This is a genomic window from Helicobacter turcicus, assembly GCF_019711685.1.
GTDB lineage: Bacteria > Campylobacterota > Campylobacteria > Campylobacterales > Helicobacteraceae > Helicobacter_D > Helicobacter_D turcicus.
Genome location: NZ_JAIGYQ010000002.1, coordinates 57,672 through 115,342, shown reverse-complemented (window position 1 = coordinate 115,342; position 57,671 = coordinate 57,672). Strand labels below are relative to the sequence as shown.

Sequence of the window (57,671 nt, the reverse complement as noted above, 5' to 3'; positions counted from 1 at the left end):
TGCAGGGTGATATTTGGGTAAATTTAGCGCTTCAAAATTGTGAAAATCATCTTCTACTAAAGGACCCATTTTTAATGCGAAATTCATTCCTAAAAAATACTCTACAATTCTGTCTAACATCAACATTACAGGGTGATTAGCACCTTTTAAACTACTAGAGTTAAAGAGCGAAACATCAATCTTCTCTGCATTTAACTTTGCTTCTAACTCTTTTAGATTTAACACTTCTTTCTTATCTGCTAAGGCTTTTTCAAAACGTATTTTTAAAGTGTTTAACTCTTTTGCAAGCGTCTTTTTAATCTCCCCATCACAATTTTTTAGTTCCGCAAACTTTGCAGTTAAACTTCCCTTTTTTCCCATTACCAAAATACGGATTTCTTCTAGTTCCGTTGTTGTTTGCGCATTATCAATCCTAGAAAATATAGCTTCCATTGTTTTCCTGCTCTTATGAAGTAATAGTGAGTATTGTATTAAAAAATATTTTTACTTTGCTTAATATTTTAGGTAAAATTACAGAAATTCAATACAACAAAAAAGGTTAGAAAATGAGTGTGTTTGAAAAAATTATTAAAGGAGAGATTCCTTGCAACAAAGTGTTAGAAAACGATGATTTTTTAGCATTTCACGATATTGCGCCCAAAGCTCCTGTGCATGTTTTAGCAATTCCTAAAAAATTTGCAAAAGATTTTCAAGAATTAAATCCTCAAGAAATGGTAGGATTAACAAATTTCATTCAAGAAGTTGCTAGGCTTTTAGGGCTTGATAAAAGTGGTTACCGCATTATTAGCAATGTGGGTATTGATGGCGGACAAGAGATTCCATATTTGCACTTCCATATTTTAGGTGGAGCAAAGTTGCGTTGGGATAATCTCGCACAAAACATCTCTGAAAAAGAGCGCCTAGAAGAAGCTAAAAAAGGAATGTAATTACAATAAGGAGTTTATAATGAAAAATTTATTTGTGATTTTAGTCACTTACACAAAGCCACTAGACACGATTGAAAGTATTTTACAAGATCATCGAGCATTCTTAAAAAAAGGCTATGAGAGCGGACATTTGTTAGCTAGCGGACCACAAAATCCAAGAGTAGGTGGAGTCATAATTGGAAAATTTGATTCTAAAGAGTCGGCAGAGACATTTTTTAAATACGACCCTTTTGCGCAAAACGGTGCTGCAACCTATCAAGTTTTAGAATTCACACCCGTGCTACACCATGAGTTTTTAGAGAGTTTTTTGAAAAGCTAGTTTTTGTTAAGATTTTAACGCTTACACATTAGAATCTTAAACTTTAAAGAAGTCTCTATACCACGTTACAAAATTTTTGATTCCTATTTGGATGCTAGTGTTTGGTTTATAACCAAGCTCACGCACGAGGTCATCAACATTTGCATAAGTGGCTGGCACATCTCCGGGTTGTAGAGGAAGCATATTTTTTTGTGCTTGAACTCCAAGTTCTTTTTCAATTGCTTCAATAAAATCCATTAAACGTACAGGGTTATTGTTACCGATATTATAAATCTTATAGGGTGCTTTTGAACTATGCAAATCTGGAGCTTTTCCACTCCACTCCGCATTTGGCTCTGCGTTATTATCAATCACACACACAACACCTTCTACAATATCATCTATATAAGTAAAATCCCTTAGCATTTCTCCATGGTTAAACACATCAATAGGTCTACCCTCTAAAATCGCCTTTGTAAATAAAAACAATGCCATATCCGGACGCCCCCAAGGACCATAGACCGTAAAGAATCGCAAACCTGTCGTTGGAAGCCCAAAAAGATAGGAATAAGTGTGTGCCATTAACTCATTGCTCTTTTTACTTGCTGCATAAAGGCTAATAGGATGATCCACATTATCACTTGTGCTAAAAGGCATATTTTCATTTAATCCATACACTGAAGAACTTGAAGCATAGGCTAAATGCTTAATATCGTGGTGTCTGCACGCTTCTAGTATATTCACAAAACCCACAATATTGCTCTCTATATACGCATAAGGATTTACCAAAGAGTAGCGCACTCCAGCTTGTGCGGCAAGATTACAAACTTTATCAAACTTCTCATCTTTAAAGAGTTTAAAAAGATTCTCTCTATCCTCTAAACTCAACTTAACAAAGCGATAATTTGGATATTTTAAACTCTGCACTAAAGCATTATACGCAATACTCCCTTGTGTGATTCCAACATTCTCCAAGCGTCCATACTTAATGCGCACATCATAGTAATCATTAATACAATCTAATCCTATAACCTCATCTCCACGTTCTAATAATCTCTTTGCAAGAAACGACCCAATAAACCCTGCTGTTCCTGTTACTAAAATCTTCATTGTTTGTTACTGCTCTAAAACCTTAAAATATTGTTCCATAAAAATCTGATTTGCCAGTCCATTAAACTTATGGATTCCAAGCACATCAAGACTTAATTCCACTGCATTGACCACCCAAGAAATCTCACTAATATCAATGATTCCCATATGGTTGATTCTAAAAATCTTTCCTTTTAAATCATCTTGCCCACCGGCAATATTTACATTATAAGTATTTTTTAACACTTTTCTAATCGTATCACTTTGTTCATGATACACACAAGTCATACTCAAAGCAGAAATTGTGGGGTAAATCTTTAGTCCAATACCCTCCATTGCTGCATCACACGCTATAGAACGTGCTTTTGTTTGATGATAAATCGTATCATAGCCGATTTCCTTTGCCTTTTCTAAAAATGCACAGAGTCCGATAATGATAGTCGTTGGTGCTGTCCATGCTGTTGTATTTTTAACTTGATTTTTAAGCTCTGTTTTTAAATTAAAATAAAATCCTACATCACGTTCTTGTATTTTATCGATTGCTTTTTGACTAAGCCCAATAAGACTTAATCCCGGTGGCAACATAAAAGCCTTTTGTGAGCCACCAATTAGCGCATCTACATACCTTACATCAAGTTCTTCAACTCCCACTGCTGTAATTCCATCAACAATCACCATAATTTCTGGATTATACTCTTTTACCGCCTTTGCAAGCACTTCATAAGGATGTCTTAGCCCTCCTGCACTCTCACAAGCTTGAATGCAAAACGCATCAATATCAGGATTCGCCTTTAGTGCATAAGTAACTTGTTCTAAACTTACTGGAATATCCCAAGGATTCTTAATTTCAACATTAGGAATCTTAAACGCCTTAGCAATCTTGCCAAATCTCTCTCCAAATTTTCCGCTATTAACACTTAATAATTTTCTTGCACACAATGAAGTTACACAAGCTTCCATTGCTCCACTGCCAGAGCTTGCAAGCATTAGCACTTCAGGCAAACCAATCACTTCCTTTAAGAGTGTACGTGTTCTAGCGAAAATCTCTTCAAATTCTGGTGTGCGATGATGAATCGTAGGCTCACTCATTGCCACACGAACAAATTCTGGGACAGGCGTTGGACCTGGAGTAAAAAGCAACATAAAATCTCCTCCAAAAATAAATTTTCGCAATTATATCTTAAGTTTTACTAACCTATAATTAACCATACATCCATAAGAGATTTCTTGGCTTTTTTTGTTATAATCACCGATTTATTTCACATTAAAGGCTTGTTTTGGACTCTCCACTTGACCATATCATCATCACAAACGCCAGAGAAAACAATCTTAAAAATATTAATCTTAACATTCCTAAAAATAAGCTTGTTGTGCTAACAGGTTTGAGCGGAAGCGGAAAAAGCACACTAGCTTTTGATACACTTTATGCGGAGGGACAACGTCGCTATATAGAATCTCTCTCAAGCTATGCTAGGCAGTTTTTGGACAAAATCGGTAAGCCAAATGTAGATAAGATAGAGGGACTAACCCCAGCTATTGCTATTGACCAAAAAACGACCAGTAAAAACCCGCGCTCAACCGTTGGCACAATCACAGAAATTTATGATTACTTCCGCTTACTTTTTGCTCGTATTGGTGTGCAACACTGCCATTTATGTGGCAAACCCATCTCCAAAATGCACGCAAGTGACATCATTACCGAAGTGCTAAAAATCAAGGAACATTCCAAAATTTTAATTCTCTCTCCGATTATTCGTGAAAAGAAAGGGGCATTTAATGATAAATTAGAATCCCTGCGTCAAAAAGGTTATATCAGAGCGCAAATTAATGGTGTTTTGGTGCGCTTAGATGAAGAAGTGAGTCTTGCAAAAACAAAAAAACACACAATTAAAGTCGTTATTGATCGTGTTGTAGTAAAAGCAGACAATAAAGACAGAATCGCACAAGCCATTGAAAAAGCCCTAAAAGAATCCTATGGGGAAGTAGAAATTGAAATCTTAAATGCTGACAAAGAAAAACCAGAACTTGTGCATTTTAGCGAGCATTTAGCTTGTTTTGATTGCAAAGTTTCTTTTACTCCATTAGAACCTCTTAGTTTTTCATTTAACTCCCCCAAAGGTGCTTGTCCAAAGTGCGATGGATTAGGAATCCGCTATACTATTGACACCAAAAAAGTCATTAATAAAAGTTTGCCATTAGCAGAAGGTGGAATCAAAATCATCTACGGCTTTAACAAAAGCTACTATAACGAGCTTTTTCGTGCCTTTTGCCTTGCAAATTTCATTAATCCAAAAGCTTGTTTTGAAGATTTAGAAGAACATCAACAAAAACTCATTCTCTATGGAAGTAGTGATGAAGTGGAGTTTAGCTGGAAAAGCACGAAGCTTAAACGCCCTTGGGCTGGAGTGATTGCCATTGCTTATGATATGTTTAAAGATAACAAAGATTTAGGCGATTATATGAGTGAAAAAACTTGCGAAGCATGCAACGGACATCGCTTGCTACCTCAAAGTCTAGCCGTAAAAGTTTCAAATAAAAATATTGGGGATTTGTTAGATTTCTCCATTGAAGAATGCTACGGATTCTTTGCAAATCCTAAAAGTTTCTCCCACCTAAATACACAAGAGAAAATGATTGCAGAACCAATTTTAAAAGAGATTTGTGAGCGCCTTTATTTTCTTTATGATGTAGGTTTAGGGTATTTGAGTCTTGGACGTGATGCAAGAAGCATTAGTGGCGGGGAATCCCAACGCATTAGAATAGCAAGTCAAATAGGTAGCGGACTAACAGGAGTGATGTATGTGCTAGATGAGCCTAGCATTGGGCTGCATGAGAGAGACACACTAAAACTTATCAAAACCCTAAGAAGCTTACAACAAAAGGGAAATTCCGTAATTGTCGTAGAACATGATAAAGAAACCATAGAACATGCTGATTTTATTGTAGATGTTGGACCAGGTGCTGGAAAATTTGGTGGAAAGATTGTTTTTAGTGGGAATCTTACGCAATTGCTAAAAAGCAAAACACAAACTGCACAATATCTAAATGGAGAAAAAAAGATTGAATATTTTGTGCGAAGAGTACAAAGAGAGTGGATTGAAATCCGCAACGTTAATATTAACAATATCCAAAATCTAAATGTGCGTCTGCCTTTGGGAAATTTTGTCTGCATTACAGGCGTTAGCGGAAGCGGAAAAAGCTCACTGATTTTACAAACCCTCCTTCCTGTTGCTCAAGAGCTACTAAATAATAGCAAAAAGGTAAAAAAAGTTGATGGCGTGGAGATCTTAGGCTTAGAAAAACTTGATAAAGTAATTTACCTTGACCAAAGCCCAATAGGACGCACTCCACGTTCAAATCCTGCTACTTATACAGGGGCAATGGACGAGATTAGAGCTATCTTTATGCAAACAAAAGAAGCACAAATCCGCAATTATGGAATCGGACGTTTTAGCTTTAATGTTAAAGGTGGACGTTGCGAAAAATGTATGGGTGAGGGTGAAATAAAGATTGAAATGCACTTTTTGCCTGATATTATGGTTAAATGCGATGCATGTAATGGCACACGTTACAACGCACAAACCCTAGAAATCACTTATAAAGGCAAAAATATTGCTGAAGTGCTAACTCTTAGCGTTGATGAGGCATGTGAATTTTTCTCTAAAATTCCAAAGATTTATCAAAAGCTAAAAACACTCCAAGATGTAGGGCTAGGCTACATCACACTAGGACAAAATGCTATTACTCTAAGTGGTGGGGAAGCTCAAAGAATCAAACTTGCAAAAGAGCTAAGTCGCAAGGACACAGGCAAAACACTTTACATTTTAGATGAACCAACCACAGGCTTACACTTTGCCGATGTTGATAAACTTGTGCGTGTGTTACACCATTTAACAGATTTAGGCAATAGCGTGATTGTAATTGAGCATAATCTTGATATGATAAAAAATGCAGATTTCATTGTAGATATTGGACCTGAGGGCGGAAACAATGGAGGCTTGGTAGTAGATAATGGCTCACCAGAGAGAGTTGCAAAACGTTATAAAAAAACAGGAAGCCATACAGGAAAATTCCTAGCAAAAGAGCTGGGGCTAAACTAGATAAATCAGAAATTTTTCTTAGTTTATTGCATCCTAAGATTTACAGATTAAGCTTAAAGCATTTTCTGGAATTATGATGTAGATATATGTATCAGCTTTAGCGGTGTAATAGAAATGTATTTTTAAAAATGAAACTTGATAACATTTACATTAAATCTTTGATGAAATTTAGCAAAGCGTGGCTTGACGGATTCCTTCATACAAAACGATTCCAACACTTGTAGCGAGATTTAGACTGCGAGCATTATTTTGCATAGGAATTGTGAAGCAATGCTTGAAATTCGCACTAAGAAGCTCTTGTGGCAATCCAGCATCTTCGCGACCAAAATGAAGATATGCACCTTGTTGCATAGAAGCAGTGTAGTAAGGGACTTTAGTTTTGGTTGTTAGAAAAAAATGTGGTAAGAGATTTGTTTCTTTAGAAGTGGAATCTAAAATGGGGTGGGCTTTAAAAAAAGATTCTACGTTTAGATACTCATAGACTTCTAAATCTCTCCAATAATCCATACCAGCGCGTTTTAGTTCTTTTTGTGCAAGAGAAAAGCCAAGAGGATGAATAAGGTGTAAAATGGTATTACTTGCAAAGCAAAGTCTTCCGATGTTGCCTGTGTTTTGTGGAATGCGTGGCTGATGCAAAACGATATGAAACCGCACAACTATCCTTCTAGGTTTAATGGGGCTGGTTTTTTTGGAGTTGTAGTATTGGATTTTGCATTTATGGGATTTTCTTTAATGCCATCACTAGAAGTTTTTGCAATACTATTCATAGAATCCTTGCCACTACTAGTTTTTAATGTAGTATCAATGGAATCAGATTTGGATTCTGTTGCACAATGTCCTTGCAAAAATGCTTGTTCTAAAGTTGCTTTTGGGTAATGCTTCGCACCTTGCAAAAGTGCTTTTAACAAAAGTGCGATGGCATGGGTATTTTGCTTGCAAAACTGCGTAAATTTGTATTTGATAATATCATGCTTAAACGTTAAGTTTGCTGGGGAATCTAAATGGGTAGAATTGTGATTTTCTTGTGCGTTTTGCTTTTGCTGCTTTTGCATAACTTCTCCAAAAAGATAAATTATAGCAGATTAAACGCACAAATGAGAGTTAAAGAGCTAGATTTATTTTTTTGTTAGCTCTATGCGATTTGCTTTGCGTTTTTTAGCGTTTTCAAAGCGACGCTTTTCTATATCTGTTTTTGGCTCTAGCGGTGGAACTTTTGTGGGCTTACCATTACTATCTACACACACCATATTAAAATATGCGCTGTTTGTGTGCATTACGGTGCGCTTGTGAATATCTTCAGCAATAACTTTGATTCCAACTTCTAGTGAGCTATTTCCCGTATAATTTACAGATGCTAGAAAAGTTACAAGTGAGCCTACTTCAATGGGATATTTAAAATTCACACTATCAACAGAAAGTGTTACGCAATAATTCCCACAATAGCGAGAGGCACAAGCATAGGCAACTTGGTCTAGAAGCTTGAGGAGGTCGCCACCATGCACACGCCCTTTGAAATTCGCAACAGCTGGAGTCATTAGAATTGACATCGTTAGGGATTTGATGTCAAAAACATTTTCTAAATTATTCATTTTGGATTCCTTAAATTTTCATGGATTTGACAATATATTAGCATTTTTTTTACCCTGTTTTTACAAAAAAAGGATAAAAATTTTTAACTTTTAGGCTAAGTTGTTACATTTTTGCGATAATTGGTATAATTTGTGAATTTTATTTTGTTATCCCTTATTTTAACTCAAAGGATTTTAATGCGTGTTGTAATTACTGGTGGTGGCACTGGTGGGCATTTAAGCGTGGCTAGAACATTTTTGTATGCGTTTATAGCACGTGGATATGTATGTGTATTTATCGGCTCTAGTAGTGGAGCGGATAAAATGTATTTTGAAAATGAAACGCATTTGAATAAAAAATGGTTTTTAGAAACAAGCGGGGTTGTAAATAAACGTGGAATTGGATTCTTAAAAGCACTTTGGAAACAAGGATGTGCGCTAAAGGAAGCATGTAGAATCTTAAAGGAATTTAAGCCTGATTTCGTGCTATCTGTTGGGGGATATTCTGCAGCTCCTGCAGCTTTTGGAGCATGTTTGCTTAGGATTCCACTTATTATCCATGAGCAAAACGCAGAGATTGGACGACTAAACAAGATTTTAAAACCCTTTGCAAAGGTGTTTTTCTCCTCGTATTTAGAGAGTTCTCCAATTAAATTTTATCCGATAATGGAAGTATTTTTTAAAAAAGCTAGAGTTAGAAATGCAATTAAGAATGTGCTATTTATGGGTGGCTCACAAGGGGCAAGGGCAATTAATGCCTTTGCCATAGGTGTGGCAGAAGAACTAAAAAGACGTGGAATTAGGGTATTCCACCAAAGCGGTAAAGCAGATTTTGTGCGTGTGGTGGAGGAGTATATTAATGAAGGCTTAAGCGTTGGCGTGCTTGATAAGACAGAGCTAGAATCAGAAATGCAGCAGAAAGTGCATTGCGTGGAATTGGATTCCATAAATAGCGTTGATGTCGTGGTCTTTAGCTTTTGTAAAGAAATGCCTAGCGTGTATGCGCTTTGTGATTTTGCAGTGTGTAGAGCTGGGGCTAGTTCGCTATGGGAATTGTGTGCAAATGGCTTACCAGCACTCTTTGTGCCTTATCCTTACGCAGCTAGAAACCATCAATATTATAATGCAAAGTTTATTGAAGAAAAGGGACTTGGATTTTTATGTTTAGAGCAGAATCTTTTTTGTGAAGTGCTGTGGGAGTGCTTGGAGCTTTTAGAGGATAAAATTGCACAAGTTAGCACAGATTTACAAAAAGAATGTGCTATGGATGCAACAAAACAAATGTGTGCCACAATAGAACGCACAATAAGCACTAAAGCCTAGTTGTATTTATCTCAAAGCCCCAAAAGTAAAAAATTAGTTATAAATCTAACAAACTATATACTTGTGTGCGCTCACGCATTGCTTTTGCGCCTTGTAAATCTTTAAGATTAATAATAAAACAAGACTCTACACACTGCGCACCTGCTTGCTTAATGAGATTTGCTGCTGCAAGCGCCGTTCCACCCGTAGCAATTAAATCGTCAATCAACAAAACATTTGGAATCTCTTTTTGTGTGTCTTTAAAAGCATCAATATGGATTTCAATCTCGCTAAACCCGTATTCTAATGCATATTTTTCTGAAATGGTTGTATAGGGGAGTTTTCCTTTTTTACGAATTGGCACAAAGCCAATATTTAGAGCATAAGCAAGTGCTGTCCCAAAAATAAAGCCTCGAGACTCAATACCAGCAATGAAATCTAAGTTATAACCTATATAACGCTCTTTTAGGTGGTTTATAGTTAAACTAAAGGCTTGTTTGTTATTGATAAGTGTTGTAATGTCGCGAAATATGATTCCAGGTTGTGGATAGTCATAAATAACGCGGATAGAGTTTAATAAAAATTCCTTCTCTTCAAGCTTTAGCATGGCATTCCTTTTGTTTAAAATGCGTGTATTTTATACTATTTGCCACGCAAATGCACTTAAAAACCCCAAAAATAAAAAGGGAATAAAGGGGATAGCAATGTTTTTATATCCCCAAAATAGACGCATTACAAGCAAAAAAACTAGTGCATACAAGGCAGAAATAAAAATTGCCATAGCGCCATAAAATACGCCAAGTGCGCAACCTATTGTGCCAAAAAGTAACAAATCACCCTCCCCTAATGTTTCTTTACCTACTAGGAAACTGACAAATAAACGCAAAAACGTGGCAAAACCGATGAAACTTAGACAAATAATGCAAGAAATCCATAATTCATTGTAATAAAAAAATGCAAAGATTAAGCTAAGAGCTAATGCTAGGAAGTTTAGCGAGTCTGGAATGGCTAAAAAATGCACATCAATCGCACTTAGCGCATAAAAGACAAGCACAAGAAAAAAGAGTGCTAATGCGCTTGGTGTGGTAAAAAAATATGCGTAGCAAAAGAGCGCAAGCAACCCACCAAAAAGCTCACTTAAGAAGTAAAAAGTTGGAATCCTAGAGTTGCAATAGCGGCATTTTGTTTTTAATAAAAGAAAACTAAAAAGTGGAATTTTATCACTCCAAGAAAGAGGTGTTTTACACTTAGGACAAAAAGAGTTTGGAATAAAAATACTAAGATTACGTGGAATTCTATAAATTAAGACATTTGCAAATGCACCAAAACTTGCTCCAAAAGCTAGAACAAACAGCCAAATTAGTATTTCCATTGCACACTCTTTTTGCTAGAATTTTAACCAAAAAAAGGCAGTGTATGCAAAAGCGCATTGGAATCTTTGGAGGCTCTTTTGATCCTCCACACAATGGACATTTAGAAATTATAAAAAGTGCTATTTTACAACTTAAACTTGATATGCTTTTTGTCGTGCCTAGCTTTTTAAATCCTTTTAAAAGTGCATTTTATTTCTCCCCAAAAGTACGTCTAACATGGCTAGAGCAATTAGTAGAGAGTATGCAAAGTGAAAAAAGCAAGATTAAAGTGCTAGATTTTGAAGTGCGCCAAGATGCACCCACACCGACTTTTAAGACACTAAAGTATATTTTGGATTCCTATGATTTTGGGAATGAGGCGCGGTATTTTTTACTTTTAGGCGCGGATAATGTGGAATCCTTGCCCAAATGGGCGGAATTTACATGGCTAGAAAAAAATATAGAATTTGTTATAATTCCACGCAATGGCTACGCAATCCCCAAAAATTACGCAACATTAAAATTTCAAGAAATTCTAATTAGTGCGACACAATTGCGTCAAATGCTAGAGATTGGGAAATGCGCGGCACTAAAAGATTGGATTCCACACACAATTTTGGAATCTGTGATAAAGGAAGCAAATTGCAAGAAAATAGAAAAGCATTAGTGCAAGAAATCTGCCAAATTTTGGAGGATAAAAAAGCTGAAAACATTGAGGTTTTTAACCTTAGTGAGACAGATTATTTTGTGGATTTTGTTGTGATTACAACCGCACTTATTGATCGCCACGCATTAGCACTTCTAGATGCCCTTAAAAAACCTCTCAAAGAAAAAGGAGAAAGTTTTTATCATATTGATGATGAAAATCCTGAATGGATTGTTGTGGATTTGGGTGATATTATAGTGCATATTTTTACAGAAAATCAACGCAAAAAATTTAATTTAGAAGAGTTTTTGCAAAAAATTCTTAAGCAAAAGGAATTGCTAATGTATAATCCACTCAACACAGAAGAACAAAGAGTCATTTTACACAAAGGTACAGAAGCACCATTTAGCGGAGAATACGAAAATTTCTTTAAAAAAGGAGTGTATGTCTGCAAACAATGCAATACGCCTTTATACGAATCTACAAGTAAATTTCACAGCGGCTGTGGATGGCCTAGCTTTGATGCGTGCATTCAAGGTGCGATAAAAGAACAACTAGACGCTGATGGTAGGCGCACAGAAATTATTTGTGCTAAATGTGGCGGACATCTTGGACATATCTTTTTTGGAGAAGGTTTTACAGAGAAAAACACTCGTCATTGTGTGAATTCTATTGCTTTGATTTTTAATGGAGAATAGCAATCTTAATATTTTTATTTTTAAAAATTTTTAAAAAAATTCTAAATTTTTATCAATTTTTATAAATATAATTTTTACAATTATTTTAAATAAAAACTGAAAAATTTTGAATCTTTAATCTAAAAATTTCAAATGCGGAATCTAAAATTCCACATTACCCTTAAAAAGCAACCTTTATGGAATCGCACCAATTTTGGATACGTTCTTGCGTGAGTTCTTCTTGATTGACTTCATCAATAATTAGCCCCACAAATACGTTATCCACAATTGCTTTAGAATCCGCATAAGAATAGCCATCAAGTGATGTTTGTCCAATGATTTTCCCCTCCTTATGTGCTAGGGCATAAAGAAAATACAAACCATTACAAAATGTGTATTCGTAACTCTCTTGATCTCCTAAACCTACAAGTGCTATGGTCTTGTTTGCAAAATCACTAGAATCTAGCTTACCTAAAAATTCCTCCCAATCTCCTTGCAAATTCCCTGCTCCATAGGTTGGAGTGGCTAAAATTAAATTCTTGTACGTCTTTAAAGTCTCTTTAGTGCTTTTTGCAACATCATGCAATTCTACATTTCCTAAATATTTTGCAATGTTTTGCGCAGTTTTCTGCGTTGTTCCACTATCACTTCCATAGAATAAACCAATTGTTTCCATACAATTCCTTTTAAAATTTGTTCGGAAGCATAACAAAAAAGATTAAGCAAATAAAACAATTCCTATATAAAATTAATGTTTGTTGATTTGCCCCAACAAATACTATATAATTCCTATTTTTTAAGGAGAATCCCATCGATCCACTATTCATAATAATTTGCGTCTTGGCAATGGCTGTGGTCTCTGGTATCGTATTAAATCGCTTAAAGATTCCTGCAATTATTGGGTATATTGTTACAGGAACACTGACAACTTATATTTTTGGATTCCGCTTAGAAGATTCTGTGGATTTAAATGAAGCCGCTGAACTTGGAATCGTGTTTTTAATGTTTATGATTGGGCTTGATTTTAGCTTTAAAAAAATCACACAAATGAAACAGGAAGTATTGCTCTTTGGAGGATTACAAATTGGAATCTCTATTGTGGCATTTTTTGCAATTTGCCATTTTTTGTTGCGCTTTGATTTTAACACTTCTGTGATTATTGCAAGTGCTGTAAGCCTATCATCAACAGCGATTGTTTTAAAGCATTTAAATGAAATTGATGCCACTAGAACGTCTTATGGTGAAGCTTCTGTTGGGATTTTGGTGTTTCAAGATATTGCTGTAATTCCCATTTTACTTATCATTAAACTTTTAAGTGATACAAGTTTGAGCATGGGAGAAATGCTATTAAACACGGGAATATCTGCTTTAGCAGTGCTTCTACTCTTAATTCTACCAGGACGCTTTTTAGCAAGGATTGCTCTACGCTCTAGCGCAAAAATGAAAACTGATGAAATCTTCGTAGGAACGGTATTTTTAATTGTGCTAGGCTCTGCGTATTTGAGCAAATATTTTGGATTCTCGCTCTCTCTTGGTGCGTTTTTGGCTGGAATGATTGTGTCAAATTCACCATTTAAATATCAAGTAGCAAGCGTTTTGGTCTATTTTAGAGATTTATTACTCGGCGTGTTTTTCATCACTATTGGAATGCAAGTAGATGTAGTTTTTGCTGTAAAATATTTTATTATTGTGTTAATTTTATGTGCGCTAATACTTCTAGTAAAGACACTTATAATGTTTGTTTTTTTGAGCATATTTAGGGGTGCTAGAATCGGTATGCGCGTCGCACTCTCTCTTTCTCAAATCGGAGAATTTTCCTTTGCAATTTTTCTACTTGCAAGCCAACATAAGATTCTTAATTTAAAGCTTGATGGCGGAATCTTAAGCTGGATTTTTGGGCAGGAATCTCTAGTAAAATTTACCCCACATGACATCTACCAATTCCTAACCTTAATGGTGATTTTTTCAATGGTTGCCACACCTTTTATACTAGAACGCTTAGATACTTGCACAAATTTTATGCTTCGCTTACTTCAAATTCCAACGCGAATACGTAACAAAGACAATACATTTAGCACGCCAAAAGAGATGGCTTTTAATGAAGTTATTGTATGTGGATATGGACTCTTAGGCAAAAAAGTAGTGAAATTTTTAGAGGGTTGCAATATTAACATACTAGTTATAGAGTCCAATTACGACCGCGTAAAAGATGCCCAAAAGGATGGAATTAATATTGTCTATGGAAATATCACAGACAAGATGATTTTTAAAGAAGTAGAAGCACAAAATTCCACTGCGGTAATCTTGTGCGTAGAATCTACAAATGCTATCACACAGGCGTGCCACCATATAATGGATATTTCCTATCACATTAGAATTATTGTTCAAACTGATGATGACAATCTAGAAGAAACATTAAAAGGAATGGGACTTTATGGAGTAATCAACAATCACGAAGAAAGCGCAGTGATTCTCTCAAATCTTGCTTTAAAAGCAATTGAAGAGCAAAAAGATGCAATGTATGAAGAGGGAGAAGAATCCAAAATCTAATTAAAAAACATTTTTTTAAACATTATGCTAAGCACAACAGCATACATAATAAGTAGTGTTGCCTTATGCTTTTTAGCATCAATTTTAGAGAGCATAAAGATTCCAATCCTTACACCAATTAAAGACGCAATTCCCACAATCACTCCCTCTTTAAAGCTTGCATAACCATGTAATGCTAAGGAAGCAAAACCAGAGATAGAAGAGAAAATCACAAAAAATAAAGACAAGGGAATAATCTGCTTACTGCTATATCCTAAATAATACGTCAAAAGAGGTGCTAACATCATACCTCCACCAATACCAAGCGAGATAGCAAACACACCCACAAAGCACCCACAAAGCACCAAAAATAATTTAGAAGCCACGCCCTCCCCTATGCGCTTCTTACCACCATAAGCACTAGCCTTAAAAAGTTTTACAAAAGAATACACAATAAAAAGACTAAAAACAATTTCTAACGTTTTAGAAGCCACATAATCAACCACAAATCCACTAAATGCAGCTCCTACAAGCCCACCAATCCCTACATAAATTCCATCTTTTATATCTAATAACTTATGCTTATAATTCACATAAGAGCCATAGACTGATGAAAAAATCATCTGCATAATAGAGATTCCAATAGCGATTTTTATATCATGTCCTAACATTATTACAAGTGGCACTAGAATTGCCCCACCACCAATACCAAAGAATCCCGCTAAGATTCCTGTTAGGATTCCAATACTAAAAAGTGCAATACTATAAAAAGGCTCTAAAATTAGTAGCTCCATAGGTTTTCCTTATGTGTGGGTTTCTTGTGTAGATTTGCACTGCTTAATATACAAAATAAGCAGCCCATTCTACCAAAACAAGCCAAAAATATAGTAAGGCTCAAAACTAAAATCACAAGAAATATGATAGAATCGCACAAACAAAACTACAAAATACAGAATCTAAAAAACACTAATTTGTGCATAGAGCTAACATTAAAGGTAGAAGCAGTGGAAGAGCCAATCAAAATAACAAATTTCGTTAAAGTTGCTGGTTGAGCGGGCAAAGTAGGTCTGGAAGACCTCTCACATATTGCAAACTCACTATGTAATAATGTAAATTCCGATATTTTAGTTGATTTTAGAGGCAGTGAAGATGCTGGTGTCTATCGCTTAAGCCCTACTTTAGCACTTGTACAGACAGCAGACTTTATCACTCCTGTAGTCAATGATCCCTTTGTCTATGGGCAGATTGCTGCAGCAAATGCACTAAGTGACGTCTATGCAATGGGCGGTGTAGTAACTTGCGCACTTAATCTAATGATGTGGGATATGTGTAGAATCCCAAAACACTATGCACGCGCAATTTTAGAGGGAGGATTATCTAAGATTAAGGAAGCAAGAGGGGCTCTTGTAGGCGGACACACAGTAGTTGATAGTGAGCAAAAATATGGCTTAAGTGTGAGCGGAATTATCAATCCTAATAAAATTTGGCGCAACAATGGAGCAAAAATAGGCGATGCACTAATCCTTACAAAACCTATTGGAATAGGAGTTTTAACCACTGCACTAAAGGCAAATCTACTCAATCCCAACACACAAGAAAAAATCTCTAAGATTATGACGACCCTTAATCGCTATGCCTGCGAGATTGCAAGTGAGTTTGAAATCCACGCTTGCACAGACATTACAGGGTTTGGACTTTTAGGGCATTTAAGTGAGATGCTAAATCCTAGCATTAATATCCGCATAAATAGCAATGCAATTCCTCTTATAGAGGAGGCAATTCCCTTTGCGCATGATGGTATTATTCCTGGAGGAAGTTGTGGTAATCAAAAAGCAATAGAACACTTGTGTAAATTTAGCCTAAATAAAAGCGCAAAATACAAAAACTTAGAGATTTTACTCTATGATGCACAAACTTCTGGAGGGCTTGTTTTCGCCCTTAGTAAAGCTAAGGCTAAAGACCTTTGTAAAGCATTACAAGATAAAGGTATAGAATCTGCAGAGATTATTGGAGAAATTGAGCCTTATAATACAAAAGATTCTACTAGAATTTTTGTAGAATAGATTTTTGGAATCTTTTTGTATCCTGCCTTAAAAAGTATGGAACTTCAAAAATTTCTAAAATTAATTTTAACAATAGATTAACTTAAAAAGGAATCACAATGCAAATTCGTGTATTTTATGAGGATACAGATTGTGGCGGAATCGTGTATCACTCAAATTATTTAAAATTTTGTGAGAGGGCACGCTCTGAAGTTTTTTTTCAAGCAGGGATTCCACCCTTAAATGATGGAATTGGATTTGTGGTTAAGGATATGCACATTGAATTTTTATATCCAGCAAAACTAGGTGATATTTTGGAAGTTAAAACTAAGCTAATTGCGCAAAAAAGTGCTTCATTAAAACTTGCTCAAAATATTTATCTGCAAGATAAAGAAGTGTTTAGAGCGCAATTAACGCTTGTTTGTTTAGATGTAAAAACACAGAAAATTACAAAAATTCCACTTTGGGCAGAAAATATTTTTAAATCACTTTAGTAAGGATTTTTATGGAAGAAAATGCAACAAATAACCAAATCCAATACCCTTGCACTTGGCATTATAGAATTATTGGTCTGGATAAACAAACTCTACATTTAGCAGCACTAGAAAATATCAATAAAGAATTTATCCACACACCAGGAAAGGAAAGTAGCGGTGGAAAATACCACAGCATAAATATCGCAATAGAAGTAGAAAATCAAGAAGAGAGAGATTTGATTTTTCAAGCATTGCAAAAAGATTCTAGGGTGAAATTTGTTTTATAAGTTTCTTTTTCTCACTCTTTTTAGCTCTTTAAGTTACACATTTGCAAACCCTAATCTTGCACTTCAATGCCTAAAAGAAAGTTATCCAATACTTTTTATTGAGCAAAATCGTATGACTTATAAGGATATTTTGTGGGAGCTTACCAAAATCCCAAAACACAATAATATGCAAGATTACGAAAATGCCTTGCGCACAGGCAATCTAGCAGATAGTTTTGCCTATGCCTACCCTTTAGGATTCCGCACTTTAGAACCTTTTAAAGACAGCACACGCATTCATGATTATGCATTTTTAGCTAGTCTTTATGGAGAAAATCAAAAAAATGTAGAATCGCATTTAAAGCCTTTAACATGGATGGATGGAAGCCAACTTTTATTTAATAGTCAAAATGGCGCATACGCAGCACTCAAGCGCGTAAAAGACCGCTTAATTCAAGTCGCAAAAGAAAATCCAAAACTTTTAACATATTTAGAAAATATCGGCGGAACATACAAATGGCGCAAAATCGCAAACACAAATCGCTTAAGTGCACACAGCTTTGGAATCGCAATTGACATTAATGTTGCAAAATCACGTTACTGGCTTTGGGACATCAAGCAAAAAGCGTTAAATCAAGACATTGCACAAATTCCTGCAATCATCGTCCAAATCTTTGAAGAAGAGGGCTTTATTTGGGGTGGGCGTTGGTGGCATTATGACACAATGCATTTTGAATACCGCCCAGAGATTCTCTGCTATGCAAAAGCACTAAAAAATGCAGAATCTAAAACACTTAAAAACTCTAAATCTCTCTAACTCTAAAAGTCTCCTTGCAAACTTAATGCAAATTCTAATACACTGCTAAAATCTGGCTTTGGTGATTGCAAAATCTTAAGTGTGCCAAAGCCCTTTAAAAGCTCCCTTGCAGCCGCACTTGTGCTTTTTCCAATACACAACGCATAAAAGCTACTCTCCCAACGAAAGTTTAGTAAAAATGCTTTAATGTGTGAGGGTGCGCTAAAAATAATAATGGAATCTTTTTGTAATTTTGGTGGATTTTCTAAAAAATTAGGTGTGTTCTTATAAACAATCACTTCTTCTAAAGCAATTCCATTTTCTCTTAAGATTTCTGGAAGTTTTGAAGCAATTTTTTTTGCACGCAAGAATAAAGGATTTTTTTTCTTAAGATGAGGGATTAGCTCTTGTGCAAAAATCTCTCCATACGCACTAGAAGCAATAAAACTCGCCTCTATCCCCAAGTCTTTTAAAGCATTTGCGCTCCCTTGCCCAATGACAAAATTTGGCAAACGCGCCCAAAGCTCTTTTAATGCAGTGCCATTATCTAAGGATTCCAAATTTTCATTAAACGCATAAATTGCATTTTTAGAAGTGAATATTAAACTATCACTTGCTTTTAACTTTTGCTCAATATCCTTTGCAAATTGTGTTTGTAGAGTGATTAAAGGTAGAATCCAAACACGTTCATCAAAAGGAAAATACGTTAAATCTGGATTTGTTTTTGTGATATAATAAATCATTTTTTTATTCTAGCTAATTTTGGCAGATAAAGGCATAAAATGTATATCAAAAACAAAAGTCTAGCCAAACCTATCTCCCTAAACTCCCTTGATAGCGATGATTTTATTGTGATTGATTTGCGTTCAAAGGGATATTTTCTAATCAGCCACATCAAAGGTGCTCTAAATATTGAATCCTTGCAGCGCATTGCCTATATTGCACAAGAAAATCCACAAAAAAAGATTCTACTTTACTGCCATAGTGGTGCAACTGCAGCAGACTTTGGATCACAACTTGTTCAAAAAGGGCTAGAAAATATTTATTACATTGACGCAAATTATTTTACGCTCAAAAAATATAATATCCCACAAGAAGGCGAAGGGTTAGAGTAATTAAGCAAATTTTTGTTAAAATTTCACCTTTAATTTAATGCAGGCAGAATAGGGTTATGGAAGAGTTATTTACACAATGGTTACAAGATTATGGCTATGTTATTTTATTTATTTGGAGTACATTAGAGGGAGAACTTGGGCTTATAATGGCTGGAATTATGTGCCACACAGGACATATGACAATTCCCATTGCTGTTGTTGTTGCTGGACTTGGAGGATTTGTCGGAGACCAAGTGTATTTTTATATTGGACGTTACAATAAGCAATTTATTTACAAAAAATTGCAAACGCAACGTAGAAAATTTGCCCTTGCTCACTTATTATTACAACGTTATGGTTGGCCAATTATTTTTGTGCAACGCTATCTTTATGGAATGCGCACAGTAATTCCTATGAGTATTGGGGTGACCCGTTATAGTGCAAAAACCTTTGCCTTTATCAATCTTATTAGTGCGCTTGTTTGGGCGGCAATTACGATAGTTTTAGCATATTATTTTGGGGAGGAGCTTTTAGCAATCGTGCATTATGCAAAAGAGCATTATTATGTTGCGATTCCATTTGCGATAATTTTAGGCAGTGGAATCTATTATTATTTACACAGAGTTACATCAAAAGTTGAAAAAAAGATAATGGGAGATACAAATGAAAATTCTAACAAATGACAAAAAAAGTGATTTAGAGATTGTATTAGTTTTTAATAAAAAGTTGCCAAAGAATCTAACAAAGACGCAAAAAGATGCGTTAGCACTTAGAGACTACAAGGGTGAAGGTGTTTGCTTTATTGGTGAGCAAATTTTTATCGGTGTGGATAGCTATAATTATCCTTTTCCAAACGCATTACGTGATGCGATTGCAAATGCAATTCCAACCATTAAAAAACTAAATATCGCCACAGCTAGCATTTGCATAGAAGATTTACAGAGCGCAAAGGAAGTGTGTGAAGGGCTATTTTTAGGAGATTATAGCTTTGAGACCTACAAAAGCAAAAAATCCCAAAGCAAACTAAAAACCATTTATTTACACTCTAAAACAATAGAATCTAGAGCCTTACAAGCTGTAATCACAGAAGTAGAACATATTTGTATAAGCATTAATGCTGTGCGCGAAATCATTAACACTCCCCCAGCAATTGCTACGCCAGAATATGTTGCTAACATGGCTACAAAAAAAGCAAAAGAACTAGGAATTACATGCATGGTCTATGAACAAAAATTCTTAGAAAAAGAAAAAATGGGTGCGTTTTTAGCTGTGGCAAAGGCAAGTTCAAATGCTCCTTATCTCGTGCATCTAACCTATAAGCCAAAAAATGCCAGTGGCAAAAAGATTCCAAAAATTGCACTTGTTGGTAAAGGTTTAACTTATGATTCTGGAGGGCTTAGCCTAAAACCCGGAGACTATATGACAACAATGAAAGCTGACAAAAGTGGGGCTTGCGCAGTGCTTGGAATCCTAGAAGCCGTAGCAAGGCTAGAGCTTAATGCCGAAGTGCATGGAATCTTAGGGTTAGCAGAAAATATGATTGGTGGGAATGCATATAAACCCGATGATATTTTAATTGCGCGCAATAAAAAGAGCATTGAAGTGCGCAACACTGATGCTGAAGGGCGTTTAGTGTTAGCAGACTGCCTAAGCTATGCAAGTGATTTAAAGCCGGACTTTCTGCTTGATATTGCTACGCTAACGGGGGCTTGTGTGGTGGCTCTTGGAGATTATAGCATTGGTGTTATGGGATACAATGCAAAATTAGCAGAATCTTTTAATAAAATCGCCTTTAGTGCGGGTGAGCTTAGCGCAACCCTGCCTTTTAACCCGTATTTGCGCAAATTATTCAACTCTGATGTAGCAGATCTTTGCAATATCCCTTCAAGTCGCTATGGAAGTGCAATTAGCGCAGGTATGTTTTTAGGTGAGTTTGTCGCACAAGAATTGCAACAAAAATGGCTACACCTTGATATTGCAGGACCTGCTTATGTAGAAAAAGCATGGGGCGTAAATCCCTTTGGAGCTACAGGTGCTAGTGTGCGCTCTATTGTAGAATTTATCAAACATAAAATAAAGGATTGATATGGGCTTATCCATTGGTATTGTAGGACTCCCAAATGTTGGAAAATCCACAACCTTTAATGCATTAACAAAAACACAAAATGCACAATCTGCAAACTATCCTTTTTGCACCATAGAGCCAAATAAGGCTATAGTGTCCGTGCCAGATATGCGCCTTGATGCACTAGCAAAAATCGTCAATCCACAAAAAATTCAACATTCAGTTGTAGAATTTGTGGATATTGCAGGACTTGTAAAGGGTGCTAGTAAGGGTGAAGGTCTTGGCAATCAATTTCTGGCAAACATTAAAGAAACTGAAGTAATTTTGCAAATTATCCGTTGTTTTGAGGATTCCAACATTACGCATGTAGAGGGTAGCATTGACCCTTTGCGTGATGTGGAAATTATTGAAACAGAGCTATTAATTGCTGATATGCAAACACTCCAAAAGCGCGTGGAAAAACTTATAAAGAGTGCAAAAAGCGGAACAGAAAGGGAAGCAAAAGCTCAACTTGAAGTCGCGCAAACTCTTTTAAAACACATAGAAGACGGGAATGCTGTGCGCACATTTAATGATAAGACTAATGGCTATTTTTTGCTTTTAGATAAAGAATTGCGTTTTTTAACCAACAAAGAAATAATTTATGGTGCAAATGTTGATGAAGAAAGCTTGAGTGTTGATAATGCCTTTGTTACCACACTTAGAAAATATGCTTCTAAACAAGGCGCAGAAGTCATTAAACTCTGCTCTAAAATTGAAGAAGAGCTAGTGGGATTAAGCGATGAAGAAGTAGCGGAATTTTTAAAGGATTTAGGTGTGCAAGAGAGTGGTTTAGACACAATTATTCGTTTAGGATTCCAAAAGCTTGGGCTAATTAGCTATTTTACAGCAGGAATCAAAGAAGTACGTGCTTGGACAATCCACAAAGGAGATAAAGCTCCAGTTGCAGCAGGAGTGATTCATAAAGATTTTGAAAAAGGCTTCATTCGTGCGGAGGTTATTGCTTATGAGGACTTTATCAAATACAACGGAGAAGCAAAAGCAAAAGAAGCTGGCGCGATGCGCGTTGAAGGAAAAGATTATATCGTCAAGGATGGCGATATAATGCACTTTAGATTTAATGTATAGCTAAAAAATACTATAATTCCAAATCTCAACAAAAAAGGAATTAAAATGGTTTGTCCATTATGTTATCAAAACATACAAAGCAAAAATAGTCTTTTTCAACTTAAAGATGCTTTTACATTAGCAGGTTATGTGTCTATTCACTCTTTCACAGAAAATAAGGGGGGGGGGGCAAGATAAAACATACCAAATATGGTAGAGGCGATAAAACAATCACATTAACACAATGCAATCATTGTGGATACCTATTTAATAGCTCTTTTAATCCTACAACCTCTTATAAAGAATACGAAAACTATATTCCACGCAAAGCCGTTTCAAAAAACATGTCTGCAAATATTAAAAACATAAGTGATGAAATTTTAAGGATTATCCCCAAAAATTCCAATTGCATTGAAATTGCTCCTGGTCGTGGAGACTTAATATTTGCACTAATCAATCATATAAACTTTATGTATTCCATAGACCCTTCTTTATCCTCTCTAGAAATTGGTCAAATAAAAAATCTAGAACATATTAAAGATTTTTTAGCTACGACACCATTAAACAAAAAATTACCAAACCTATCAACTGCATTATATTTAGACATCTACTTGAACATATTCACACCCCAAAAGCTTTCTTAGAAGATGTTGTTAAGCTTTTAGAATATGGGGGGATTCTTTATATAGAGGTTCCAAATATTGATGAATTCATACAGCACAACAGATTCTATGAAATTTTCAATGATCATTGTGGATATTATCAAGAAAATGTCTTAATTAACACGCTTGAAAAACTAGGATGCACTTTTATTAAAAAGATTCTAACTCATAGTGACCAGCACATGGGATTATTCTTCAAAAAAAAGCATTTAAAATTTAAACTTTATGACTTTAATGACACGTTCTCACATCAAATCCAACAAATAAACTCCGTATTAGAAAATTATAACTCTGTCGCTATTTATGGCGCGGGAGCTCATGGAAATACAATGCTAAACTTTTTAAACCAAAACTCTTTAGAGAAAATTAAAAACTGCTTTGATTTAGATACAATAAAACATAATAAATTTTTACAAAATTCAGATATTAAAATATTTCCTCCACAAAAAGAATACTTAGATAATATTGAAGCAATCTTAATCGTAACACCACTTTATGAAGAAGAAGTTATAGAATACCTCATACAAAATGGCTTTAAGGGAGATATTATTACGACAAAAAGAGAAATTAAAATTAAAAAAGTTTAAGGAATCCAAAAAGGATTCCAGCTTCTAATGCAGTGCTGCGTTTAACTCTATCTTACGATTAGAACGAAATGCAATCATCTCTCCTGTTTGTGCATTTTGTCTAAAATGCACACCATTTTTACCCGATAAATCTCTCCCTTTATAAAGCCCTGTTGCATTCACCACAAAACTTGGATTAATCTCTGCAAGTTTTTTTGCTTCCTCTTCTGTGATTTTAAACACAGTCCCAGCAAGCACTGCAATTCCGCCATCTACAATACAACCATCACCTAGAGAAATCCCTGTTGAGCTATTTACTCCCAAAAGGCAATTTTTACCAATACTAATTGGATCACTATTGCCACCACTTAATACTCCTAAAATGCTAGCACCCCCGCCAACATCGCTACCTTCACCCACAATCACACTTGAACTAATGCGACCCTCATTCATACAAGCACCCATTGCCCCTGCATTAAAATTCACATAGCTAGCTCCGGGCATTTGCGTATAACCACCTTTACCAAGATATGCCCCAAAACGCGTTTTTGCAGTATCAAGTAGGCGGATATTATCATATTGTGGAATCACTTGCATTAAATAGCGCGGAAATTTATCCACAAAGTCAATAGCTGGAAACTCTCCGCGCATTTTTAGTGCGATTTCATTCTCTCTTAACCAGTCTAGCTCATAAGGCACATTGCCACTCCATGCAACATTACTAAGTAATCCAAAAATTCCGTCTAAATACAAACTTCTAAGAGGTGCTTTACCAAGAGAAAGCGCAAGTAACTTCATGTATGCTGATTCTACACTTTTGCATTGCACATCTTCATAAATAGCACAAAATCTATAACGAAAATCCCCATTTTCTGTATAGATTCTATCTTCTTGCAAAGCGCGTTGTAATTCTAATACCACAGCAACATTTTTATGTACGTTTGGATTTGCTTGTGTTTGAGCAATAAATGGCGCAAAGTCCTCTAAGGCTTTAACCACAAATTCTTCTGTAATTCCTAACACTAATTCACTTGCACTATCCTCAAGCACCTCGCATTCTTCACGCAATGCAGAAAAAATCGCATAACTTCCAAAATTCTCACCCCAATTTAGCACAGGATAAGTTGCCTGTAATACCTTATTACTTACCACACCGACATCAGCAAAACAGATTCCAAAACCAATGGGCTGTTTATAATTTGAACTGCTTTGGATTGCTTCAACTTTTGCTTTAAATTCTGCTTGATTCATAACAAATCTCCTTAACAATTAATCATAAGATTATAACGCATTGTCAGCAAAAAACTATAAAAATCCGCTATAATTTGCAATTTCAAAGGTTGCTTATGCAAAGTTGGATTTTAATTACAATACTTTTTGTGTGTGTGCTGCTTCTTATTGCATTTGGTTTTGCTTTATGGAATAGCAAAACAAAAAAAAATTCCAATACCCCTCAAACAAAAATTCCAAATGCACAAGAACTCCTAGAGCTTCTAAAGGCAAAAGACAACACTCTAGAATCTCTTAGTAAGCACTCTCAAACTGCTTGCAAGTTTTACGAACGCTATATGGACGAGTGTGACGATTTTGATTTAGAATTTGTTGCAATTTTAACTGCACATAAAAATGTCAATGCAAAGCTGATTTTAGAAATTGAACGCCGTTTTAAAACCCTAAATCCAGCACGCAAAACACTGTTAGATAAAGCACTTACGTTTGGCTTAGGACACCGCTAACTATTGCGGTGCTTGTAATCCTCATAAGAATAAGATTTAAAAAGCTCAAAACTCCCATTCTTCCTAATTACTCCGATACTAGGAAGCGGAACACCATTAAATGTATTGTTTTTCACAATCGTATAATGCACCATATCCTCAAAAATCAATCTATCGCCAATCTCTAAGGGAGCTTTGAAACTATAATCCCCAATCACATCACCTGCTAGACAAGTAGGACCACCAAAACGATAGCTATATAATTTCTCACCCTTCAAACGCAATTTACCCTTTTTAAAATATGCCTTTGCAGCATAGCTATTACGTACATTTGGGCGATAAGGCATTTCAAGACAATCTGGCATATGCGTTGCTGCACTCACATCTAAAATCGCAATATCCATTCCATTTTTTACAATATCCACCACACTACCAAGTAAGAATCCACACTGCCAACCAACCGCTTCACCGGGTTCTAAATACACTTCTGTTTTATATTTTTTCCTAAAATTTTTGATAATTTTAACGAGCAAATCCACATCATAATCTTTACGAGTAATATGATGTCCTCCGCCAAAGTTTATCCAATGCATTTGCGGAATATACGCACCAAAATGCTCCACAAAGTGCTTTAGAGTGCGCTTTAGTGCATCACTATTTTGCTCACAATGTGTATGAAAATGTAATCCGCTAACCCCCTCTAAACCATATTTTTTCACGCCTTTTTTAAACTCTTTTGGAATAATCCCAAGCCTAGAACCCTCCACACAAGGATTATAAATTTTCGGAGTTACTTCACTATACTTTGGATTTACGCGCAATCCTACCTCAATCTTAGCAACTCCTTTACGTTCCCTTAAAGCATTTTGCGTATCAATTAAATCCTTAAAAGTTTGCCACTGGGCAAAAGAATTAAAAATAATATGGTTTGAAATTTGCACTAATTCACGCATTTCTTCTAATTTATAAGAAGGGCTAAAAGTCGTTACTTCTTTACCAAATTCTTCATAGCCAAGCCGCGCTTCATAGATTCCACTTGCTGTTATGCCACTTAAATATCTCTTTGCTAATTCAAAGCTTCTCCATAATGCATAGCCTTTTAGTGCTAATAAAACCTTTGCTCCGCTACGCTTTTGCACAGAATCTAAAAGTTGTAAATTGTTCTCAAACTTCTCTTCTTCAAGCACATAACAAGGGCTTGGAATATTCCTAAAACACTGCGGATAATTACAAGTTAAAAAACTAGAACGTGTTACCCTTTTGGGATTCTTCTTTTTTAGACTCTGTGTAGATTGACTCTGCATTTTTTGCTTTCGCATACTTAACCTTTGGCGTATTTTTGACAAATTCTAGCAAATCCTTACTTGTGTAAAGATTTTGTGGAATCTTTTTTAACGCGATTTTAAAGACTTCCCATGCAGTTTTAGAATCCCGCAAAGCACGATGCAAATCTTGATGGTTAATGCCCAAGAATTCGTTTAAGAAACCTAGAGAATAGCGAGGTGATTCCAATGTGCTTTGTGCAAGTTTAAGAGTGCAAAGGCGTGGATTATACAAATATCCAAAGCCACATCTCTCTAGGGATTGACTAAGAAAGTTATAATCAAAATCTACATTATGTGCCACAAAAATGCTATCCCCCAAAAATAGCTTAAATTTCTCTAGCACATTTGTAAGCCTTGGAGCATTTTCTAACATTTGCGCATTGATGCCAGTGATTTTTGTAATGTATTCTGGAATCTCAATGTTATACACAAAAGATTCAAAGCTATCAATAATTTCTCCACCACGCACTTTAAGCGCACCAATTTCAATAGGTGCGTGAATATAGGGATTATGCCCATTTGTCTCAATATCCACAATGCAAAAGGTTTCTTTTATGATAGGTGTAATTTTTGGACGAAAGTAGATATTATTATGTGCTATTTCAATAGGGATTCCACTATTTTTAAAAATTTCAAGCTCACTTTCAATATCACCAAATAGCCCAGCTACTGGTGTTAATAAACTCAAAAGCTCATTCTCGCTAAGTGGTCGCTTATTTAGAATCGCGAGGATTTTATCATAGCGTTTTGGCATCAAGATTCCATTTATCAAGTTTAAAATCAGAATTGCAATATCAATGCTAGAAGTTTGTATCCATAAACCTTATGGCTTTCCCTATCAGCATTTATTGCGCCCAGCACCATACTTTGCTTCCATGGCTTCTTTAAAAAACTCCTTTTGAGATTTTGGAATCTCATCGGGATGATTTTTCTTAAAGTGCTCCAAGTATTTATCATAACTTGGCATTCCAACAAGCAAATGAAAAAAGCGATCGGATTTTTTATAGAGCATTTTTAAATATAAAACCATTCTTTGCATAAATTATCCTTAGCTAAGAATTGTAAAAATTTATAATTAAAATTCTAATAAAACTAGAGATTTTATAAAATAAGACAGATTGCAATATGTAGTTTAGTAGCACAATGCAAAGGAATTTTATGAGTGTTTTGCTTCGTTATAGTTTTTAGCTACATATAACTTCATTGCTTTTTATGATCTTAACAATCTCTCTTTACTAGAACAATCTAGCAATTATTAACCAATATCAATTACTCTATTACTTTCTCCGCATCGTTTTTACTATAAACACAAATTTTTTAAAAAGTAGCACCAAGCCTATTGTAACTAATATTTTTATGAAATAACTTTCTTACTTGATTTCATATTAGAGATTAAAAATTAATCTGCTATTTTTTTAAATTACACCTATTGTAGATACAGAATATATTTTATAAGATTTCTAAAATATTTAGAAGTGAGTATGCCACTTTTTTAGCACTAAACTTTTAATCTAAGAGAAAATTCCCCTTAGATTAAAAACTAATGTGCAACAACTTGTCCTTCATAATCACTTGCCTTTAAATATGGGGATTCTGCAAGTGGAATCGTATTTTCGCCTTTTGTGCATTTAATGCAGATTCTAATGGTTTGGATTAAAACCAAACAAGTTACAAACATAAAAAACGCACACAAACCTGCATTAACCAAATTATTTGTAGCAATTGTAGCAAACCTTTCCGCCAAAGCTGGATCTGTCGCTGTTGCGGCTTTTGCACTATTGATTTGCCAAAGTGCGATGTGGCTGACTGCATCGTGAATTCTCTCTCCATTTGCAGGAAGCAACTTTAAGATTCCAGCATAAAGCGTTGAAATTAAAACCCAAGCAGCAGGAAGGATTACAACCCATGCCTGTTTAGCTTTACCCATTTTAAAGAGTACTGCAACCACAAGCAACAATGCCATACCTGCTAACATTTGATTAGAAACACCAAAGAGCGTCCAAAGTGATTTCACACCACCTTGAGGGTCTGTAACACCTTGATAAAGAATATATCCCCAGCCTATAACACAGATCAGAGTTGCAATCACTCCCCAAAACATTGAGTGGATATTGCCAATTGGCTTATACACATTTCCTAAGACATCTTGCACCATAAAGCGCCCTGCTCTAGTCCCTGCATCCACGGCTGTTAGGATAAATAACGCTTCAAATAGAATTGCAAAATGGTACCAAAATGCCATAGAACCTTGATTAAAAATCGGAATCTCCGATATAATCATTGCTAGACCAATTGCAAATGTTGGCGCACCACCTGTTCTACTTAAAATACTATTTTCTCCAATGTTATTTGCCATACCTAGAATTTCTTCTGGAGTTATTACAAAGCCAAAGCTACTAATCGTCTGTGCTGCAACCTGTGCTGCTTGAGCGACATCTGTAATACCCATTGTTCCAAGTCCAGCAGGAGCAACATTAATAGAAAAATATAAACCCGGGGTTAAAATACAAGCTGCAATTAATGCCATAACAGCGACTGCAGATTCCATAACCATTGAGCCATAACCTACCATTCTAGCATGGGATTCTCTCTCTAGCATTTTTGGCGTTGTTCCACTTGAAATCAATGCATGGAATCCGCTAATAGCCCCGCAAGCAATGGTGATAAACAAGAATGGAAAGAGTTGTCCGCTAAAAACAGGACCGCTACCATCTATAAATTTTGTTGTGGCAGGAAATTGAATATTGGGTGCTACAAATAAGATTCCAGCAGCCATTAAAACGATAACGCCGATTTTTAAAAATGTGCTTAGATAATCCCTTGGTGCAAGCAAGAACCAAACAGGTAAAATTGCTGCAACAAAACCATAACCAATCATAGTATAAGTAAGTGTTACAGGGCTTAAAGTAAAAATTTCAGCTAATACAGGATTCTCTGCTACCACTTGCCCATAATAAAGTGATAAAATGAGAAGCACAAAGCCAATGATGCTTGCCTCGCCAATCTTACCTGGTCGTAAAAAGCGCATATGGATTCCCATATAAATTGCAATAGGAATTGTCATAGCAATCGTAAATAGCCCCCATGGAGATTCCGCAAGAGCATTGACTACAACTAAAGCTAAAATTGCAATAATTAACATCATAATTCCCAATATTCCAATCATCGCAATACTTCCCACGCCACTACCAAGCTCCAACTTAATAATCTCACCTAGCGACTTTCCATTACGACGCATTGAAACAAAAAGCACCGTAAAGTCATGCACAGCTCCAGCCAACACAACTCCGACAACAATCCAAATCATACCGGGTAGATACCCCATTTGTGCTGCAAGAATAGGACCAACAAGCGGACCCGCTCCAGCAATAGCTGCAAAATGATGCCCAAAGAGGACGATTTTATTTGTCGGCACAAAATCACGTCCATCATTTTGCGTCAAAGCAGGTGTTGCACGATTGTCATCTAATCCTAAAACCCCTTCTGCAATGTATTTTGAATAAAAACGATAGCCAATTGCGTAGATACAAACTGCCGCAACAACAATCCACACTGCTGAGATTTGTTCCCCCTTATGAAGTGCCAAAACACCAAAACCCCAAGCACCGATAAAGGCAACAACCGCCCATACAGCCATACTTAAAATCTTGTTCATAAAAACTCCCTGAAAAATTCTTAAACTAAGCGTAGCTATTATATATTTTTATCCTAATAATCAAAAGAATAAAAACTTAAATTTTGAGAATATTCTATGTTTCTTTTTGAAAAACCTATCAAAAATGTTTATTTTTTACTCAAATCTATTCTCAAGTGGCACTCTTGTGGAGCGTTTAAGCAAGGTGGATTTAAACGCATTTATAATTGTGGATAAATTCTACAAGAGCAATAGCATTCTCACGTGGTAAATCTGGCAACATTCCATGCCCTAGGTTAAAGATATGCGCACTTCCTTGCATTAAATCTAGAATCTCTTTTGCTCCCTCTAGCATAGAATCCCTTACATAGATTCTGCATGGCTCTAAATTTCCTTGCAATGTGTATTTTGCGCCTAGTTTTTCTTTTGCTAAAACTAAAGGTGTGCTCCAATCCACACCAAAAACATCAAAATTTCCATCAATTCTATCTAAAAATCCGGAGATACCTTTAGGAAATAAAATCACAGGAATGTGTGGATACTTGCCCTTAATAAAATCCGCAATCTCTTTGCAATATTTCCAACCAAATTCTAAATATGCACTCTCTTCTAACGCGCTTGCCCAAGAGTCAAAAACCATCACAGCATTTACTCCCGCTTTTATTTGGAATTCCAAATAATTTTTTAGATTATGGGTAATTTTTTGTAAAATTTGATGTAAAAATTTTGGATTTTGGTAAAGCATTTTTTTTGATTTTAGATAAGTTTTGCTTCCTTCTCCTTCAATCATATAAGTCGCAAGCGTCCAAGACGCACCACAAAAACCAATAAGTGCTTTGTCTTGAGCCAGATTTTGACGCGTTAGGGCAATAGTATCATAGACATAATTTAGTTTTTCATAGGCATTTTCACTAAGTTTTGCTAGATCTTGCGCGCTCTCAATGGGATTTGCAAACTTTGGACCCTCCCCTGCAAAAAACCCTAAATCCATTCCCATTTCAAGCGGAATCACCAAAATATCACTAAATAAAATCGCAGCATCTACATTCAAAATATCCACAGGTTGCAAGGTTACTTTTGAGGAGAGTTTTGGATCTTTACAAAGAGAGAGAAAATCTCCAGCCTGTTTGCGCACTTCTTTGTATTCGCTTAAATATCTCCCAGCTTGACGCATAAACCAAACCGGCGTATAAGGCGTGTGTCTTTTAAAGCAAGCATCTACAAAAACCATACTTTTTCCTTTGTTTGCATAAAATCTTTGCTGTATTTTATCTAAGTAACATAGCATTTATGCTAAAATTCAGCCTTTAATTTACTCAAATAAATTTGAATTTTCCCAAATTAGTCAAAGGTTAGATATGATTTTAGAGTTTGCAAAAAAGATTTTCAGCAATAAAAACGATCGCTTAGTAGGACACTATCGTAAAGAAATCCGCAAAATTAATGCCCTTGAAGAAAAATACCAAAACTTAGGCAACACAGAACTTCAAGAAGCCTTTAAGTCGCTAAAAGAGCAAGTTCAAAATGCTGATAATCCAAAATCTATACTCAATAAAATCCTTTATGATTCCTTTGCAATTACGAGAGAAGTGAGCAAAAGAGTGTTAAACATGCGCCATTTTGATGTGCAGCTAATCGGCGGTATAGTCTTGCATGAGGGCAAAATTGCCGAGATGAAAACAGGGGAAGGAAAAACGCTTGTTGCTACATTGCCTGTGTGCTTAAATGCGATGGTTGGCAAAAGTGTGCATATTGTAACTGTTAATGATTATCTAGCACAAAGAGACGCGGAGCTTATGCGACCACTTTATGAATTCCTTGGCTATTCTGTTGGAATTATCCTTAGTGGAAATTACGATGAAGCAGACCGCTTAACACAATATTCTTGTGATATTGTTTATGGCACAAACAACGAATTTGGTTTTGATTATTTGCGTGACAATATGAAATACGACTACAACCAAAAGGTGCAAAAATACCACCATTTTGCCATTGTAGATGAAGTAGATTCTATCTTAATTGACGAAGCACGTACACCTTTAGTTATTTCTGGTCCAACAAATCGCACTCTAGATAACTACAAACTTGCTAATAATGTTGCTTTAAAACTCAAAGAAGAAATACACTACACCATAGATGAAAAAAATCGCACCATAATACTAACTGAAGAGGGAATCAACGAGACAGAAAAACTCTTTAAAATTGACAATCTCTATAGCATTGAAAATGCGATTTTAGCTCACCATCTTGATCAAGCTCTAAAGGCAAATAAGCTTTTTAAAATTGACAAAGATTATGTCTTACGTGATGGTGAAGTTGTCATTGTTGATGAATTTACAGGGAGACTAAGTGAGGGAAGACGCTTTAGTGAGGGCTTACATCAAGCCTTAGAAGCTAAAGAAGGGGTAACAATTAAAGAAGAATCCCAAACGTTAGCAGATATTACCTATCAAAACTATTTTAGACTCTATGAAAAACTAGCTGGAATGACAGGAACAGCGCAAACTGAAGCAAGTGAGTTTTTACAAATTTACAATCTTGATGTGATTTCCATTCCTACAAATATTCCAGTTAAACGCAAGGATTTGAACGATTTAATCTATAAAACAGAAGCAGAGAAATTTAAAGCACTTACCCAAAAAATTATAGAACTTCACAAAAATGGACAACCAATTCTTGTGGGAACTGCTTCCATTGAAAAAAGCGAAAAAATCCACGAGCTTCTTCAAAAAGAGAGGATTCCACACTCTGTGCTTAATGCAAAACAACACGCAAAAGAAGCTGAAATCATTAAGGACGCAGGAAGAAAGGGCGCAGTAACCATTGCTACAAATATGGCTGGACGTGGTGTGGATATTAAAATTGATGATGAAGTGCGTACATTAGGGGGGCTTTATATCATAGGAACGGAACGTCATGAATCAAGAAGGATTGATAATCAATTAAGAGGACGTAGCGGGAGACAAGGCGACCCGGGAACTAGCCAATTTTATCTAAGCTTAGAGGATTCCTTATTGCGTATTTTTGGAAGTGATAAAATTAAGGGTATTATGGATAAACTAGGGCTTGATGAGGGAGAACATATCGAATCTAAGCTTGTTACACGTTCAGTAGAAAATGCACAAAAAAAAGTAGAATCTATGCACTTTGAAGCAAGAAAGCATTTGTTAGAATATGATGATGTTGCAAATGAACAAAGGAAAGCTATTTATCGTGTGCGCAATGAATTATTAGACCCAAATTATAGCATTTCTCACAAAATCATTGAGAATCGCCAAGATTCTATTGTGATGCTACTTGAAAAATGTGAAGTCTTCAACGATGATGATAACCTAGAACTACTTTGCGCTCAAGCTAAAGAAGATTTCAATATTACATTAAACCAAGAGAGTTTAAAGGAATCCTTCAAAACAAATAACAACTTTGAAAAGTATATTGAAGAGATTCTAATCCATGATTATGAAGTTAAAATGCAACACATTAATCCAAAAGTACGTAGTGAGATTGAAAAACTTGTATATCTCCAAACGCTAGACAACTTATGGCGCGAACATTTGTATGTGATGGATAATCTAAAAACTGGAATCGGATTGCGCGGATACAATCAAAAAGACCCCTTAGTAGAGTATAAAAAAGAAAGTTACAATCTTTTTGTTGAACTTGCTGCACAGATTAAATATACAGCAATTAAGATGCTTCAAAAAGTCCAACTAAGTGCCACAGATGACACAGAACAAACCAAAGCAGCACGACAAAAACTCTCAAATTCCACAAAAGGTGTGCAAGCTACACAACCAAAAGCACCCCTTTTCAAAAGCAAACCAGTGCGCAATGAACCTTGCCCTTGCGGAAGTGGCAGAAAATATAAGGATTGCTGTGGAAAGAGCGGACCAAAAAGTGGCGAATTAGCAAGAAAGTCTAAGAACTAATGCTAAAACAAAGTCTAGTTTCCTACCTTATACGTCGTTATTTGCGCTTTAATAAAACACAACCTTTTATCTCTATTACAGCGATTCTAGCGTTTTTAGGAGTCAGCATTGGCGTAATGGTGCTTATTGTTGCAATGGCACTTATGAATGGCTTTGATAAGGAATTTGAACGCAAATTATTTATTATGAACTACCCTATAACTATGGTAAGTGCTAGTTTTAATCGTCCTAATGAAGAACTTTTAATGGATTTAGAAAAAAACTTCAAACACCTAAAATTTAGCCCTTTTATCCAAATACAAGCACTCTCAAAAGCAAATGAAAGTATTGAAGGAGCAATGGTTTTTGGCGTAGATTTTGAGCGCGAGAGTGCGATAAATCCTGTATTTAATGAAGCTCTACTCTCTACACAACACACTTTTAAAGAAAGACTCGGTGAGACATACAAGCCAGAACCTTTTCAAATCATTATCGGCAAAACCCTTAAAGAGCAGTTTCGCCTACGCTTTAATTCTAATTTACTGCTTATTTTCACACAATTTAGCCCAACAGCTATTAATCTAACTCCTACAATGAAACGCTTTGAAGTAGTGGGCGTGTTTAACTCTGGGCTTATTGCTTATGATAAAGGTTACATTTACACAACCTTAGAAGCTTTGCAAACAATTAAAACAATGCCACAAGGTGTGTATGATGGAATCCATATTTATTCTAAAAATCCTCAAAAAGATATTATTGCTCTAAAAGAAAAATATCCTTATATGCATTTTGTAGGTTGGTGGGAACAAAATGGTAACTTCTTCGCCGCCTTAGAGTTAGAAAAACGTGCATTGTTTATCGTGCTTATGTTGATTATTTTAGTGGCTTCTCTTAATATTATTAGCTCACTTTTAATGACCGTGATGAATCGACGCAAAGAAATTGCTCTACTTTTAACAATGGGTGCAAGCACTAAAGAAATTAAAAAAACTTTTCTTTATTTAGGAAATGTAATTGGTGTTAGCGGAATTCTAGTTGGTGCATTTTTAGCGGCAATTATTTTATTTGCACTTGCAAATTTTCCAATCATCTCACTCCCCGCAGATGTTTATGGAAGTGATAAACTCCCACTAGACCTCTCACTTATTGACTTAGGAGCGATTTTAATTGGCTCTTTTGTGATTGTATTTTTATCTTCTTATTATCCAGCAAAAAAGGCAACACAAATAGATCCGTTGCAAGTTTTGCGCAATGAGTAAGACTTACAAGGAGTTTGAAAAAATCTTTGTAGAAATTACAAATTTTTGTGGTTTGCATTGTAGCTTTTGCACACCTAAAAAAGAAGCAAAGAAAATAATGCCATTAGAGCTTTTTAATAAAATCTCACAAGAGATTTCTCCTTACACAAAGCTCTGTTCCTTGCACATTCTAGGAGACCCACTAAGCATAAATAATCTAAAAGATTATTTGGATTCCGCAAAGGATTTAAAGCTTGATATTACCACAAGCGGATTCTTTTTAAATCCTCAAAACATTGCACTTTTACTTGAATATCCAAATGTGCATCAAATCAATATCTCGCTAACTAGCATACTCTATCAAAAACAACCAATGCTGTTAGAATCATATTTGCAAAAAGTCTTAGAACTCTGTCAAAAACACCAAGCAAAACAAAGTGAGAAGTTTATCAATTTAAGATTATGGAATCTAAATAGCAACTTCAAAGCACCAAAATGCAATGCAACTATTTATGAAACTTTGCAGAAGCATTTTAACTTATCCTCTATCTCTCCTCTTAAAACTCGCCTTTCCTATAAAATCCACTTGATTGGTGCACCTTTTTTTGAATGGGTGGATACAGAAAATACAATAAAACATACAAGAGGCTTTTGTTATGGGGCTAGTAAGCAACTTGGAATCTTATGCGATGGACGCGTTGTTCCTTGTTGTTTTGATACTAAAGGAGAAATCACACTAGGAGACATAAAAACGCAAAACTTTAGAGAAATCTTAGAATCTAAACGTAGAATAGATTTAATTAATGGATTTAAAAACAATGCGCGTATTGAATCTCTTTGTCAAGCTTGCAAATATCCTAATTCTTTAAAATCAAAAGATTTAAACCAGAAAAATATTAAAAAGGAATCTAAAAAATAGAGACAAAACTTCCTGCACTTGCAGGAAGTCTAATTAAAATAATGCAGTCGCTACAAAGCCTAAAGCAACAGAAAATGCGATAGCTAAGACGCCCGGAATTAAAAAGGCGTGATTAAAAATGTATTTACCAAGTCTTGTAGAACCCGTATCGTCCATTTGGACCGCTCCTAGAAGTGTAGGATAAGTTGGAAGAACAAAAAGCGCAGAAACTGCCGCAAATGAAGCTACAAGCATATAGGAATCCCCGGGATTTGCTGCTGTGATTCCAAGTGCCGCGACAACAACAGGAGTAATTGCTTTTGCAGTTGCTGCTTGAGAATAAAGAAGCGTTGCTGCAAAGAAGAAAATAACAGCTAACAACGAAGGAACTTGTTGCACCCAGTTTCCTGCTAAATCTTTAATTTCATTTGTATATCCACCTACAAATGTATTTCCAAGCCAAGCAACGCCAAGAACACACACACAAGCAACCATACCAGATTTAAACACGCTTGTATCGGCAATTTTACTAGTTTCAACTTTGCAGAAAATTACGATTAATGTTGCAACTGCTAGCATAAAGCTCATAATTGCTGCATCTCTAGGAACAATCACATTTTCAATTAATACCGCCTCTCCACCAATTTTTGAAATTGCTGTTGCGTATAAAACAACAAATAAAACTCCGATTAAAAAGATTCCAACAGAAAGTTTTGCACCCTCTTTTAATCCCATATTTTGTGCGCCAACTGCTGGTTTAACCAAACCTTGTGCTAATCTTTCTTGATACACAGGATCTTTGCTTAAATCAAGATTTGAGAATATTGTAACAACAAACGCTGTTAGCATACAACCAATAAATGTTGTTGGAATCCAAATTCCAAGCAGTAGCGGATAACTCCACCCTAAAGGCTCTAAGACACCTGTCATATAAACAACAGCCGCACTAACAGGGCTTGCGGTAATTGCAATTTGACTAGCTACAACAGCAATGGAAAGCGGGGCTGATGGTTTAATGTTTTGTTCTTTTGCTACTTCTACAATAACAGGAATCATTGAAAATGCTGTGTGTCCTGTCCCTGCTAAAACCGTCAAAAAATAAGTAACAGTTGGGGCAAGATAATTGATATATTTTGGATTTGAACGCAGAATTTTCTCTGCAATTTGCACCAAATAATCTAAGCCTCCCGCAAGTTGCATTGCTGAAATTGCAGCAATAACTGACATAATAATCAAAATAACATCCCATGGAATGCTACCGGGCTTCATTCCTAATGCTAAACCCAAAATAACAACTCCAATACCTCCGGCATAACCAACTCCAATTCCACCTAGACGGATACCTACAAAAATCGCTCCAAGCAGAACGATTATCTGAAGTATTAACATGATATCCATTATTTTTCCTTACTTTTTAATTTTTCTTAAGACTTAAGCGTCTCTTTTTTTCTTCATTTGCGGATTTAGCATATTTTTAGGGTCTAAAATTTTATCAATCTCTTCTTTTGGTAAATATCCTCTCTCCAAACAAATATCACCCACTGCTTTACCTGTTTGTAATGCTTCTTTTGCAATGCTAGCAGATTTTTCATAGCCTAACACTGGGTTAAATGCAGTTACGATTCCAATAGAGTTAAGCACAGATTGCTTGCAAGCTTCTGCATTTGCTGTTAAATGTTTTACTGCTTTTTGCGCTAAAGTTTTCATAGCATTTTCTAAAAGCACCAAAGAATTAAACAGCGCATACGCAATTCCTGGTTCTACTGCATTAAGTTCAAATTCTCCCCTCTCGCTACAAAGCATAATTGTTGTGTCATTTCCGATGACTTCATAGCAAGCTTCTTGCACGACTTCACAAATCACAGGATTAACCTTACCCGGCATTATTGAACTTCCAGGTTGCATTTTAGGTAAATTAATTTCCCCCAAACCGCATCTTGGACCAGAATTCATTAAACGCATATCGTTTGCAATTTTATTTAATCTCACTGCTGCTGTTTTTAGCGCGCCACTTACAAACACAAAATCTGCTGTATCTTGTGTTGCGGCAATTAAGTTTTCTGCGGGCTTGAAATTACCCCCCGTGATTTCATTAAGTTTTTTCTCGACAATATTTTTATAATCAGGATGGCAGTTAATTCCTGTTCCAATAGCTGTTGCACCCATATTTAGAGTTTCTACTACGCTTCTTGCATAAGTCAATCTCTCAATATCCGTCTTAATATAAGTAGCAAATGCGTTAAAAGTATTACCTAAAGTCGTAGGCACAGCATCTTCAAGCTCTGTTCTACCCATTTTAATCATATCTTTATATTCTTCTGCTTTGATCTCAAGCTCACTTTTTAGCTCTTCCATAGCTTTTAGCAAATCACCTAATTTCGTATATGTCGCCACTTTAATTGAGCTTGGGTAAGTATCATTTGTAGATTGCCCTAAATTTGTATGGTCATTTGGGTGAAGATATTGATATTCGCCCTTCTTGTGTCCCATACTCTCTAGTGCAATATTTGTAAGCACTTCATTGACATTCATATTCGTTGAAGTTCCAGCACCACCTTGAATCATATCTACAACAAACTGCTCAATAAACTCGCCAGCGATTAGTCTATCGCACGCTTTTACTAATACATCTGCTTTGTCTGCATCTAAAACGCCTACTTCTTTGTTAGCAAGTATTGCTGCTTTTTTAATTTGCGCAAATGCCTTGACAAAGAAAGGATAATCTTTTAGTTTTCTTCCGCTCATTTGAAAATTCTCAAGTGCTCTAAAAGTCTGCACCCCATAATAAACATCATCAGAGATTTCTAATTCACCAATAAAATCATGTTCTTTTCTTGTTCCCATGAAAGCCTTTCTATAAGAATCTAAATTTAAAGATTAACTCTATAATCTTTATGGAGCGAATATTACTCTTAAAAAACTTACTACTTTTTGATTTATGCTATTTAGTTTATTGTTTTAAGTCTTGCATTCAAATATTTTTCAAGATTCCTTTTTTGCGCTCATACAGCACAACTCCACCTACAACAAAAGTCGCGCATAAAATCCCCAAGGGATAAGAAAGCATTACACCAACAAAACCATAAAAATTTGGCAAAATCCCTACAAAAAGTAGTGCAAACACAAGCGTATAGGCAAACGTAATCACAAAAGAGCTAAGTGTTCTTTGGATAGATTGAAAAAATATAGCACTTACAATATTTACCCCCAAAAGCGCGTAGCCTAAAAAATACAACCGAATAGAATCTTGTGTATCCTTTAGCAAATTTACATCACGTACTGCAATATCATCAGGCAAAAACCAACTCACAAGATATGGGGAACACACATAAAACAACCCATATAACACGATTCCACCTATCAAACTAAAAAATAGACCAAATTTAAAAATCCCTATCACACGTTCCATTAGTTTTGCTCCATAATTAAAACTTGCAATAGGTTGCACACCCTGTGCCATTGATAAAAGAATCGTAAAAGGTATGATTCCAATATACATAATCACGCTATAAATAGCAAGTCCCCTATCTCCTGCAATGCTTGAAATTGTGTGATTAAAAACTAACATCATTACACTCACGCTAACTTCTGAACTGCTTTGTGGGATTCCGTTTTTTGTGGCATTTAAGAGCGCATAGATATTAAAGGAGCGCACCAAAAATAAATCACCTTTTTTACGTAAAAAATGCTGGATTAAAATACACATTCCAATGCCATGTCCTAGAAGTGTAGCTAAGGCGCTACTTGCAATTCCAAGTTCCAAAACAAATAAAAATATATAATTTAATACAATATTAGAAAATGCACCAGCCACCATTGCCGCCATTGCTAAAACAGGTTGTTTGTCATTGATTGCAAAAATATCTAGCATAGGATGCAAGACAATAATAAAAGCCCCTAAATAAATGACTTCAGTATAGTCTTTCACATAAGGCAAAAGTTGCACACTACTTCCTAACATTAAAGCAATGGAATTGCTAAAAACAAATAATACGACTCCGCCAAACACACTAGTAATTAGAGCAAAGTAAAACACAGAACTAAAAACAACTCTTGCATGCAATGCTTTATTGCGCCCTAAAAAATAAGAAGCCATTGTTGCTCCACCCACACTAAAGAGCAATTCAAAGGCGATTAACACAGGAAAGATAGGCCACGCAATTCCAATTGCAGCAAGAGCATTTTCGCCAAGTTTTTTACCGACAAAGATTCCATCGATAGTAGAATAACTAGAGAGTGCAAGCATTGCGATAAGTGCGGGTAAAAAATAAGAAAAAAATAATTTTGGGATTCCAAGTGTTTTTAAATCACCTTTAGACTTTTGCGCAGTTTGCGCCATCACCCCCTCCTAAAATCTTTAGAAATTTACGCACAATTGTAGCACAACTCCCACTTAAAAATTAACCCAAGAATTATGGAGCCTCTAACGCAATATAATGTTTGCATTTTTGAAACATTTTTTATTTTTTTGTGAAAAATTTACTTACTTTTCTAAAAATAAAGTTTCCTTCTGCTAGAATTAAGCGTTTTTTAACGCTTTTACTTTAAGATTTATACTTTTTTAGGAGGAAATGATGGCAGAAAATGTCAATCGTAGAGATTTCCTTGGTATGACTCTTGGGGCTGTTGCAGCTGTTGGTGTTGGTGCATCATTGGTAGCAATGAAGTCTTCTTGGGATCCATTACCAAGTGTTGTTTCAGCTGGATTTACAACCGTTGATCTAAGCAGTATGCAAGAAGGAGAGTATCGTCAAGTTGAGTATAGAGGCACTCCTGTATATGTGATTAGAAAAACTGCAGCAATGCAACAATGCGAACAAAGAGATGTAGTTGTTGGGGAGTCAAGCTTTAGTGTTGGGATTCAAATCTGCACACACTTAGGCTGTATCCCTTCTTATGATTCTAACTCTACAGAATTTCACTGCGCTTGCCACGGCGGTCGCTTTGATGCGTGTGGAAGACAAGTTTTTGGTCCACCTCCAGCCCCAATGAAGATTCCACCTTTTAAAATTGATGGAACAAAATTGGTGCTAGGCGAAGAGGGTCCAGAATACCAAAAACTCGTCGGCAAAGCATAAGGAGTAGCGTATGGCACAAATTCAAAAAGCAAATGGCATTATTGATTGGCTAGATCAAAGGTTAGCGGTTAAGCCTTTAATGAAAGTTTTAATGACAGAATATTGGATTCCAAAAAATATCAATTTCCTATGGGCAATGGGTGTTATTTTGGTGATTTTATTTACACTTTTGGTAGTTTCTGGGTTATTCTTACTAATGTATTACAAGCCAGATACTAAACTTGCATTTGATAGCGTAAATTACACCATTATGCAGGAAGTGGCTTATGGTTGGCTTTGGCGACATTTACATGCAGTGAGTGCTTCTGTTTGTTTCTTAATCATTTATATCCACATGTTTGTAGCAATTTATTATGGTTCTTACAAACAAGGACGTGAGATGATTTGGGTAACTGGTATGATTCTCTTTGGTTTATTCTCCGCAGAGGCATTTAGTGGCTACATGTTGCCTTGGGGACAAATGAGTTATTGGGCAGCAGCAGTTATTACAAACTTATTTGGTGGAATCCCTGTAATTGGTCCTGAGTTAGTTGTATGGATTCGTGGAAACTTCATCGTTGCGGATGCAACACTAACAAGATTCTTTATGTTACATGTTGTATTGCTTCCGGTTGTGATTATGCTTGTTATTGCTGTGCATTTTTATTCTTTAAGAATCCCACATGTTAATAATATGTATGGCGAAGAGATTGATTTTGAAGCAGAAGCAGAGAAATTTAAAGCAGGCAACAAAAAAGAATCCAAAGTGATTCCGTTTTGGCCAATGTTTTTATCCAAAGATTTCTTTGTAGCAAGCTTCTTCTTAGCGATTTTATTCTACCTCACTTGTTACCATTATAGCTTTGCACTAGACCCTATTAACTTTGACCCAGCAGACCATCTAAAAACACCTCCACACATTTATCCTGAATGGTATTTCTTATGGAGTTATGAGATTTTACGTGGATTTTTCTTCAGTGCAGATTTAGGGCTTATCGCATTTGGAATCGCAAATGTTGTATTTATCCTACTGCCATGGTTAGATCGCAGTAAAGTTGTTGCACCAGCACACAAGCGTCCGGGCTTTATGATTTTCTATTGGTTATTAGTTGCAGATATGATTATCCTAACAATTTGGGGAAAACTTCCTCCAACGGGAGCTAATGCTTACATTGGCTTTGTGGCAACAATTGCATTCTTAGTGTTGTTATTTGTATTCTTGCCAATCATCACTAAAATTGAAGATAAAAAGCAAGCTTAAGAAGGAGATTGGTATGAAAGAATTCTTAGCATTAATTATTGTTGTAGTCATTACGGGAATTATTTATTGGGGAGTTGAACCTTTTGCACATGGACAAATGTATCCAAAGATTGCTCCAGCAGACTATACCTTTGCAGATTTAAAGCCTCTTGAAACAAGTGAAGGCAACATTGCAAATGGTAAAGAGCTAGTAAGTGCAAACTGCACAGCTTGCCATTCTATTAAAACTGAAGGATTAGAATCTCCATTTGCCCCAGAAGATGCTGTTGCAGCGTATGGAGTATTACCACCGGATTTATCTTCTGCTGGGTTAATTTATGAGAAAAATTTCCTTTCTAACGTCATTAAAGATATAGCAGTTTCAACAAAACAAACACATAAATACAATGGCACACATCCAATGCCATCATACAATTGGATGAGCGATAAAGAAATTGCCGACATGGTTGCCTATCTCCAAAGCATTGCGCCAAAAGAGCTAAGCAATAAAGAAATCTTTATTGACGCTTGTGGTCGTTGCCACAATGTGCGCTATGATAAATGGCAAGCAGATGGCGGAGTAACAACTTATCTAGGCACAAAAGTTCCAGATTTATCCATGATGATTCGTAGTCGCAATATGGAATATCTCCACAACTTCATCAACGATCCACAAAAAATTCTTCCGGGGACTGCAATGCCACGCGTTGGTTTAACAAAAACTGCAGAACATCAAGTGATCACTTATATGGAATCTGTGGGTGATAGCAAAAAAGAAGAAAGAGAGTCTCTAGGCTATAAACTTGTAATCTTTATGGTATTTATGGGTGTAATTGCATACCTATGGAAGCGCAAAATTTGGAAAGATACGCACTAAAAAGCAAGGATTTTCTCGCTTTAACTTCAATCATACAAACCTTTTAGGTTTGTATTTGTTTTGACCTTATGCTCTATATCAATCTTAATCACCCTCTCCACAAACTCCAAATCTATTTTTGGTAGTGTTTGTGTTTTAGCAAAAATTACAGAATCACGCACATTTTTTTGCACTAATTTAAAAGAGTGGAATCCTGCTAAAAATGCAGAATAAAGCATACAAGAATTATGACTATAAGTGGTAATTATCACATCATCACTGCTTAACGTATATAAAGTTTTAAAATATTCAAAAGTCCATAAATGATGATTCTTTAAAGGACTAAAAGGATCTTGAAAAATCACATTGTATTTTGCTATCTTACCTTTCTTAACCTCTTTTAAAAAATCTCTTAAAATCTCTCTTGCATCACCTAAATGCAATGCCACACTAAAATCCCCTTGTTTAAATGCGGATTCTTTTGCTAATGCACTAACCATTGCTTTTGCAGTTCCAAATTCCTTAGGATAGGGATGTTGGCACAAATCACTCACAAGCTCTAGCTCTAAAGAATCCACACACACTACTCCGCTAAACCCCCATTGTTTTATCGCATAATGTAAGCCTAAAATATTAAACCCAAGCCCAAAACAAATATCTAGCACATTGAGAACTTTGACCTCTTTTTTTAGATATAAAACAGGCAGAATATGCTTATGAAGTGTTTCTTGCAAGGCTCCATCATTTACATTATGGTAAGCCTCATCAAAGTGAGCATTATAGAGTGTTACACTTGTATCTTTTGTTAGAATCTGCATTTTTTATCGTCTTTAGTGAAAATTGATGGATAATTTTATATAATTCTAGCTGTTTTTACAAAATTACAAAAGTATTGCATTTAGTAAGACTTATACGAGGAAGCACAATGGGGTTTGCAGATTTTTTTAAGAACTTTACAAAAGATGAAAGAGCCTTGCCAAAGGAAGCTCCAAGCCATTGGATTAAATGTCCTAGTTGTAATGCGCTAATGTATTACAAAGAAATTATTACCCAACACTACACCTGCCCAAAATGTAACTTTCATATGCGTATTAATCTGCAAGATAGAATCACTTTAATGTGTGATGAAGGTAGCTTCATAGAGTTTGATAAAGAGCTAAGCCCAAACGATCCGCTAGGTTTCGTAGATAAAAAAAGTTACAAAAAACGTGTTGAAGAAAATGCTAGCAAATGCGGACGACCGAGTTCTATTGTAAGTGGAGAATGCACAATAAATGGAATTAGTGCGCAAATTGCCCTTTTTGATTTTAGTTTTATGGGTGGCTCACTTGCTTCTGTTGAAGGAGAAAAAATCGTACGTGCCATTGCAAGAGCCATAGAAAAAAAACAAGGACTTATTATCGTTAGCACTAGCGGTGGTGCTAGAATGCAAGAATCCACTTATTCCTTAATGCAAATGGCAAAGACTTCTGCCGCGCTTAATGCACTAAGTCAAGCGGGGTTACCTTTTATCTCCGTGCTAAGCGATCCAACAATGGGAGGAGTGAGCGCATCCTTTGCGTTTTTGGGCGATGTGATTATGGCAGAACCTGGTGCAATGATTGGTTTTGCAGGAGCAAGGGTGATTAAACAAACTATTGGCACAGATTTACCACAAGGATTCCAAACTGCGGAATTTCTACTTGAGCATGGACTTATTGATATGATTGTCCAACGCAAAGATATGAAAAAAACCATTGCTCAAATATTGGAGTATTTTACAGCCCAAGCATAAAAATCCTATGATAAAAGTTAATATCTATTATATTGCAAAAAATAATAAAGATTTAAGCACTACGCTTTGTAATGAATTTGCTACCCTTTGTGCAAACTTTGGGGCAAAGATAGAGTTTATTAACCTCTTCTCCAAACACATTAAAGAGAGTCAAAAACAAGAACCACTTGAAGCACAAAAATCCTATACACAGGCTTTTTTAAAAGTTTTAAAGCAAAACACTTACAAAATTGCTCTAACACCAAATGCTAGAACTTTGGATTCCTTTGCTTTTGCAAAAATCTTACAAGATAAGGGAGAAGTTGCATTTTTTATCGGCGGAGCTTATGGGCTTGAAGAAAATTTTACCCAAAATTGTAATACACAAATCTCACTCTCACCATTGACATTTAGTCACAAGATTACTAAAGTGGTGTTAAGCGAACAAATTTATCGTGCATTTTGCTTACTCAATAATCATCCATATCATAAATAAAGGGAAACAGATGCGACAAGAGGAATTGGAAAACTTTAAAAAGGTATTACTACAAAAGCGCCAAGCAATCCTAGATAACAATCTAGAGCATTGCAAATCTATGGAAAATATACGTGGTTTATCCTTTGATGAGGCTGACCATGTTGCAATGCATATGAAAAACACTCTAGATAGCTCAATTTTTACAAACCATAACACAGAACTTGAATACATTGATTCTGCCCTTACAAAAATCGAACAAGACACTTATGGAGTCTGTGAAATGTGCGATGAGCCCATTGCAAAAGAGCGCTTAAAAGCAAAACCACATGCAAAATATTGTATAGTATGCCGAGAAATTGTAGAAAAAAATTCAAAGGATTAATATGAAATTTAAGTATTACATTGGTGCATTATTTGTCTTTATTGTGCTCTTAGGACTTTATGTTTATAGCTTAAGTGGAGAAAGCTACACTTTTATGCTCCCATTTAGCACAAGAAGCATCACTTTACCTGTGGCTATTTGGTATATTTTACCTGTTGTTGCATTTTTTATTATCGTTGTGTTTTTGGAAGCAGGTGGCACATACAGAATGTGGCGCAAACGTACAAAATATAAAAACGACTATAAAATCCTGCTTGAGCAACTAGAAAATCAACTTCTAGGGAAAAATTCCACACTCAAGCAACCCACAATGAATCGCTATAAATCCCTCTCTATTTTACTAAATAACCTAACCTTTGATGTTAAAGAAGGGGTTGCACTAAAAAGTGGCGAAGCTAGAATAGATGAACTTATTGAGCTTTTAGGAGATTTAAAGCGCGGAGAATATGTTAATTTAAAAAAGTTTAATCCTAATGATAAATCACCTTTTGTGCGCCAAAACACACTTAACCAAATCCAACATGATGAGAAGTTTGCTACAGAAGTGCTAAAACGTGCGAACTTCGATGAAACATACAAACGTGCAGCCCTAAAAAAGCTCCTTGAAAGCGACAATCTAAAAGATATTAAGCGCTTTGTTGGTGCAGTAAAACTCAATAAAGATATTACAAACATAATCCTTGAAATGTGCTATGCAAAGAAAATAGACTTTAGCAATAAAGAAATTGCTCAACTTTGTGCAGAAGTAGGGTATAGCAAGCAAGACTATTTATTGCTTGCTCAAAAGATGAAAGAATGCTATGAACCTGAAAGTTGGGTAGGTTTATTTGAAGAATTAGCAACCCAAGATGAAAAGGCTGAAGTCGCGTATTTTTATGTTCTACTAGAACTTGAAATGCTAGAAGAAGCAAGAGAACGTTTAAAAACGCATCTGGATAATGAATTACTAAAGGTGCGCGCATATTTGGATTTAAAAGATTTTGGAAAGAAATATCCGCTAGAACTTTTCTTGCTTGATTAACTTATCTAAATTTAGATTCTATTTTTTTAAAGCCCTCTATTAATTTTTTGCTTTCCTTTGCATAAAGGAAAGCCTTAATTTCTTGACTCTAACTTTGACCTAATTTCAAACTAATTCCCCATAACCATATTTTTCTACGACAAAATCAATATCCTTATCCCCTCTGCCGCTAAGATTAATTAGAATCTTTTTACCCTTTAGTTCTGGAGCAATTTTTAGCGCATAGGCAACAGCATGACTAGATTCAATTGCTGGAATAATCCCTTCATTCCTGCTTAACTCAAAAAACGCATTAATGGCTTCTTTGTCCAAAATTGTCGCAGTTTTTGTGCGCTTAATACTCTTTAAATATGCATGTTCTGGTCCCACACTTGGATAATCAAGCCCGCTTGCCACGCTATACACAGGTGCTGGTTCACCATTTTTGTCTTTTAACATTATAGAGTTAAATCCGTGCATCACACCCTCGCTTCCATAACTAAGACTTGCTGCATGCTGCCCAAGCTTACTACCTAGCCCTAATGGCTCAACGCTAACAAGCTCAACAGGATCATCGATAAACCCACTAAAAATCCCCATCGCATTACTTCCTCCACCTAAGCAAGCTGTTACAATATCTGGCAACTCTCCCGTCATTTCTAAAAACTGCTCCCTAGATTCCACACCGACAATGGCTTGAAAATCACGCACCATTTTAGGAAAAGGATGAGGACCAACTACAGAGCCAATAGCATAAATAGAGTTATCCAAATCTTTCAAATATGCTTCAAATGCAGAATCCACAGCTTCTTTTAGTGTTTTTGCGCCAAAGCTAACAGGCACAACCTTAGCCCCTAAAATCTTCATTCTAATAACATTTGGATGCTCTTTTGCAATATCCACTTCACCCATATGAATTTCACACTCTAGCCCAAAATACGCTGCAGCCGTTGCTAGAGCTACACCATGTTGTCCAGCTCCAGTTTCTGCGATAAGTTTTCTTTTGCCCATAAATTTTGCTAAAAGTGCCTCACCCATACAATGATTTAATTTATGCGCTCCTGTGTGATTTAAATCCTCTCGCTTTAGATAAATCCCAGCTCCACCGTATTTTTTTGTTAAGTTGTGCGCAAAGTAAATTGGTGTAGGACGACCTTGAAAATGCTTCCTAATTTTGCGCAATTCCGTAATAAAATCACTATTTTTCGCAATTAAATCATAAGCTATGTTAATTTCATCCATTGCCTTTTTAATTGCACTTGGCACGAAACTTCCACCAAAGCTCCCAAAAAATCCTTCTGCATTTGGAAACTCTTTTAAATAAGGTTTTTGCATATCTTCTCCTTTTATGTTTTTCTTTTGGTTGTTAGCTTCATCATCCAACTATTACTCCAACCAAATAATACTAAGATATAAAATACTTTGCGCACCTCAAAATATGATTCTCCATTGACAAACTTAAAATCTCCAAAGAGCATTACAAGGAACACCACAAGCAATAAAAACACATTAAAATATTCATAGGAATCTATACTACTATAACGTTTAAAGCAGTAATGCCCCACAAAATAAAGTCCTAAGCAAAATAATCCTAAATCCACATAGCCATACATTCCACTTTTAAAAAATGGTGTAATTGCAAAACCAAAAAGCGCACAAATCATTACATTAAAACTCGGCTGAGTCAATTGCAAAACCTTTCCAATAGCACTTTTGTCAAAACTTAAATTAATAAGATACGCAATAAAGGGAAGCAGGATAAAAAAGCAATAGAATAAATAATCCGTGATGATTTGATATGCATTTTTATAAAAAATATTTTCATTATTTAGAGCAATGGAGTCCTCAAGAGAGAAAATATCTAAAAACACGCGCTCTAGCAAAAACATCTCACTATAAAGCAAGAATAAAAAACCGCACAGCACAACCCCAATAGCAACGCTATACAGCTTTGGTAGATGGCTAATATAAATACGCACAATATTAAAAATCGCTACAATCACACTACAAGTTAATAAAACGATTCCAATATCAAAATATACCCCAAAAGGTTGCGTAGTTAGACGAAACATTTGCCCAAACTCATCAAAACAGCTCGTTAAAACTAACATTAGAATCGTAAAAAGTGCTAACACAAAATACAAAGAGGTAAAAACTAAATATGGGATAGTAATTTTACGCATTCTTTAACCTTTATGGATTTTTTTGGAAATACCCATCCACACCATCAGCAATTCCTAGTGCAAGTGCTTTTTGGTAAGCACTTTGATTAATGCGCTTACCCTCTGTTGGGTGAGTAATGTAGCCCACTTCTAAAAGCACAGAAGGCATAAGCGCACCCACAAGCACCCAAAAAGGTCCCTCACGCACACCACCATCTATAATACCTTTATACTTTTGACGCAATTCTTGAAGTATTCCGTATTGGATGTCAATAGCAAGCTTATTAGAAGCTACAATTCTTTGTGTGTTTAGTGTATTTAAAAAGGATTGTTTGGAGAAATAATTCATCACTTCTGTATCATCTTTATTTTCTAAAGCCGCCACTTTCTTAGCGCGTTCACTTCTTGCAGTAGAAAGAAAATAGCTCTCAACCCCCTCAAACTTCGCCTTATTCTCCGCAATTGCATTAGCATGGATAGAAATAAACAAATCTGCATTTTTATTATTTGCAAAAGTCGTTCTTTGACGTAATCCAATAAACACATCTTTTTGCCGTGTCATATACACCCTATAACCACGTTTCCTAAGCTCATCACTCAAATATTTGCCAATCTTTAGCACTATGGCTTTCTCACACACTTTCTCCACACCAATCGCCCCACAATCCTTACCGCCATGACCTGGATCTACAACAATAATCTTACCTTTTGTCGTAGCTATTTTTTGTGGTGTTTTATTAATTCTAGATTCCACCTTTTGCGTGGCTTTTCTATCAAACAATGCAGCAATGGAAATGCTATCTGTTTGCATCTTTAGGTTTGGAATCCTAAAGTTTGCACGCTTTTTTTCAACATCTAAATCAATCTCTGCTCGCTTTGGAAGCGCAATAACAAGACGCACTTTCTCCTTAGAATTTTGTGCGATTTTAATGCTTGCATTATCTTGAAAATCAAACACTCTTGCAGAACCCAAGAGCTCTGCGTTAATATCATACACATAACGAATTGCATCTTTATTTTCTAATACAAAGCGCTTAAAAGCATTCTTTTTAATATTTGTATTAAAATCTAGTGCGATTCCATCTTGTAGCTGCTTAACAGCTGTAATTTTCAAATCTGCTAAAAGCAGTGTAGAACATAAGCAAAACGCAATAATCAGACGTATCATTGACTTAATTCATTAATGATTTCTTGCACGCTTTGGATTTTTTCAATTCTATATCCATTTGCCCCAGTGAAATACAAGCCATTTTCTGAATCGCCCAAATAACCATCACCTAAACCATCTGCAATGCAATAACCCACTTTCTTTGCCTCTTCGCCCCTATGGCAAGGAGCAACGCAATTACTAATACAAGCAATCTTAGGCAACCTACCCTCTCTTAATCCCTTAATTACACCCGTAACAACTGCACGTGCTGGGTAACCAACTGGAGATTTAATCAATTCAATGTCCTCTTTTTTTACTTTTGGCATAAGCGTGTTATAAAAGCTTGCATCACATTCTTTAGCACCCAAAAAGCGAGTCCCCATTTGCACACCACTTGCCCCAAGCTGCATAATGCTATCAATATCTTTTCTATCCCAAATCCCTCCTGCAGCAATAAGTGGAATCTCCCCCCATTTCTTACTCTCTTCTAGCACTTCAGGCACAACCGCCTCTAGCTGATGTTCTGGCTTAAAGCAGTCCTCATAGCTCACCCCTTGATGCCCACCACTTAAAGGACCCTCTACAATAACTGCATCTGGAATCCTTTTATAGCGCCCTTCCCAACGCTTACATAGAATCTTTAATGCTTTAGCTGATGAAACAATTGGAATGAGTGCGACATTTGGAAAATTACTTGTAAATTCGGGCATATTTGTGGGCAATCCAGCCCCTGTAATAATCGCATTAGCACCTGCTTCACACGCGTCCCTTACCACACGCCCATACTCATTAATCGCATAAAGGATATTCGCACCTAATGGATTCTCGCCACAAATTTTTCTAGCATTTTTAAAAATCTCAAACAAGGATTCCTTAGAATAGAAATTTAACGTATCAAATGGGCGATTCTTGACTGCTTTTTGGATAAATGCACTTTTTTGATAATACCCAGTCCCCACACACGACACGATCCCCATAGCTCCTGTTTTTGAGACACTTCCTGCAAGTTTATCCCAACTAATCCCAACTCCCATTCCCCCTTGAAAAATAGGAATCTCAATTGTGTATTTACCGATTTTTATGGGTTTTAGTGTCGTATTTGGCATAAATTTCCTTTTATTTAATAATCACTTTTACAAACTTGCGTTTTCCAACCTGCAAGACATATTCGCCCTCTTGCAAATTTAACTTAGAATCCTCTACTTTTTGACCATTTAACTTTAAAGCACCTTGTTTAATTGCACGTAATGCTTCAGAATTAGAACTGCATAATCCACACTCTTGTGTCAATTGTGCAATCCAAATTCCTTTTTCTTTTATAAATGTTAGCATATCACTTGGTAACTCGTCTTTACTAAAAACTCTTGCAAACTCTTCCTTTGCCGCAATTGCAGCATCTCTATCATAATAACGTGTGATAATCTCTAGGGCTAAATCTTCTTTCACTGCTTTTGGGTGCAACTCTCCATTTCCTACACCTTGTTTTAGTGCTTCAATCTCTTGTAGGCTTTTTGTGCTTAAAAGCTCATAATAGCGCCACATTAAGGAATCTGAAATGCTCAAAAGACGTCCAAACATTTCCTTTGGCTCTTGCGTGATGCCTACATAATTTCCAAGGCTTTTACTCATTTTCTGCACACCATCTAAGCCCTCAAGCAATGGCACCATCACAACAGACTGCTCTTTTTCTAGCCCATACGCGCGTTGCAAATGACGACCCATAAGTAAATTAAACTTCTGGTCTGTGCCACCAAACTCAATATCACAATTTAGAGCCACTGAATCATAACCTTGCAAAAGCGGATAAAAAAACTCTACAATACTAATTGGGTTTTGCGCTTTAAAACGTTTTTCAAAATCATCACGTTCTAGCATTCTTGCAACTGAAAATTTTGCTGCAAGCTCAATCATTCCGCGCGTCCCTAAAGAATCTAACCATTTAGAGTTAAACACAATCTCCATTTTAGAAGAATCAAGCACTTTATAAACTTGCTCTTCATAAGTTTTAGCATTTTGTAAAACTTGCTCTTTACTTAGAGGCTTTCTAGTCTCACTTTTACCAGATGGATCGCCAATCATTCCTGTAAAATCACCAATGAGAAAAAATACTTTTGCGCCATATTTTTGAAAGGTTGCTAACTTTTGCAAAAGCACAGTGTGTCCTAAATGCAAATCTGGAGCCGTTGGATCAAATCCTGCTTTAATGGTGTAAGTTTTGCCCTCTTTAAAATACCTTACTACGAGTTCTTTAATATAATCAAATCCAATAATCTCCTGCACACCGCGTTTAATCTCTGCTAAAGCTTCATTGATTTTGGATTCCACACACATTTTCTCTCCCTTAACTTGCATACGCGTCTTTTAGCGCATACACATCAATAATTTTATAGTTACTGCCAAGCAAGCTTCTAATTGCTTTTAAGTCTGAAATATTGCTTTCAAAGCGCAACTCACAATGTGTCGCATAAGTGCTTTTTTGCGAACCTAACTCCACGCCTAGCACATTAATATCGTGCTTTGCTAAAAATGTCAAAAAGTTCGCTAACACGCCCTTTTGATTCTCCAATGCCACAATTAATTTATAAGCCTGAAGCTTATCTTCTAGCCAATCTACATAGAGCATTTTAACGCCCTTTTGGATTTCCAAATACGCTCTATCGCAAAGTTTATGATGCACAAAAGCTTTAGAACCACTTTTAAAAGCAATAATGGAATCCCCAAACTTTGGATGACAACAATAATCAAACACTGCTTGATTAATTGTATGGTTTGTTTGAATCACAAGGTTATCAAAATGCAACTCTTTTAATTTTAGGATTCTAATTTTAATCTGTTCCAAAAACCCAGCATTTTGACGATAGTCATTCTTAATACGATTCTTAATATCTTTAAGATAACTAATATCTGTCGTTGCGCGATACACCAAATCTTCAAGATTATTTTGCACGACATAATTTTCAATCTCTTCTGCGCTCTTCCCAAAGATTGTAGCAATGATATTAATTGCACTTTTGCGCTCAATCTCCTTAATCCTGCTAGCACAATTCATCTTTAATTGACTTTTTGCGCGCGAAGTTTTTACTGCATCCATCCAAGAACAGCGCAAAATCGTATCTTTTGCGGTAATAATTTTGACAATATCACCACTTTTAAGTGTTGTTAAGAGTGAAGTTTTTTGATTATTAACATAAGCTTCTTTTGCGCGATTCCCAACTTCTGTATGCACTGCATAAGCAAAGTCAAGCACTACTGCACCAATAGGCAAGGAATAATTATCACCATCGGGAGAAAACACCACAATATCTTCTCTATACAAATCGTTTTTCACAAGCTCGTAAAACTCCTCGACAGAGTTGTTTTGGAACTGCAATTTATTAAGCCAATCAAGGCTAGGACCGCTATTACCACCGGTTTTGTATTTCCAATGCGCTGCAATTCCATATTCTGCGCTCTTATGCATATCCTCTGTGCGAATTTGCACTTCAAAAATCGCAGAATCGTCAAAAAGTGTGCTATGAATTGTTTGGTAACCATTCTCTTTAGGTAAAGCTATATAGTCTTTAAAACGCGACATAATGGGCTTAAAACGCAAATGCAAGATTCCAAGCACACGATAGCACTCTAGCGGAGATTTCACAATCACACGAATTGCTAGTAAATCTAACACCTCATCAATTGAGATTCCTTTGCGTTGCATTTTTAGATAAATAGAATAATGCCTTTTCACACGACTTGCAATCGTAAAATCCCCCTCTGGAACTCCACCTTGAATCAAGCTTTTTTTGACCTTTTGAATAAAGGCATTAAGTTTTAATTGAATTGTTTGTTTATGACTTTGAAAATATGTGTCAATTTTGCGATAATCTTGTGGAAAAATATAGTAAAAACTTCTATCCTCTAACTCATTTTTAAGCGAGGAAATCCCAAGTCTATGGGCAATAGGAGCATAGACAACAAGTGTTTCTTCTGAAATTCTACGTTGTTTATTTGAAGCAAGCGCATCAAGTGTCAGCATATTATGTAATCTATCACAAAGCTTTACTACAAGCACACGCACATCTTTGACTGAAGTAATGAGCATTTTTCTAAAGCTTAGAGCCGCAACAACTAGCTTTTCATTAGAATGTGAGGAGGGAAACTCTTCTGCGCGAATTGCTACAATTTTGGTTAGACCATCAACTAAAGATACCACATCTTCACCATAATCACGTCTTACATCCTCAAGCGTATAATCCGTATCTTCCACCACATCATGAAGTAGTGCAGCACACACCATTTCTTCATCTCCGCCAAAATACGAAACAATACATGCCACAAGTAACGGATGCACAATATAAGGTTCTCCGCTTTTGCGCTTTTGCAATTTATGTGCTTCTGTTGCAAAAGTAATTGCGTTTTGGATATTTGGTGTCATCTCCACCATAGAATACAATAACTCCAATGCCGCTTTTGGACTAGAAATCTCTGCAATTTGCTCTAAAAACTTCAAACTCTACCTTAATCTACTTCTTAAAAAATTCTTAGTTTTGAACCTCTTCAATTTTGTCTAAGCCAATTTTTCCTTCTGCTACTTCAAGTAAAGCAATATCGGAGAGTTTATCCACTTTCACATCTTTATTTACAAGTGGTTTTGCACCACGACTTAGCTCATCAATTCTTGTAAATAAAATATTTGATAATAAATATCTATCCCCATTAACTCTATCTAACGCCGCTGAAGCAATTTTTTCAATTCTCATTATTCTTTTCCTTTTATAAACTTATTAGCCGAATACTTTTGAGCACACTGCGCCAAAATCACCTTGAATGACCTTTAACAAATTCCCAGCGCGCAACATATTGCAAACCACAATAGGAAGATTATTGTCCTTTGCAAGTGCGATAGAAGTATCATCCATCACCTTAATATCATCTCTCAAAGCCTGTTCATAGCTAATTTTCTCTAGCATTACCGCATCACTAAACTTCGCGGGATCTTTATCATACACACCATCAACCTTTGTAGCTTTAATAATCATCTCCGCTTCAATTTCTACTGCGCGCAGTGTCGCTGCCGTATCTGTAGTAAAAAACGGATTCCCAGTGCCTGCAACAAAAATCACAACACGTCCCTTTTCTAAATGTCTAATTGCACGACGATTAATGTAGCTCTCACATACTTCTTTAATCTCTAGCGCACTTTGCACACGCACATCAATACCATAATACTCCAATGCTTCTTGCATTGCTACACCATTAATTACGGTTGCTAACATTCCCATATGGTCTCCACTTGTGCGACGAATCAATCCTCCCTTTGAAGCACTCACACCACGCACGAAATTCCCACCACCAATTACGATTCCAACTTCAATGCCATTTTCCACAAGCGTTTTAATCTCACTTGCTAAATAATCTAAAATTTTACTTTCAATTCCAAAGCCACTCTCACCAGCCAACGCCTCCCCTGAATACTTAACTAAAACGCGCTTTGCCATTTGCTTTGCCTTTATTTTAATAATAATTAAAGTTCGGAATTCTAGTCAAAACTTACTTAATAATCATGTAAATTTCTTAAATCACTTGCCAATTTCATCATTTTTTTGGCGCAATTTCTCAATTTGTGTTTGTTGTAAAATATATGCTTTTTGCAAATGCAGACTAGGACTATTAACATTGACTTCAAAATTGCTTTGCCCAAAACTTTCAAATTGCCTAAAGTGCTGCTTAGCACCCGTATTTTCAAACTGCAAATTCTCTAAAGTTTTAGAATGCAGCTCTTCACTTAAGGAATCTAAATGCCCTTTTAAACTCCTTTTTAGCTCCTTTTGCAAAGGTGTCTCTAGTGCTTCTAAAACTTCTTTTTCATCTAAGTTTTTGGATTCCAAAGAAGTTTTATTAGATTCTACATTAGAATCCTTTTTAGATTCCATGTTATCAGAACACCCAACAAAGACTAACACACAACATAAAATCAAAAATCGCAAAGTAAAACCTTAAACTAAATTAAATCCAAAATTCTCCCTTTTATCCGCTTTAATCTTTCTTAGCTTATTGTTTATTTCAAGCTTTTTTTGGTATATTTACATATGCAATTTAAATATAAATAGGGCGTAAATGCACTCCCTAACCCAAAAGAAAATTTTAAACTTAAAAACACATAAGCTGTTGAACTTCACTACGTATTGAAGCAAAAGGGCATCTATATGGTATGGACTCGATACTCAAAACCAAAAACCATTTTTCTTAAAGAATTTATCAAAAACAAATCGACAGGTGCTTTGTGCGCTAGCTCACAAAAACTTGCTAGAGCCATGATTAAAGATGTGGGCTTAGAAAACGCTAAAAGTATCGTAGAAATAGGAGCTGGAACAGGTTCATTTACGCAATTAATCCTAAAAGAAAAACCTCAAGATGCATTATTTTTTGCTATAGAACAAAATCCTTTGATGGCTAAAGAACTTTTAAGCAAATTTACAAATCTTGATTGTGAAGTTTGCAATGCGAAATTTTTAGCGCAAATGCTAGAAAAGAGAGGTTTAAACGCTGTTGATTTAGTGATTAGCGGCATTCCTTGGACAATACTTAAAAACGAGGAACAAGATGAGTTATTAGCCCTAATCCATAAAAATCTTAAGCGCGGGGCTTATCTATCAACTTTTCTTTATGTTTTACCAACTCTAGCAAAAAGAAAATTTACCAAAAAACTTTATGCAAATTTTAGCGAGATTAAAACCTCAAAACTTGTTTATGGAAATATTCCTCCTGCTATTGTGTATTATTGCAGGAAGTGAATTTTCATAAAAACTTTTAAGGTTTTTATAATTTCAAATACTAGAATCTAAAAAACACATTAATTATCATAAAGTGGCTTACTTAGTGATATTTAGAGAGTATGGATTTTTACTAGATTTTTAAGGAAACAGATGAAAAATCTCTTTTTGGACACACGCACACTTGATAGGCGCGCAAACGCAGAATTTAAACTCTCAAGTGAAATTCTAATGGAAAATGCAGCAAGAGGAATGTTAGAGTTTTTGCTCCCTAAACTTAACCCAAATTCCAAAATTCTGCTTGTTTGTGGAAGTGGAGATAATGGTGCAGACTGCCTAGCTCTTGCAAGAATGCTTTATGGAATTTGCCACTTAAGTGTGCTATTACCACTTAGCGCAAAAAGTCCCCTATGTATCGCACAACTAGAACGTTTAAGGGCGATTACAAAGAGTGATTCCTCTGCGCATATTAAGTTTTTAGAACAGCTAGAAGGAGAGTTTGATATTATCATTGATGGACTCTTTGGTGCTGGATTTAAGGGAGCATTAAATGCAGAGTTTT

General features: G+C 35.8%; 61 protein-coding genes and 1 pseudogene (2 of these 62 cut by a window edge). 32 read left to right on the top strand and 30 right to left on the bottom strand.

The features are described 5' to 3' along the window. On the bottom strand, window positions 1–432 hold the start of the coding sequence (gene pheS, locus K4G57_RS02160; protein WP_221531543.1) for a phenylalanine--tRNA ligase subunit alpha. The gene continues 564 nt to the left of window position 1, outside the view; only the first 432 of its 996 coding nucleotides appear in the window; its start codon is at window positions 430–432; the stop codon falls past the left edge of the window. 113 nt (window positions 433–545) lie between these two features. Here pheS and K4G57_RS02155 point away from each other — a divergent pair, with 113 nt between their 5' ends. Next, window positions 546–926, top strand: a complete 381-nt coding sequence (locus K4G57_RS02155; protein ID WP_221531544.1) for a histidine triad nucleotide-binding protein — start codon at window positions 546–548, stop codon at window positions 924–926. A 19-nt stretch (window positions 927–945) separates the two neighbouring features. After that, complete coding sequence (locus K4G57_RS02150; protein ID WP_221531545.1) at window positions 946–1,245, top strand: YciI family protein; 300 nt, start codon at window positions 946–948, stop codon at window positions 1,243–1,245. Between the two features lie 36 nt (window positions 1,246–1,281). Here K4G57_RS02150 and K4G57_RS02145 read toward each other — a convergent pair whose 3' ends face one another. Both K4G57_RS02145 and K4G57_RS02140 read right to left on the bottom strand, forming a co-directional pair. After that, the gene (locus K4G57_RS02145) at window positions 1,282–2,334 is read right to left on the bottom strand and encodes an NAD-dependent epimerase (protein WP_221531546.1); all 1,053 of its coding nucleotides are present in this window, start codon (window positions 2,332–2,334) and stop codon (window positions 1,282–1,284) included. A 6-nt stretch (window positions 2,335–2,340) separates the two neighbouring features. Continuing rightward, window positions 2,341–3,456, bottom strand: a complete 1,116-nt coding sequence (locus tag K4G57_RS02140; protein ID WP_221531547.1) for a pyridoxal-phosphate-dependent aminotransferase family protein — start codon at window positions 3,454–3,456, stop codon at window positions 2,341–2,343. 134 nt (window positions 3,457–3,590) lie between these two features. On the opposite strand from K4G57_RS02140, the gene uvrA reads away from it, so the two are divergent. Continuing rightward, a complete protein-coding gene (gene uvrA / locus K4G57_RS02135) occupies window positions 3,591–6,413 on the top strand; it encodes an excinuclease ABC subunit UvrA (protein WP_221531548.1) in 2,823 nt (940 codons plus the stop codon). 168 nt (window positions 6,414–6,581) lie between these two features. Here uvrA and K4G57_RS02130 read toward each other — a convergent pair whose 3' ends face one another. From K4G57_RS02130 to K4G57_RS02120, 3 genes are all read right to left on the bottom strand, one after another. After that, complete coding sequence (locus tag K4G57_RS02130; RefSeq protein ID WP_221531549.1) at window positions 6,582–7,067, bottom strand: tRNA (cytidine(34)-2'-O)-methyltransferase; 486 nt, start codon at window positions 7,065–7,067, stop codon at window positions 6,582–6,584. A gap of 2 nt (window positions 7,068–7,069) precedes the next feature. Further along, window positions 7,070–7,465 (bottom strand): hypothetical protein, encoded by a 396-nt coding sequence (locus K4G57_RS02125; protein WP_221531550.1) that lies wholly within the window; start codon window positions 7,463–7,465, stop codon window positions 7,070–7,072. A gap of 63 nt (window positions 7,466–7,528) precedes the next feature. Continuing rightward, entirely contained in the window at window positions 7,529–8,002 is a 474-nt protein-coding gene (locus K4G57_RS02120) for an acyl-CoA thioesterase (protein ID WP_221531551.1), read from the bottom strand. A gap of 177 nt (window positions 8,003–8,179) precedes the next feature. Between K4G57_RS02120 and K4G57_RS02115 the strand changes: the two genes are divergently transcribed. After that, a complete protein-coding gene (locus K4G57_RS02115; RefSeq protein WP_221531552.1) occupies window positions 8,180–9,304 on the top strand; it encodes a UDP-N-acetylglucosamine--N-acetylmuramyl-(pentapeptide) pyrophosphoryl-undecaprenol N-acetylglucosamine transferase in 1,125 nt (374 codons plus the stop codon). Window positions 9,305–9,341: 37 nt separating this feature from the next. Here the strand turns inward: K4G57_RS02115 and K4G57_RS02110 are convergent, their stop codons facing one another. Beyond that, window positions 9,342–9,890 carry an adenine phosphoribosyltransferase gene (locus K4G57_RS02110; protein WP_221531553.1) on the bottom strand — a complete coding sequence of 183 codons (549 nt, stop codon included), beginning with the start codon at window positions 9,888–9,890 and terminating at the stop codon, window positions 9,342–9,344. Between the two features lie 30 nt (window positions 9,891–9,920). Then, window positions 9,921–10,655: a prepilin peptidase gene (locus tag K4G57_RS02105; protein WP_221531554.1), complete on the bottom strand. Its 735-nt coding sequence runs from the start codon at window positions 10,653–10,655 to the stop codon at window positions 9,921–9,923. Between the two features lie 44 nt (window positions 10,656–10,699). Between K4G57_RS02105 and nadD the strand changes: the two genes are divergently transcribed. From nadD to K4G57_RS02090, 3 genes and pseudogenes are all read left to right on the top strand, one after another. Further along, window positions 10,700–11,302 (top strand): nicotinate (nicotinamide) nucleotide adenylyltransferase, encoded by a 603-nt coding sequence (nadD, locus tag K4G57_RS02100; RefSeq protein WP_221531555.1) that lies wholly within the window; start codon window positions 10,700–10,702, stop codon window positions 11,300–11,302. Further along, window positions 11,215–11,577: pseudogene (gene rsfS / locus K4G57_RS02095) on the top strand (ribosome silencing factor); the annotation flags it as partial. The gene nadD and the pseudogene rsfS, both read left to right, overlap by 88 nt. 45 nt (window positions 11,578–11,622) lie before the next feature. Then, window positions 11,623–11,979 (top strand): methionine-R-sulfoxide reductase, encoded by a 357-nt coding sequence (locus K4G57_RS02090; RefSeq protein WP_221531653.1) that lies wholly within the window; start codon window positions 11,623–11,625, stop codon window positions 11,977–11,979. Window positions 11,980–12,139: 160 nt separating this feature from the next. On the opposite strand, the gene K4G57_RS02085 is transcribed toward K4G57_RS02090, so the two are convergent. Next, complete coding sequence (locus K4G57_RS02085; RefSeq protein ID WP_221531556.1) at window positions 12,140–12,634, bottom strand: flavodoxin; 495 nt, start codon at window positions 12,632–12,634, stop codon at window positions 12,140–12,142. Window positions 12,635–12,804: 170 nt separating this feature from the next. Between K4G57_RS02085 and K4G57_RS02080 the strand changes: the two genes are divergently transcribed. Further along, window positions 12,805–14,508 carry a cation:proton antiporter domain-containing protein gene (locus tag K4G57_RS02080; protein ID WP_221531557.1) on the top strand — a complete coding sequence of 568 codons (1,704 nt, stop codon included), beginning with the start codon at window positions 12,805–12,807 and terminating at the stop codon, window positions 14,506–14,508. Here the strand turns inward: K4G57_RS02080 and K4G57_RS02075 are convergent. Continuing rightward, window positions 14,505–15,281: a sulfite exporter TauE/SafE family protein gene (locus tag K4G57_RS02075; protein ID WP_221531558.1), complete on the bottom strand. Its 777-nt coding sequence runs from the start codon at window positions 15,279–15,281 to the stop codon at window positions 14,505–14,507. The genes K4G57_RS02080 and K4G57_RS02075 overlap by 4 nt on opposite strands. Before the next feature lie 15 nt (window positions 15,282–15,296). Between K4G57_RS02075 and K4G57_RS09035 the strand changes: the two genes are divergently transcribed. From K4G57_RS09035 to K4G57_RS02055, 5 genes are all read left to right on the top strand, one after another. Then, window positions 15,297–15,539, top strand: coding sequence for a hypothetical protein (locus K4G57_RS09035; protein WP_236033161.1), 243 nt, complete (start codon window positions 15,297–15,299; stop codon window positions 15,537–15,539). A gap of 15 nt (window positions 15,540–15,554) precedes the next feature. Beyond that, window positions 15,555–16,550, top strand: a complete 996-nt coding sequence (gene selD, locus K4G57_RS02070; RefSeq protein WP_236033174.1) for a selenide, water dikinase SelD — start codon at window positions 15,555–15,557, stop codon at window positions 16,548–16,550. A gap of 98 nt (window positions 16,551–16,648) precedes the next feature. Continuing rightward, window positions 16,649–17,023 carry a YbgC/FadM family acyl-CoA thioesterase gene (locus tag K4G57_RS02065; RefSeq protein WP_221531559.1) on the top strand — a complete coding sequence of 125 codons (375 nt, stop codon included), beginning with the start codon at window positions 16,649–16,651 and terminating at the stop codon, window positions 17,021–17,023. Between the two features lie 11 nt (window positions 17,024–17,034). Beyond that, window positions 17,035–17,292, top strand: coding sequence for an HP0495 family protein (locus K4G57_RS02060; protein WP_221531560.1), 258 nt, complete (start codon window positions 17,035–17,037; stop codon window positions 17,290–17,292). Further along, window positions 17,282–18,088: a M15 family metallopeptidase gene (locus K4G57_RS02055; protein ID WP_221531561.1), complete on the top strand. Its 807-nt coding sequence runs from the start codon at window positions 17,282–17,284 to the stop codon at window positions 18,086–18,088. Before K4G57_RS02060 ends, K4G57_RS02055 begins: the two co-directional genes overlap by 11 nt. 2 nt (window positions 18,089–18,090) lie before the next feature. Here K4G57_RS02055 and K4G57_RS02050 read toward each other — a convergent pair whose 3' ends face one another. Further along, window positions 18,091–18,810 carry a uroporphyrinogen-III synthase gene (locus K4G57_RS02050; RefSeq protein WP_221531562.1) on the bottom strand — a complete coding sequence of 240 codons (720 nt, stop codon included), beginning with the start codon at window positions 18,808–18,810 and terminating at the stop codon, window positions 18,091–18,093. A 39-nt stretch (window positions 18,811–18,849) separates the two neighbouring features. Between K4G57_RS02050 and K4G57_RS02045 the strand changes: the two genes are divergently transcribed. The 6 genes from K4G57_RS02045 (at window position 18,850) to K4G57_RS09295 (ending at window position 23,582) form a co-directional block, all read left to right on the top strand. Beyond that, window positions 18,850–19,182 (top strand): rhodanese-like domain-containing protein, encoded by a 333-nt coding sequence (locus K4G57_RS02045; protein WP_221531563.1) that lies wholly within the window; start codon window positions 18,850–18,852, stop codon window positions 19,180–19,182. A gap of 56 nt (window positions 19,183–19,238) precedes the next feature. Further along, entirely contained in the window at window positions 19,239–19,844 is a 606-nt protein-coding gene (locus K4G57_RS02040) for a DedA family protein (RefSeq protein ID WP_221531564.1), read from the top strand. After that, entirely contained in the window at window positions 19,825–21,246 is a 1,422-nt protein-coding gene (locus K4G57_RS02035) for a leucyl aminopeptidase (protein ID WP_221531565.1), read from the top strand. The genes K4G57_RS02040 and K4G57_RS02035 overlap by 20 nt, the downstream gene beginning before the upstream one ends. A gap of 1 nt (window position 21,247) precedes the next feature. Further along, window positions 21,248–22,354, top strand: a complete 1,107-nt coding sequence (gene ychF / locus K4G57_RS02030; protein ID WP_221531566.1) for a redox-regulated ATPase YchF — start codon at window positions 21,248–21,250, stop codon at window positions 22,352–22,354. Window positions 22,355–22,399: 45 nt separating this feature from the next. Then, on the top strand, window positions 22,400–22,531 hold the full coding sequence (locus K4G57_RS09200; protein ID WP_283249662.1) for a hypothetical protein: 132 nt from the start codon (window positions 22,400–22,402) through the stop codon (window positions 22,529–22,531). Between the two features lie 361 nt (window positions 22,532–22,892). Further along, complete coding sequence (locus K4G57_RS09295) at window positions 22,893–23,582, top strand: methyltransferase domain-containing protein (protein ID WP_346728167.1); 690 nt, start codon at window positions 22,893–22,895, stop codon at window positions 23,580–23,582. A 24-nt stretch (window positions 23,583–23,606) separates the two neighbouring features. Here K4G57_RS09295 and K4G57_RS02020 read toward each other — a convergent pair whose 3' ends face one another. Continuing rightward, window positions 23,607–24,812, bottom strand: coding sequence for a 2,3,4,5-tetrahydropyridine-2,6-carboxylate N-succinyltransferase (locus tag K4G57_RS02020; RefSeq protein WP_221531567.1), 1,206 nt, complete (start codon window positions 24,810–24,812; stop codon window positions 23,607–23,609). Between the two features lie 95 nt (window positions 24,813–24,907). Between K4G57_RS02020 and K4G57_RS02015 the strand changes: the two genes are divergently transcribed. Next, entirely contained in the window at window positions 24,908–25,297 is a 390-nt protein-coding gene (locus K4G57_RS02015; RefSeq protein WP_221531568.1) for a hypothetical protein, read from the top strand. Here K4G57_RS02015 and nspC read toward each other — a convergent pair. The 5 genes from nspC to hemE form a co-directional block, all read right to left on the bottom strand. Further along, the gene (gene nspC / locus K4G57_RS02010) at window positions 25,294–26,595 is read right to left on the bottom strand and encodes a carboxynorspermidine decarboxylase (RefSeq protein ID WP_236033164.1); all 1,302 of its coding nucleotides are present in this window, start codon (window positions 26,593–26,595) and stop codon (window positions 25,294–25,296) included. The genes K4G57_RS02015 and nspC overlap by 4 nt on opposite strands. Then, the gene (locus K4G57_RS02005) at window positions 26,519–27,355 is read right to left on the bottom strand and encodes a 3'-5' exonuclease (RefSeq protein WP_221531569.1); all 837 of its coding nucleotides are present in this window, start codon (window positions 27,353–27,355) and stop codon (window positions 26,519–26,521) included. The genes nspC and K4G57_RS02005 overlap by 77 nt, the downstream gene beginning before the upstream one ends. Window positions 27,356–27,439: 84 nt before the next feature. Beyond that, window positions 27,440–27,640, bottom strand: a complete 201-nt coding sequence (kcuS, locus tag K4G57_RS02000; RefSeq protein ID WP_283249661.1) for a KCU-star family selenoprotein — start codon at window positions 27,638–27,640, stop codon at window positions 27,440–27,442. Window positions 27,641–28,141: 501 nt separating this feature from the next. Then, complete coding sequence (locus K4G57_RS01995) at window positions 28,142–30,256, bottom strand: carbon starvation CstA family protein (RefSeq protein ID WP_221531570.1); 2,115 nt, start codon at window positions 30,254–30,256, stop codon at window positions 28,142–28,144. A gap of 190 nt (window positions 30,257–30,446) precedes the next feature. Next, complete coding sequence (gene hemE / locus K4G57_RS01990) at window positions 30,447–31,466, bottom strand: uroporphyrinogen decarboxylase (protein ID WP_221531571.1); 1,020 nt, start codon at window positions 31,464–31,466, stop codon at window positions 30,447–30,449. Window positions 31,467–31,593: 127 nt separating this feature from the next. On the opposite strand from hemE, the gene secA reads away from it, so the two are divergent. Genes secA through K4G57_RS01975 form a run of 3 tightly spaced genes read left to right on the top strand, consistent with a single transcriptional unit; the run spans window position 31,594 to window position 36,300 of the window. After that, window positions 31,594–34,164, top strand: coding sequence for a preprotein translocase subunit SecA (gene secA, locus K4G57_RS01985; RefSeq protein ID WP_221531572.1), 2,571 nt, complete (start codon window positions 31,594–31,596; stop codon window positions 34,162–34,164). Then, a complete protein-coding gene (locus K4G57_RS01980) occupies window positions 34,164–35,402 on the top strand; it encodes an ABC transporter permease (RefSeq protein ID WP_221531573.1) in 1,239 nt (412 codons plus the stop codon). Before secA ends, K4G57_RS01980 begins: the two co-directional genes overlap by 1 nt. Further along, window positions 35,395–36,300, top strand: coding sequence for a radical SAM/SPASM domain-containing protein (locus K4G57_RS01975; protein ID WP_221531574.1), 906 nt, complete (start codon window positions 35,395–35,397; stop codon window positions 36,298–36,300). Before K4G57_RS01980 ends, K4G57_RS01975 begins: the two co-directional genes overlap by 8 nt. Window positions 36,301–36,333: 33 nt before the next feature. Here K4G57_RS01975 and K4G57_RS01970 read toward each other — a convergent pair whose 3' ends face one another. The 3 genes from K4G57_RS01970 to K4G57_RS01960 all read right to left on the bottom strand — a co-directional run bounded on the left by K4G57_RS01970 (window position 36,334) and on the right by K4G57_RS01960 (window position 40,618). Next, window positions 36,334–37,677, bottom strand: coding sequence for an anaerobic C4-dicarboxylate transporter (locus K4G57_RS01970; RefSeq protein ID WP_236033165.1), 1,344 nt, complete (start codon window positions 37,675–37,677; stop codon window positions 36,334–36,336). Window positions 37,678–37,710: 33 nt separating this feature from the next. After that, window positions 37,711–39,123, bottom strand: a complete 1,413-nt coding sequence (locus K4G57_RS01965; RefSeq protein WP_221531575.1) for an aspartate ammonia-lyase — start codon at window positions 39,121–39,123, stop codon at window positions 37,711–37,713. 127 nt (window positions 39,124–39,250) lie between these two features. Further along, a complete protein-coding gene (locus K4G57_RS01960; RefSeq protein ID WP_221531576.1) occupies window positions 39,251–40,618 on the bottom strand; it encodes an MATE family efflux transporter in 1,368 nt (455 codons plus the stop codon). A 235-nt stretch (window positions 40,619–40,853) separates the two neighbouring features. Between K4G57_RS01960 and K4G57_RS01955 the strand changes: the two genes are divergently transcribed. Genes K4G57_RS01955 through K4G57_RS01945 form a run of 3 tightly spaced genes read left to right on the top strand, consistent with a single transcriptional unit; the run spans window position 40,854 to window position 43,453 of the window. Further along, window positions 40,854–41,357, top strand: coding sequence for a Rieske 2Fe-2S domain-containing protein (locus tag K4G57_RS01955; RefSeq protein ID WP_221531577.1), 504 nt, complete (start codon window positions 40,854–40,856; stop codon window positions 41,355–41,357). Window positions 41,358–41,367: 10 nt separating this feature from the next. After that, entirely contained in the window at window positions 41,368–42,597 is a 1,230-nt protein-coding gene (locus K4G57_RS01950; protein ID WP_221531578.1) for a cytochrome b, read from the top strand. A 13-nt stretch (window positions 42,598–42,610) separates the two neighbouring features. Continuing rightward, on the top strand, window positions 42,611–43,453 hold the full coding sequence (locus K4G57_RS01945) for a c-type cytochrome (RefSeq protein ID WP_221531579.1): 843 nt from the start codon (window positions 42,611–42,613) through the stop codon (window positions 43,451–43,453). Window positions 43,454–43,479: 26 nt separating this feature from the next. Here the strand turns inward: K4G57_RS01945 and K4G57_RS01940 are convergent, their stop codons facing one another. Beyond that, window positions 43,480–44,250, bottom strand: coding sequence for an MnmC family methyltransferase (locus K4G57_RS01940; RefSeq protein WP_221531580.1), 771 nt, complete (start codon window positions 44,248–44,250; stop codon window positions 43,480–43,482). Between the two features lie 107 nt (window positions 44,251–44,357). Here K4G57_RS01940 and accD point away from each other — a divergent pair, with 107 nt between their 5' ends. Genes accD through K4G57_RS01920 form a run of 4 tightly spaced genes read left to right on the top strand, consistent with a single transcriptional unit; the run spans window position 44,358 to window position 47,066 of the window. Continuing rightward, entirely contained in the window at window positions 44,358–45,206 is an 849-nt protein-coding gene (accD, locus tag K4G57_RS01935) for an acetyl-CoA carboxylase, carboxyltransferase subunit beta (protein WP_221531581.1), read from the top strand. A gap of 7 nt (window positions 45,207–45,213) precedes the next feature. Beyond that, entirely contained in the window at window positions 45,214–45,681 is a 468-nt protein-coding gene (locus K4G57_RS01930; RefSeq protein WP_221531582.1) for a 23S rRNA (pseudouridine(1915)-N(3))-methyltransferase RlmH, read from the top strand. Between the two features lie 10 nt (window positions 45,682–45,691). Continuing rightward, window positions 45,692–46,045, top strand: a complete 354-nt coding sequence (gene dksA / locus K4G57_RS01925; RefSeq protein WP_221531583.1) for an RNA polymerase-binding protein DksA — start codon at window positions 45,692–45,694, stop codon at window positions 46,043–46,045. A 1-nt stretch (window position 46,046) separates the two neighbouring features. Next, complete coding sequence (locus K4G57_RS01920) at window positions 46,047–47,066, top strand: hypothetical protein (protein WP_221531584.1); 1,020 nt, start codon at window positions 46,047–46,049, stop codon at window positions 47,064–47,066. Between the two features lie 105 nt (window positions 47,067–47,171). Here K4G57_RS01920 and trpB read toward each other — a convergent pair whose 3' ends face one another. The 9 genes from trpB to K4G57_RS01875 all read right to left on the bottom strand — a co-directional run bounded on the left by trpB (window position 47,172) and on the right by K4G57_RS01875 (window position 56,323). Beyond that, on the bottom strand, window positions 47,172–48,380 hold the full coding sequence (gene trpB / locus K4G57_RS01915) for a tryptophan synthase subunit beta (RefSeq protein ID WP_221531585.1): 1,209 nt from the start codon (window positions 48,378–48,380) through the stop codon (window positions 47,172–47,174). A gap of 11 nt (window positions 48,381–48,391) precedes the next feature. Beyond that, window positions 48,392–49,228: a hypothetical protein gene (locus K4G57_RS01910; RefSeq protein WP_221531586.1), complete on the bottom strand. Its 837-nt coding sequence runs from the start codon at window positions 49,226–49,228 to the stop codon at window positions 48,392–48,394. A gap of 10 nt (window positions 49,229–49,238) precedes the next feature. Continuing rightward, window positions 49,239–50,375 (bottom strand): N-acetylmuramoyl-L-alanine amidase family protein, encoded by a 1,137-nt coding sequence (locus K4G57_RS01905; protein ID WP_221531587.1) that lies wholly within the window; start codon window positions 50,373–50,375, stop codon window positions 49,239–49,241. Then, complete coding sequence (locus K4G57_RS01900; RefSeq protein ID WP_221531588.1) at window positions 50,372–51,463, bottom strand: nitronate monooxygenase; 1,092 nt, start codon at window positions 51,461–51,463, stop codon at window positions 50,372–50,374. The genes K4G57_RS01905 and K4G57_RS01900 overlap by 4 nt, the downstream gene beginning before the upstream one ends. Before the next feature lie 10 nt (window positions 51,464–51,473). Next, the gene (tyrS, locus tag K4G57_RS01895) at window positions 51,474–52,682 is read right to left on the bottom strand and encodes a tyrosine--tRNA ligase (protein WP_221531658.1); all 1,209 of its coding nucleotides are present in this window, start codon (window positions 52,680–52,682) and stop codon (window positions 51,474–51,476) included. Between the two features lie 16 nt (window positions 52,683–52,698). Then, on the bottom strand, window positions 52,699–54,846 hold the full coding sequence (locus K4G57_RS01890) for a RelA/SpoT family protein (RefSeq protein ID WP_221531589.1): 2,148 nt from the start codon (window positions 54,844–54,846) through the stop codon (window positions 52,699–52,701). 31 nt (window positions 54,847–54,877) lie between these two features. Continuing rightward, window positions 54,878–55,096: a DNA-directed RNA polymerase subunit omega gene (locus K4G57_RS01885; RefSeq protein WP_221531590.1), complete on the bottom strand. Its 219-nt coding sequence runs from the start codon at window positions 55,094–55,096 to the stop codon at window positions 54,878–54,880. Window positions 55,097–55,120: 24 nt separating this feature from the next. Continuing rightward, complete coding sequence (gene pyrH / locus K4G57_RS01880) at window positions 55,121–55,834, bottom strand: UMP kinase (protein WP_221531591.1); 714 nt, start codon at window positions 55,832–55,834, stop codon at window positions 55,121–55,123. Between the two features lie 81 nt (window positions 55,835–55,915). Continuing rightward, entirely contained in the window at window positions 55,916–56,323 is a 408-nt protein-coding gene (locus tag K4G57_RS01875; protein ID WP_221531592.1) for a hypothetical protein, read from the bottom strand. 219 nt (window positions 56,324–56,542) lie between these two features. On the opposite strand from K4G57_RS01875, the gene K4G57_RS01870 reads away from it, so the two are divergent. Next, window positions 56,543–57,130 (top strand): class I SAM-dependent methyltransferase, encoded by a 588-nt coding sequence (locus K4G57_RS01870; protein ID WP_236033166.1) that lies wholly within the window; start codon window positions 56,543–56,545, stop codon window positions 57,128–57,130. Between the two features lie 132 nt (window positions 57,131–57,262). Beyond that, window positions 57,263–57,671 carry the 5' end (the start) of an NAD(P)H-hydrate dehydratase gene (locus K4G57_RS01865; protein ID WP_221531593.1) on the top strand. It continues 1,028 nt past the right edge of the window, so 409 of the gene's 1,437 nt are visible here — the first part of the coding sequence; its start codon is at window positions 57,263–57,265; the stop codon falls past the right edge of the window.

Excerpts from the sequence above, each read along its gene's own strand:
- K4G57_RS01980 (WP_221531573.1), top strand. The coding sequence starts at position 34,164 with ATGCTAAAACAAAGTCTAGTTTCCTACCTTATACGTCGTTATTTGCGC.
- K4G57_RS02140 (WP_221531547.1), bottom strand. The coding sequence starts at position 3,456 with ATGTTGCTTTTTACTCCAGGTCCAACGCCTGTCCCAGAATTTGTTCGT.
- K4G57_RS01905 (WP_221531587.1), bottom strand. The coding sequence starts at position 50,375 with ATGATACGTCTGATTATTGCGTTTTGCTTATGTTCTACACTGCTTTTA.
- K4G57_RS02060 (WP_221531560.1), top strand. The coding sequence starts at position 17,035 with ATGGAAGAAAATGCAACAAATAACCAAATCCAATACCCTTGCACTTGG.
- K4G57_RS02075 (WP_221531558.1), bottom strand. The coding sequence starts at position 15,281 with ATGGAGCTACTAATTTTAGAGCCTTTTTATAGTATTGCACTTTTTAGT.
- K4G57_RS02020 (WP_221531567.1), bottom strand. The coding sequence starts at position 24,812 with ATGAATCAAGCAGAATTTAAAGCAAAAGTTGAAGCAATCCAAAGCAGT.
- K4G57_RS01995 (WP_221531570.1), bottom strand. The coding sequence starts at position 30,256 with ATGAACAAGATTTTAAGTATGGCTGTATGGGCGGTTGTTGCCTTTATC.
- hemE (WP_221531571.1), bottom strand. The coding sequence starts at position 31,466 with ATGGTTTTTGTAGATGCTTGCTTTAAAAGACACACGCCTTATACGCCG.
- K4G57_RS09200 (WP_283249662.1), top strand. The coding sequence starts at position 22,400 with ATGGTTTGTCCATTATGTTATCAAAACATACAAAGCAAAAATAGTCTT.
- K4G57_RS02080 (WP_221531557.1), top strand. The coding sequence starts at position 12,805 with ATGGCTGTGGTCTCTGGTATCGTATTAAATCGCTTAAAGATTCCTGCA.
- K4G57_RS01940 (WP_221531580.1), bottom strand. The coding sequence starts at position 44,250 with ATGCAGATTCTAACAAAAGATACAAGTGTAACACTCTATAATGCTCAC.
- K4G57_RS01920 (WP_221531584.1), top strand. The coding sequence starts at position 46,047 with ATGAAATTTAAGTATTACATTGGTGCATTATTTGTCTTTATTGTGCTC.
- K4G57_RS01870 (WP_236033166.1), top strand. The coding sequence starts at position 56,543 with ATGGTATGGACTCGATACTCAAAACCAAAAACCATTTTTCTTAAAGAA.
- K4G57_RS02005 (WP_221531569.1), bottom strand. The coding sequence starts at position 27,355 with ATGCCAAAACGCTATGATAAAATCCTCGCGATTCTAAATAAGCGACCA.
- K4G57_RS02145 (WP_221531546.1), bottom strand. The coding sequence starts at position 2,334 with ATGAAGATTTTAGTAACAGGAACAGCAGGGTTTATTGGGTCGTTTCTT.
- K4G57_RS02125 (WP_221531550.1), bottom strand. The coding sequence starts at position 7,465 with ATGCAAAAGCAGCAAAAGCAAAACGCACAAGAAAATCACAATTCTACC.
- K4G57_RS01960 (WP_221531576.1), bottom strand. The coding sequence starts at position 40,618 with ATGGCGCAAACTGCGCAAAAGTCTAAAGGTGATTTAAAAACACTTGGA.
- trpB (WP_221531585.1), bottom strand. The coding sequence starts at position 48,380 with ATGCAAAAACCTTATTTAAAAGAGTTTCCAAATGCAGAAGGATTTTTT.
- ychF (WP_221531566.1), top strand. The coding sequence starts at position 21,248 with ATGGGCTTATCCATTGGTATTGTAGGACTCCCAAATGTTGGAAAATCC.
- K4G57_RS01965 (WP_221531575.1), bottom strand. The coding sequence starts at position 39,123 with ATGGGAACAAGAAAAGAACATGATTTTATTGGTGAATTAGAAATCTCT.
- nadD (WP_221531555.1), top strand. The coding sequence starts at position 10,700 with ATGCAAAAGCGCATTGGAATCTTTGGAGGCTCTTTTGATCCTCCACAC.
- K4G57_RS02085 (WP_221531556.1), bottom strand. The coding sequence starts at position 12,634 with ATGGAAACAATTGGTTTATTCTATGGAAGTGATAGTGGAACAACGCAG.
- K4G57_RS01950 (WP_221531578.1), top strand. The coding sequence starts at position 41,368 with ATGGCACAAATTCAAAAAGCAAATGGCATTATTGATTGGCTAGATCAA.
- K4G57_RS02050 (WP_221531562.1), bottom strand. The coding sequence starts at position 18,810 with ATGATTTATTATATCACAAAAACAAATCCAGATTTAACGTATTTTCCT.
- K4G57_RS01930 (WP_221531582.1), top strand. The coding sequence starts at position 45,214 with ATGATAAAAGTTAATATCTATTATATTGCAAAAAATAATAAAGATTTA.
- accD (WP_221531581.1), top strand. The coding sequence starts at position 44,358 with ATGGGGTTTGCAGATTTTTTTAAGAACTTTACAAAAGATGAAAGAGCC.
- K4G57_RS02045 (WP_221531563.1), top strand. The coding sequence starts at position 18,850 with ATGTATATCAAAAACAAAAGTCTAGCCAAACCTATCTCCCTAAACTCC.
- K4G57_RS02155 (WP_221531544.1), top strand. The coding sequence starts at position 546 with ATGAGTGTGTTTGAAAAAATTATTAAAGGAGAGATTCCTTGCAACAAA.
- secA (WP_221531572.1), top strand. The coding sequence starts at position 31,594 with ATGATTTTAGAGTTTGCAAAAAAGATTTTCAGCAATAAAAACGATCGC.
- K4G57_RS02065 (WP_221531559.1), top strand. The coding sequence starts at position 16,649 with ATGCAAATTCGTGTATTTTATGAGGATACAGATTGTGGCGGAATCGTG.
- K4G57_RS02105 (WP_221531554.1), bottom strand. The coding sequence starts at position 10,655 with ATGGAAATACTAATTTGGCTGTTTGTTCTAGCTTTTGGAGCAAGTTTT.
- K4G57_RS01955 (WP_221531577.1), top strand. The coding sequence starts at position 40,854 with ATGGCAGAAAATGTCAATCGTAGAGATTTCCTTGGTATGACTCTTGGG.
- K4G57_RS01945 (WP_221531579.1), top strand. The coding sequence starts at position 42,611 with ATGAAAGAATTCTTAGCATTAATTATTGTTGTAGTCATTACGGGAATT.
- nspC (WP_236033164.1), bottom strand. The coding sequence starts at position 26,595 with ATGCGAAAGCAAAAAATGCAGAGTCAATCTACACAGAGTCTAAAAAAG.
- K4G57_RS02115 (WP_221531552.1), top strand. The coding sequence starts at position 8,180 with ATGCGTGTTGTAATTACTGGTGGTGGCACTGGTGGGCATTTAAGCGTG.
- K4G57_RS01910 (WP_221531586.1), bottom strand. The coding sequence starts at position 49,228 with ATGCGTAAAATTACTATCCCATATTTAGTTTTTACCTCTTTGTATTTT.
- K4G57_RS01900 (WP_221531588.1), bottom strand. The coding sequence starts at position 51,463 with ATGCCAAATACGACACTAAAACCCATAAAAATCGGTAAATACACAATT.
- K4G57_RS02110 (WP_221531553.1), bottom strand. The coding sequence starts at position 9,890 with ATGCTAAAGCTTGAAGAGAAGGAATTTTTATTAAACTCTATCCGCGTT.
- K4G57_RS01885 (WP_221531590.1), bottom strand. The coding sequence starts at position 55,096 with ATGAGAATTGAAAAAATTGCTTCAGCGGCGTTAGATAGAGTTAATGGG.
- K4G57_RS02035 (WP_221531565.1), top strand. The coding sequence starts at position 19,825 with ATGAAAATTCTAACAAATGACAAAAAAAGTGATTTAGAGATTGTATTA.
- K4G57_RS02015 (WP_221531568.1), top strand. The coding sequence starts at position 24,908 with ATGCAAAGTTGGATTTTAATTACAATACTTTTTGTGTGTGTGCTGCTT.
- dksA (WP_221531583.1), top strand. The coding sequence starts at position 45,692 with ATGCGACAAGAGGAATTGGAAAACTTTAAAAAGGTATTACTACAAAAG.
- K4G57_RS02090 (WP_221531653.1), top strand. The coding sequence starts at position 11,623 with ATGTATAATCCACTCAACACAGAAGAACAAAGAGTCATTTTACACAAA.
- K4G57_RS02150 (WP_221531545.1), top strand. The coding sequence starts at position 946 with ATGAAAAATTTATTTGTGATTTTAGTCACTTACACAAAGCCACTAGAC.
- K4G57_RS01970 (WP_236033165.1), bottom strand. The coding sequence starts at position 37,677 with ATGGATATCATGTTAATACTTCAGATAATCGTTCTGCTTGGAGCGATT.
- kcuS (WP_283249661.1), bottom strand. The coding sequence starts at position 27,640 with ATGCAAAGAATGGTTTTATATTTAAAAATGCTCTATAAAAAATCCGAT.
- K4G57_RS02040 (WP_221531564.1), top strand. The coding sequence starts at position 19,239 with ATGGAAGAGTTATTTACACAATGGTTACAAGATTATGGCTATGTTATT.
- K4G57_RS02120 (WP_221531551.1), bottom strand. The coding sequence starts at position 8,002 with ATGAATAATTTAGAAAATGTTTTTGACATCAAATCCCTAACGATGTCA.
- pyrH (WP_221531591.1), bottom strand. The coding sequence starts at position 55,834 with ATGGCAAAGCGCGTTTTAGTTAAGTATTCAGGGGAGGCGTTGGCTGGT.
- K4G57_RS01975 (WP_221531574.1), top strand. The coding sequence starts at position 35,395 with ATGAGTAAGACTTACAAGGAGTTTGAAAAAATCTTTGTAGAAATTACA.